The sequence below is a fragment of the Photorhabdus noenieputensis genome (assembly GCF_018448935.1).
Classification (GTDB): domain Bacteria; phylum Pseudomonadota; class Gammaproteobacteria; order Enterobacterales; family Enterobacteriaceae; genus Photorhabdus; species Photorhabdus noenieputensis.
The window spans coordinates 115,344-173,014 of the sequence record NZ_RCWC01000004.1 but is presented as its reverse complement, the minus strand read 5'-3'; the positions used below and the strand labels follow the sequence as shown (position 1 = coordinate 173,014).

Sequence of the window (57,671 nt, the reverse complement as noted above, 5' to 3'; positions counted from 1 at the left end):
TTTTGTTTCAGATCACCATTTTGCATCAAATCTTGAAGAGAAATAATCGTTTCCTCTCCCTTATGAGTCAAAATGATCCTCCGCCAGTCAGCATTTTCAGTTAAGCCGCCAGCATGGTTGATCGCATCAATAATGGTTAAAGGAACGTTAGTGATAGGTTGTTGCGCAGACCTAACAACTTCACCTGTTACATAGGCTTTTTGTGAACGGAAAGCAGCAATATTAACATCAACTTGAGGTGATTCGATGTACTTCGATAACTTATCAGTAATCATTGTGCGTACCTGAGTGACCGTTTTCCCTTTCACATGAAGCTTACCAACATAAGGATAAAAAATCGTTCCATCAGAATGCACCCAGTTGCCCGTATCACTGGCACTACGGTATTGCCCGGCTGGTATCGTCAATTCAGGATGATCCCAAACAGTAACCATAATGACATCCCCCACACCAATACGGTATTCATACTGTTGTAACTCTTTATCTAATTCAGGATTAGGACGTGCAATAGCAGAATTCACACGTAACTTTTCAATTAACAATGGTGTTACTGGATAAACGTTTACCAAATTATTAATATCATAGTTACTATCATCATCATTGATTATTTCTTTATTATAAACAGTAAGTCCACTCCCAGGCATCACAGTACAACCACCTAATAACGTAGAACAGGACAACGCCAGAACTACAATTAATTCCTTAATATTCATCAGAAATTTATCCTTAAAAAATAATAAACAAAAAAGAATACAGAAAATAGTATTAATTATAATCTCCCTAACAAAACTAGATTATAATATAATAAAATATAATATAATATAAAAATTTTGCTTAAGGGGCACAAGCCACTAGGTTACTGGTCATATCACTTGGTAAAAACAATAAAAATCAACTTAATAGCTTTGAAAAATTCAGGCTATTAAATAATAGGTAGTAAATTTATTAATTATTTTATTATTTAATATATCTTATAAGATATTATTACAAACAGAAAGTAAGAGTTGCCTCTCAAATAATAGTAAGGATATTTATCAGAATTTATCGAAATTGAATACATACTCTCGATGATATTGTGAAAAAAACGCAGACCTACTTACACCAAATCCGTGTTCATATAAGAAGCTTTAGTGATTGAGTTGATAATAAAAATAAAAAACAACCAACGAACCTACCAAACAACTCCAATTATAAAACCCTAAATTTTGCCATATTATAAATAATAGCTCGGTAGTATCGAATATTTTCAGGTTGTTTTAATTTTGAAAATCACCACTTTGTACTTTTCTCGTTTATCAACTACCATTATCGATTGTTTTATATAGCAATAGAAGATCTGAGAATTGGGCATATTCCACAAAAACTTTATCAACTGGGATTACCATGAAAAAATCAACCATACTAAGAATCGCCAGACCAACTGACAATTTAACTCAAGTTGCTGAAATGTACTGCCAAGGTTTAGGATTTATTATCCTGGAGAAATTCGAAGATCATGAAAACTTTGATGGCATTATTCTAGGGCATCCAAACCATCTCTGGCATCTCGAATTTACCCATCATCGTGGCACAACAGTAGGAAGATCCCCCACGCAGGACAATTTATTGGCCTTCTATATATCAGACCATTCAGAATGGTTAGAACAGATTTCATTAATGAAAAACGCTGGCTTTCTTGCAGTCCCCTCTTACAACCCATATTGGGATATTGATGGTAAAACATTCGAAGATATTGATGGTTATCGGGTTGTGTTACAAAACACAGTATTCCCTGTTTGATTATTAATCGACCTTAAGCATACTTGCCCTAATAACCAACCCATACCTACGTTGTTTTATATTACGCAATAACATTATCAAAACTCAGCTATTGACACTGAGTTTTGATATATTCTTGCAAGTATTTCGTTTGTTGTTCGTTCTCAACAATCATTCTTCGGAGATCGAAATAATCTTGTTCAGCTCCCGGGTTAAGTCGTGGGGAGGCTGCATGGCCCACGCTGCCGGAGGAGCCGGCTTCGCCTTGATTACAGGTGGCTGCGATGCGCAACCGGCGATGACCAGCGGCAACATCGTTGCGAAGAACATCAATTTCAGATTTCGCATGAGCAAGTTCCTTTGTATGCTGATTATCCAGTTCAGACAGGAGCTTTATCCGCTCCTGCTGATTAACGATTTCATTCTGCTGCTCCAGCAACTCACTCTGTAGCTTAACTGTCGTATCAAGCTGTTTGGTATACTTACCGTAATAGTGGTAAGCCAGAAGCGAGACAAGCGCTAGTGCAATAACAGTATAACCATGAGAGTTAAACTTCATAATATCGCTCTACAAAAGTGAAAATGCTTTATCAATGACCGCATTGCTATAAGGTTGACTACCATTTTCCATGGTAATAACGGACTTAATCAGCTTTGTCATAAATACTTTATTAAATACATCAACAACTTGATCACAAGTCACTTCTGTGTTTTTACATACATGGTTAATATAGGCATCGGTATTATTTTCATTATGGGGAGCCCATCGTGAAATGATACCTTTCACTGTTTTAAGACCATATTTCCGATTGTAATTATGCAGAATTTTAATCATTGCCCGAATACCATATTCAGGGCTGACAAACTGGCAGAAAGATTTGTCGTTACGTTGTGATTCTGGTACCAAACCTTGCCAATCATCACCCCAGCGAATGTTGCCAGGGTTATTATTCCGAATACCTCTGCTCATAATTCACTCCTACTGTTTATTACCTGTTTTGTTATTAACAACTTTTCTTAAGATCTGACCAAAATAGTCAGTTCCCAGATAACCAATAATGACACTGCCGATGTAAGCCAAGTCCGTGCTCATACCAAAAAAATTCAACACATCACGGATAAACCAAGCAATCATGGCACACATAATAGAATCCATAATTGACGTCCAAAATTTACCGCCGTTATATCGACCTCTGAGATAAGCCATTGCGGCAGCCAGTGCCGCTCCTATACCTTGTTCTTTGACTGACAGCAGCCATACCCATAGCTGCATCCAGATGTCAGGCTGTTTATCCATGTATTTCATCCTTTACTCCCATTCATATAATGGGAATCCATAGGCTGCCGTGTAGCCTTAAATTTGAGTTAATAGGAATACTGCGAAATCAGTAGAATAAGAAAAGGCCACACATAGCGCAGCCTTAAATTTTATAAGGTGATTACTTACATTTAGTATAATACCGAGCTCATCAACAAACTCTGGTTGTATATCATTATGTTCAAGGGAGTAATAATAATTAACAGATATATACCCGTTATCTTTCAAGTTGCCTCTTTGTTGGCTGCACTCGTTCACCCTAGTCACATAGTTACCTATGCTCCCGGGGATTCTCTCCCTTGCCGTCGCGATCCACCTTGAAATCCATAGGGTATATAATTTATTAAGGCATTAACAATTCCAATTAAATAATACTCTTTCCGTTAGCTATTATTCTACAAGAAACTATATTCTAGCTATTTTTTAATTTTCCAATAATCCATACGTCAATTAAAAGCAATACGTTATTACTTCGCCTTGAACCTGTTACTTTCAAGTATCAACATGATCACCGCGTACTTAAACTCTGGAATGTATTTTTATCTTGTTATAGTGATCTCATTTCTGATGATTTATTTAAAAACAAAATAAGCGCTAAATCAAGGCTAAATCACTTCTCCATATTTATTTCTAATATAAACACCGTTGTTTCTATCAATTTGCGCAAATACACCTAAATGTATGCTGATATTTTCAATCATTTAACCTGGAAAAATCAGCGTTCACAGGAGGATTTTTATTACTCAAACAAACAATTATATCGAAAATATTTTAGTCCTCACCGCCAATCTAAATGTTAGATTACCTGTCCAATAGATTAAGAAAGGACAAAGTAATCAGGTGAAAAAAATTAAAAAAATAGAGCATCTAACATATCATAGCCACTAGTCCATAAATCTCCTTAATACTAAGATTAGATTACAACGTATAATAAACCATAATTCATGATAATTATGTACACCAGGGAGTAAATCTCTTAAAGCAATTTTCTCAACAAAACGTTTCGCCAGTAATTTTTTCAAGGAAGGATCTTGTATTCTTTTTCTATACAAAATAAAAAAACTGCCAACCTCTCGTATTGCATGACGAATTAGTGATCTTCTTAACGACTTGTCACCTTTAATCCCTTTTGAGATGTCAATAATTGAATCAACTACAGTAATATAGCTATCAGCCCGATGATATAGTTTTTTAATTTCTCCTGAGCGAGTTATTGATTCCAAATTATGTCGATAACAATATAATAATTCCTCACAAAAGCCAATTCGATTCGCAATAAGTGACAAATTAATGGTCCACAGGATATCTTCATGAAGGATATTTTCTCTAAAACTTAGTTGGTTATTTATAATCAGCTCTTTTTTAATCAGTTGTAACCAAACAAAATGTGGCCATTCTCTACATTCAACACAATACTCTATCCACTCTTTACCCGTTAATACCCTGCCATAAGGTTGTCTACGTGTTATTCTTTTATTCCCTTGTGAGAATGGATCTTCTGTAAAACTAACGCCATTGCCAATTAACACATCTAATTTCTGTGCAATAGCTTGATCAAGCCATTTTTTTAATATTTGCGGTTTCAGCCAATCGTCACTATCAATAAATAAAACCCACTCTCCTCCTGCATATTTTATGCCATGATTTCTAGCTATTGAAACACCACGATTTTCTTGATTAAAGATCCGTATTCTATTATCTCTTTTTTTATATTCATTAATTATTTCCAAGCTATTATCCGTCGATCCATCATTAATAATGACAACCTCAAAATTAATATTTTCTTGCGCAAATATTGAATCCAACAAATAGGCTATATAGTTTTCACTATTAAATACAGGGATAATGATAGTAATATCAAACTTAAACATCTATAGTCCCTTTAGCAAATTAGTTGCTTTTGATAAAAACATTATTTTCATAGTAAGAAAGTGCTTTTCCCCCATTGCTATTTACAGACCATACAATATTTTGAGCATTAGTTATAGATGGGGTTAGAAAATTTTATCAAAAAAGCATAAAATTAAGTGTGATAATGATAAGAGGGATATACTTGAAATTTAGCTATCACTGTCCACTTTAAGGATAGTAATAGTGATATAGGATTGATTATCGTAATAGTTTAAATAAATCGGTAAATGTAGCAGATAAAATCAAAATAATTAGGTAACCCACTCTCTATTTGAGGAATTATAAGCCGAAATTGTAACAATTAAAAAATACAAAGATTGGAATGGTTATTTGGCATTAGCGTGATAGGAAATCAACACGAATCTCTTAAAGTTATTGCTATACAAATTGATAAGATGCTTTGGATTTGCCAAGATTACTGTAATCTTCCACATATAAATTCAGTTAAACATTTTAAGGTGAAAAAACAAAATATAATCAAGTGCAAGAAATAGAATGAAATAATGGGGATGTGAATTTTATCATGCCATAATTGGTATAAAATATTAATTAAGTATTACTTTGAATACCACGCTTATTCCATTTGTAATTAAATGGTTTTTATTTAATTATAATCGTAAAATTATAAATTAATCTATTACCTTAATAGATATTTAAATTTAATATCGAAAAATATATTAGATTATACCGAATGATAAAATATCACATAAGATTATTAGATATGAGTCCATATAATCAAATGGTATTTAAAAATTTAAAAGGCAATATTATTGCCTTATTTATTAATGAAGAAATATTTAAAACTCATAGACATTCTGGATAACACGGTAAGGGAGATAATTGCACTACAATTCTTTTTCCTGCAACAACTCGTTGTTGGCTTTTTGCCTGTACCGCCCGTTTCCCATCCCAACGTAAACGAGCCCTTAAGAATAGCTCACTATGAGAAAACTGTGGGCTTAAACGCATGGAAAAAGTGAGGGGTAACATGTCCAAACGATAATACATCTCACCCACTGTCAACACTTTTCCTTCAACCACAGTAAGCAACGACACCTCAACGTCTGCCGTTTTGGACAGAGAAACCGGCATGGTCACATCTCCCTCAATCAACCGTGATGCTTTATGCTCAACGACCTCACTGACACAACCAGTAATCAGCAAACACAACAAGACCAGACCTATTTTGATCACGGCAGGCTGATCCTACGTTGTGACAACGGAGTATGCTGCCCATCCAACAAACGCTGCAATGTTGTCTCATGCTCAAGTCCTACGACAAGATCTCTACTTAGCACAGCAGAAAGTGGCTCATGAAGATTTTGCGGTATATGCCCTGACGTAACCCGACGGCCACAACAAAGACTCTTATTTTCATGAGGCACGTTTGTTAAATGAATGGGTAACGAATTTTCAATTTTCATACTCGCATTCCCAAAGCTTCGCTTTGTTGAGAGTCAGTCGGAAGTTGAGCTTGCAATAACTCCTGCCAAAACTCAGCATGATCCAACATACTTGAAAGACTTTCTTCAAAGAGCGCCAGATTTAGCCGACTAGCTGACATTTGCCGATAAAGCTGTACCATTAACGTTGACTCATCAAAGCCAAAATGAAGATCAAACTGATACCAATGACGATTAAAACTGGCCAATTGACGGAAAATCCCTTCTCCAACCGCAGTGATATCAGCTACATCTATCTGTAAAACGAGCTGGTCACGTTCAGGAATTAAGATCAAAGAGAGGTGAAGATGCTCATCAAAACAGAGAGCGGCCACGCCTTCATGATTTAAAGTTAGGTGCGGCAAGCCAAATTTAGCAGCAAATTCAGACAAAACTTGGTTGACGATGGCTATCACATCCATGGGTTACTCCTGCTAGAGAAGGCAATCAGACCAACTTGAATTACCGAATGGTCAAACAAACGGGTTACTCCCGCAGAAAAGGGAGCCAGTTTACTACCATCATCTTTTGTGCCTCTGTCACTCAAGGGCAATTCTTTTAATAAAAAGGTCACTCCGGTGATTATCAAAAACCAAACACCAGAGCATAGGAGCATGCTTTTTTTCCTTAACACATTCTGCCTGTCAAAGATTAGAATCTTAATTTGGTATTTTCGCTTTTCTATACTTTTACCTTTAACGCTATTAGTGGATTTTAAAAACGAGCTCAAATAGCAGCATCCATCGATAAGAGCGCACCCTTCGATGCGCTCAGACTTATTATCCAACACAGATCTACTCTGCCAGTATTACACCACACCAGTTGCCGCGCGCCATGCCTGGACATGACTCTGATAAAGCTGCTGTATCAATTGCAAAACCTCTCTCATGAAATTGTTATTCAATGAAATCTGATCTTCACTCTTCTGTTTTTCATGTTGAGCAATAGATGAATCCACTTCATGTTCCTTAGCTGTAGCCTGAGAAAGCCCCTGCTCTACCTGAACAGAACTATTGGACATACTCTCTAAAGATTTCATCACTGAAGTTAAGAATTGCTGCTTGCTGTTACGACTTTCGAAAACCAAGGTAATAGATTTCAAAGCACTCTTGTCAGCATCTTGTGCTACATTCCATACTTTACCAATTGCTGCCCGATCCGCATCGCTACTCTTGCCCAACTGTTGCAACTTAAGATCGATTAATTCGTTACGACCAGCAATATTACCTTCCAACGTCTTCTGCTGCTTAATTGCTTGGCTGTTTTTAACAGAAGAAAAACCACCTATCAGCCCAGAACCAATAGTCATTAAGCCTGAAACCACCGCCATAGCAATCATCAACTTAGCGCCATGCCGCATCTCATCCACTTGTGACTTCTGAGCGTCAATGGATGCTTTATTCTCAGTGTCACGCTGCAAAATACCCAGTTCACGCATCCTCTTTGCAATCTCAAAAAGTAGCGACATCATATCCAGCGTGTTATTTAATTCCTGTCCGACGCTTCCTAAGCGACTAGGATCAAAGCCCTGTTTCGGTGCAATCAATACAACCTTATCCGTGAGCCTGGTTTTTTCCGACTGTTGAATAGCAGCTTCATGTGCTGTCGGTGTCGGCGTGGAGATTTTGTCAGTCGCAATATCAACACTGTTATTGACACTACTCACCTGAGAACTGCTGACATTATTAACAATTTCCATCTTCTTACTCCCTAAATTTCCTGTGGTCGGCTGGCAAGGTTATTTATCATGTCTCCCCTGGCATTAAGCATCTGGAAAATCATTTCCATCACATGTTGGAAAGACTCTACCATTTGGGACAACTCCTCTTTAAGCCTGTCCATAACAGCCTGAAATGCGGTTAATTCGCTACGTGAAAGCTGTACATCAGCTTGTCGGTTAGCCGCTTTACTCTGGAAGGCAGCATTAGTAGTTTGAGCAGCGCCATTAGCAACATCAACCACCAAATCGCTCACCTGCATACCCACTTTCAGGCTACGAGCCGCAGTATTTGCTGCCGTACCCGCGACTTTTGCAGAAAGCTCCGCCGCTTTTACTGCCATCTTGGCTGTCACCTCAGCCACTTTACTGCCCATTTTAGCGCCCATTTTGGCTATCAAACCGGCGGCTGAACCACCGAAACTGACCGCCGCTGCTGCCACAGCCATCGTAATCTCAATCGCTGTTATGACTGGCCCTAGCCATTTCATGGTTTCCTTACTGATTAAACCAGCTTTAGCCGCTTCTTGTAGTCCTTGAGAGACCACACCCATCACCCCTCCGGCAATCATCAAGGCACCGGCTACCGCGCCAACACCGGTAGCAACCATAATTGCGCCGACCACAATTGAAGCAATTGCACTGATCCAGCCAAAGATTTTAGAGAACAATCCAGATTTCTGCGCCTCTTTAGCAGAATTTTCAGCTTCTTTAATCTTCTGCTGGTTCTCATCCATTTTCTGCAAGCTTTGCTGACGTGCTCGCTGGATATCTTGGATTTTGAGATTCGTCTGATTACGATCAAGCTCGCTGGTCAATTTGCCCAGTTCAATCTCTATTGCCTCAGATGAGGATAGCAATAGAGAAGCCAACCGCGAAGTTTCTGTCAACTTTGCTGTCAGTGCCTTTATCAGCCCTGTTGCCTGCTTAGCCTCTTGAATGACCGATTTAAGCCTGGCCATTTGTTCTTGATCAGGGTGAGTATTCACCACCGCCAATGGCGCTGGCAATGATACCCCTCGTGACTTAGCGGCATCAGAAGACAACGAGCTACCCGCCTGGCTAGGCGTAACGTGCTTCTCGCTTTTAGGAGGTACAGTTGTGAGGATTTCATCAACCTGAAAACTGTTGACTCTCAGTTGAAGAACTTTAGATTCACTGATTTGAACCATTTTCCTGAGTCCTTTTTATTGTGATAGCTTCTAACATTGCACTGGAACTGGCAGCCAAAGCGGCCTGTTCCGGCAAAGCTGCCGCAAGTTGTTGAGCCGAGTAGAAGCCACTCTCGGCCCCATCAAGTTCTCCTAATTGCAGGAGACATTCGGCAGCATGAAATGGAAAACGGGGCTCATTAATATCAAGCATCGCTCCGTAGCTATAGCTTTGAATTGCTTGCTCCAATTGCCCCATAGCCTGACGGCATGCGCCCAATCCAAGGAAGAACCGGGAATCATAGTGATCTAACATACACAAAGCCTGGAATATCTTATGTGCATCCTGCCATTTGCCTGACTGATACTGGTTGAACGCTAATGAGTAAAGTTGCTCCAACGTATCACTAGAAATATCCTTCAACATGGCAAGGGTGCCACCATCATGAAGAAAAGATTCCAGCTCTTGTGCATATTGGTCAGAAGTCGTTGATGTTTCTTGATGCTCCATAATCATTCCTTAAATTGCGCCGAGAATATTGCGCATAATGCTGTCATACTTTTGAATAAAACGGTTTAACGCCTCGATAGCCGCGTTATAACGGGAACTAGCCTCATTTAAACGTGTTGTTTTTTCCTGGACAGTATTGTTTAGTGGATTTACACGATCGTTAACCGAAGTCGAAAAGTTGGCTAACTTATTATTATCCTTGTCATATTTATATGAATCCTCTAGACCTGTCATAGCGCCACTCTGCTTGTTGGGGCTTTCTAAAAACTTTTTAATAGAGAGGTCTGATGATCCCTCGGATATCTTGATTAGCAGTTTATATTCAGCACTCTTCTCAAAAGTAGCCTGATCACTAAAACCATATTTCTCACGGTCCAACAAATTAAAGGAACCGGAACCGGTAATCTTAAGCTCCCCATTAGCTGATAACTTCGCATTAATCTCCGATTGAATAACACTGTAAATCTTTAACTCTGCGGTCAATGCCGCTAGTTCATCACGCAATTCAAGTCGTTTTTTATCATGACCTGACATAACAGAAACAAATATATTGATTACATCATCATCAAGACGATCCGGCGTTAAATTAAAGTGAACCGCAGCCAGAAAATCTCTTAATGTCCAGTCAGTTTTTAATGTCGGACTATTTAAGAAGGATTTAAGATTCTCGATTCCATTCTTTATTTGGCTATCTAAATGACCATCTTTGACAATAGCGTCCGCTGGCAGAAAATAGGCAATCAATTTTTTCAGGAGTTCTTTATTATCCTTACCACCTTCAGTAATAACCTGATTGCTAAATATCTCTTTATCCCTATTCGGATCATACCTTGCTTCAATCTTGATCTTCTTCTCAAGAATAAGCTCAACCAATTCATCAAGCTTCGAAGATCCAGAACCTTGTAATTGATTTAGCGAAACCCCGTTCAGATCTGTCAAGAAAAGCTGTGGGTCATTTTGATATGGCCTAATTTCCACCTTCAAACTCCTTATACAATAATGCCACGCATACGAGGTGGGCGACGAAGACGCTTTCCCTCTTCCAAAGAGGGTGGTTGGTTGCTTCGTAAGCGATTAACTTCTGTCAGCAACTCTTGCTCAGCATTCTGAACCAAATTAACGTCAGTATGACCAAACAGTTCTGTACCCACATTGGGGTTGATGCCAAGAGACTGCCACATCTCCTGCAATAGTTGCAGTCTGTGATCACTGTCTTTAATGGCTGCCTCAGCAGCTTGCAGTACTTTGGCGTTAGGTTCCTCTTGCATCAGTGACTCCTATAATAAAGAGAGATATTGATTCTTCCTGTCAAAGTTGGACTTTTTTTTGTTGTTTTCTCATTTGATGTAGCGATATAACGCAACTGGCTTCTAACTCAAACCAGCCAGGCACCACCTCACTCGCACCAGTCCAGCGATGGTAAAACCGGGCCAAACGTTCATCATTAAGGGGAGAGTCAACCAAAGTATTAACTTGACCATAAAGCCGACTACCCGGCCCAAGCACGGCCATCGTTGCTGTCGCCAACAGATAAAGAGGCGCAAATGGATTAGCAAGCCCTCGACGCTGCCGGGTACGGCGTAACATCACGATCCAAACTCGCGGTGCATCATAACGCCAGGCAATTTCACAGCCTTCATACCATACACGCCAGCCAAGAGGGATCGGGCTACTTCCCATATAGTGGGGGTGTACCGAATAACCCCGCGCCTCAAACCAAGGAGTAAGCGGATCATGATTCATAAGCACACCCTACCAAGAGGTTGGATGTTGATCTGTTGAGTCAATTCTTGATACGAGAGCACAGGCAAGCCGTGGTGATCACCTTCAATTAACTTACGCACATAGCGACGAATATCCATTGATACGATCAACACTGGCTTATTCTGCATTTGCGTTAAATCGCCCACTGTTTTCTTCATCTGTTCAAGGAAACTCTGCGTCACCGCCGGGTCTAGCGCCAGATAGCTACCCGCGCTCGTTTGGCGAATACCTCCTCGAATCTGCTCCTCTACCTGTTGATCTAACAGATAAGCGGGCAGAATATTGTTACCATTAGCATACTTGTAACAAATGTAACGCTTGAGACTACTGCGAATATATTCCGTTAATTGCACCACATCTTTTTCTTTCTGCCCCCACACCACCATCGCTTCGAGAATCGTACGTGTATTACGAATAGAGATGTCCTCACCGACCAACCGTTGCAATATCTCAGTCATCCGCTGCAATGGAATTATGCGCATGGCCTCCTTGACCAATTCACCATAGCTACCCTCCATCTGTTCCAGAAGATAACGGGTTTCCTGCACGCCAATAAAATCTTCGGCATACTCTCGCAGCACATGCGACAAATGCCAAGTGATCACCTGAGACATGGATAAAAACGCTAACCCGGACTTCACCAAACGCTCTTGATGTTCTTCCGCCACCCACAAGGTAGGCTGATTAGGTAATAGCGGTTCCCCTTCTTCATAAGGGATAGCCAATAGTTCCAATTGACTGACCGGTTCCTGCACCAGCAAATGCGCTGAACGCAGCCGACCACGGGCAACAGGCACCTCTTGTAGCTGGATTAAGTATTCCCCTTCTTTCATCCCTTCATTAAAGCGTAAGTGGATACCCGGAAATGGTACGCCTAAATCTAAATAGAGGGCGCGTCGTACCCGTATTAATTCATCATTCAGTGAAATAGCTTCCAGTTCAGCCTGTAATCCCGCGTCCACATCAATAAGCAAAGGAACCGTCATCGCAAATTCCTCTTTCTCACTCAGCTTTCCAGCTTTGGTCTTACTACCGCTTTTGGCTTTAGGTTTGGCTGCCGGTGCGCCTGCCCCTTGGGCTAACAGGCTAGGAAGATCTGCTTGCTGGCTGGCATTGGCTTGTCGCTGCCGTTGGAACAGCAAATAACCGCCACCCGCTACCACCAGTGCAAGCAGTAAGAAGGTTAATGTAGGGAAGCCAGGAATCAGGCCAAACAACACCAATAAAACACCGCCAATCAGCAGTGCCTTTGGTTGGGCAATGACCTGCTCGCCGATCTCATTCCCCAAATCAGAAGCATCTTCCGACGAAACCCGCGTAACAATGATACCTGCGGTGATAGCGATCAATAGTGCCGGAACCTGAGCGACCATACCATCACCAACGGTCAAAATGGCGTAGAGCTGCAATGCATCAGCCGCCGACATCCCTTTCTGGGTGACGCCTATGGTTATCCCACCCAAAATGTTGACAAAGATGATAAGGAGGCTCGCAATCGCATCCCCCTTAACAAACTTCATCGCACCATCCATCGAACCAAACATCTGGCTCTCTTTTTCGATAATGCTGCGCCTCTCTCTGGCTTCATTGACATCAATCACGCCAGCACGCATATCTCCATCGATACTCATCTGTTTACCGGGCATGGCATCTAGGGAAAAACGGGCGCTCACCTCAGCTACGCGCTCCGAACCTTTGGTTATGACGATAAATTGTACAATGGTGATGATCAAAAAGATCACTATCCCGACAATCAGGTTGCCACCGACAACGAAATTACCAAAGGTATAGACTATCTTACCGGCATCGGCTTGCAGGAGGATCATCCGGGTGGTACTGACGGAAAGCGCCAAACGAAATAGCGTCGTCACCAGCAAGACCGCCGGAAAAGCAGAAAACTGTAAAGGGGAATTGATATAGACTGCCATCATCATGAGCACAACAGAGATGGTCATATTAATGGCGATCAAAATGTCAAGCAGGATAGGCGGAAGCGGCAACACCATCATGAAAACCACGGCCAGCAACAAGATTGCCAACATGATGTCTTTACGCTCACCAATCAGACGCAATAACTCTAACCCACGGCTCATAATAAGACCCCTTGAGCGAGATAACGCTGATAAGCACTACGTGCTTCTTCCAAGTTCCCTTCTTGTTGACAGGCGCGGCTAACACAAAGCCAGAGAGCAGCGCTTTGTTCACCTTGCTCTTGTAAGAGAGTGCAATGCTCTTTTGCCATGCTCCCCTTTTGCAGTTTAAGCAATGAAACCACCAGAGCTCGACGCCCTTCCTGATGTTCGGGATGCAAAGCCAGTAATGCATCCAATAAAATACGCGCTCGGTCAGGGTGACCGTATTGAAGTTGGAGCCAGCCAAGCAGCAACAGAGCGCTCTGCTGTTTAACACTGAGAGTCATGGTCATACCTTGTGCAACAGGTGCAGAGCCATCTGCAACAACTGTTCATCTTGATTCATTTTTTCCAACAGGGAGACAGCATGCTGTACCCTGACGTCATTATCTTGTTGCAAAATTGTACGCAGACCACTAACCGCCTGGCGAAAATCATGTGGACGCAACAGAGAGTGAAACCCATCTTGCGGGCAAGCAAAAGCCAACAAAGCCTGATCAGCCTTGTTAGCGGGATAAAGACGTGCAGAGTGAGTCTCAACGGATTGACCATCGGGCAATAACGCGTAGCGATCAGGTAAGCTAACCGCTATCTCTTCCCGACTGATTGCCGTTAGTTGTTCAATTCCTATATGGGCGGCAGCGATTTTGCTCACGAAGCGAGCACCTCTCGCTGTACTCTTAATAAAGAGCGAAATGCCTGATGCAGCAAGGGCAAAGTTATCTCTCGTTCATCCAGTGTCACAAATAATAACAGGCGATCTTCCCCCAACCAGCCACAACGCAAGGGCAGTTCAGGCCCCTGACCACTGAAAGTGAGTAACATCGCCTTAACCATGACCTCTTTTCCCTGATGCCAAGGAATTTCGCGGGCCAGCCAAAGTGTTAATGCGCCACCATAGCGCTCAATTTGTAACGTACCAGAATATTCAAAATCGATTTGGATCAAGGGGCTAGAAACATCAGACATCTCCATACCCAAATCCTGACAAAACTGGAGTAACTGTGGCTCTATCCAGTTCATGATGTTCCCTCTCCCGACCACAATTCGTCTTCTTCTCTCTCAATTGCTGTATCCAGCGCCAGTTGACAAGCATTAAGCAAATTTTGGCGCTGTTCTTCATCACTGAACACTTCCACCGGAATCAAACGAATCAACCGTTTCAACTCGCGGTAGAAATGAATTTGAGTTTGGCTATCCTGCAATCCCAAAGCATGACCGAGCATTTCAATATCCCGCACATTGGCCCAACGTTTCTCAACCAGAGAAACGACATCCCCCATAAGGTCAGAAGGACCGTATGCCATGACCTTCCCCCTCTATCACGCTTTTCCATAACTGCTCAACCTGAACCGACAAGCTGTTAAGCAAACGGAGTTTATGCATGTCACTCATCACACGTTCCAGCTTAATAGGATCAAGTTGCCGCTGTTGGCTGTCCAGATCAGCACTCAAGGCTTTCATGATGAATCCGGTGACTTCCATCAGGGAACTACTCTTGAAATTAGATTGAATATCCCGCCAGGCAGCCGACAGACCTTGATAATCCATCACGGCATCACGATAGATGTTGCGCAATGCTTGCAAGTTACCAACCCCATTTCTCGCTGCTGTCGTCGCATCAGGCGTAATGCGGGCTCCCAACTCGATAGCAATCCCTTGCTCTTGCGCTAAACGTGACAACTCCTGGTCAATCAATGTCAATATGGCATGTGCCTCTGGCCTGTCAGCCAGCGCATCACGGGCCTGACTCAGCGCATAGAATTGCTCACTCACCTCGCCAGAGAAACTTTCCAGATAAGCCTGTAACTGAGCAATATTAGTCAGTTGAGCACTGTTTAAGTGAGAGATTAATGCCTTGACCTTTTGTTGACGCTCCAAATCCGGCACCTTCTGCAAATACTCACCCACCAGCGCCTCAATTTCTCGCACCCTGGCATGCCCATCGCTAACTTTACGCTTGGAGAGCGGCATATCTTTACGCTCCGAAAATGCAAAGGTCAGTTCTTCAGCCGCATCAGCAAAAGATTGGGATGCTGATACCAGCACGACTTTCTCTCCCTGAAATTGACCAACCTTGGCCTGCTCCTGTTGTGCGGTCACCCCGGTACCCGGTTCTGATAAAGTTATCGAATGAAGATGATTCTGGATAATATCCATAGTCTACCTTGTCATATCAGAGTTAATAATGAACAAATTATAAAGATACCGTCCCGGAGCCTATGCCAAAATCAGTCGTGAATTTTTAGCAAAATCCGCCGTAACTCAAGGCAAAGCCCATTGATCTGGTCTAAGGCACATCAAATATGCACAATACGCCGTGAACAAATCTAGGAAACCTCACCGATAAAGCCGAGAATATCCAGGCAAACTCCAACCATTTTCTAAAAACTCCCGACTCAGGGTGCAATCCCTCCCCCTCTCCCTTCTTTATAGTATTTGCAGCAGAGGTTATATAAACGATCATGAAGCTTTCCCTTGACCATATTCCCGGCCAAATGCGCCACTCCATTAATGAATGCCGGCTAATTCAGATTCGCGGTAGGGTTACACAGGTCACGGGTACACTACTTAAAGCCGTTATTCCTGGTGTACGGATAGGTGAACTTTGTCACTTACGCAATCCTGACAACACGCTGTCGCTTTTGGCGGAGGTGATTGGGTTCCAACAACATCAAGCCTTATTGACTCCACTTGGTGAGATGTTTGGCATCTCTTCAAATACCGAAGTCAGTCCAACCGGAGCCATGCACCAAGTTGGCGTCGGTGATTACCTGTTAGGGCAAGTCCTTGATGGGCTGGGTAATCCATTTTCCGGCGGCCAATTGCCGGAACCACAAGCCTGGTATCCAGTTTACCGGGATGCTCCGGCTCCCATGAGTCGTAAACGAATTGAACACCCGCTTTCACTTGGCGTGCGTGCTATTGATGGCTTACTCACTTGCGGTGAAGGCCAACGTATGGGGATTTTTGCCGCGGCTGGCGGCGGAAAAAGTACACTGTTATCTACGTTGATTCGTAGCGCCGAAGTTGATGTTACCGTGCTGGCACTCATCGGTGAGCGTGGCCGTGAAGTGCGGGAATTTATCGAATCGGATCTCGGTGAAGAGGGACTAAAACGTTCAGTGCTGGTGGTCGCGACCTCGGATCGCCCGGCAATGGAACGAGCTAAAGCAGGGTTTGTCGCCACATCAATCGCTGAGTATTTTCGTGATCAAGGCAAACGTGTACTGCTATTGATGGATTCTGTGACCCGTTTCGCCCGTGCACAACGAGAAATAGGTTTAGCTGCCGGCGAACCACCAACCCGACGAGGTTATCCGCCGTCAGTATTCGCTGCTTTGCCTCGATTAATGGAACGTGCTGGTCAATCGGACAAAGGTTCGATTACCGCCCTTTATACCGTACTGGTGGAAGGCGATGACATGACAGAACCCGTGGCAGATGAGACCCGCTCTATCCTTGATGGTCACATTATTTTGTCACGCAAGCTGGCCGCAGCTAATCATTATCCAGCTATCGATGTGTTACGTTCCGCGAGTAGGGTGATGAATCAAATCATCACCCCTGAACATCAGGCTCAAGCTGGTCTGTTACGCAACTGGTTAGCCAAATATGAAGAAGTTGAACTTTTGTTGCAGATTGGAGAGTACCAAAAGGGGCAAGATTCCGTTGCTGACAATGCCATTGCACGTATTGAAGCAATACGTAATTGGTTACGCCAAGGCACTCATGAACCAAGTGATTTACCGCAAGCTTTAGCGCAATTACAGCAGATAACAAAATAATGATTAGCCGTTTACAACGCATAAAAGCCTTACGAGTCGAACGTGCTGAAAAACATTTTTCTCTGCAACAAATGAAACTGCAAACAGCCCGTCAAAACCATCAACAGGCTTTGCAAAGCTTGCAAGATTATTGTCAATGGCGAATAGAAGAAGAACAACGGCTTTTTGCACTGTGTCAGGGCCAACCTATTGACCGTAAAGGTCTTGAGCGCTGGCAACAACAAGTTGCCCTGTTGCGCGAAAATGAAGCGCAACTGGAAAAGCAAGTGGCTGAAATGAAAGAAAAAGTGGAGCAGGAACTCCATCAATTACAAGAGTGTCAACGTGTACTGCACCACGCACGCCAACAGCAAGAAAAATTTAATGAATTGGGTCGCCAGCAACAAGAGGCGATCCGTGCCCAAGGTGAATACCAGGAAGAGCTGGAACAAGAAGAGTTCCATCGCCAAGAAAGAGTGTAAAACAGAAGAGTATGAACCCACTGACAGCTATCGGCAAAGGTGTCTCCTCCCTCCCAACGTCGTCTCCCGCAGAGGCAGACGCAGATTTGCAACGCCGTTTCGAGCAAGCTATCACTTCTCATGCCGCCAACACACGCCAGTCAACCACACGGCGGACGGAACAACCGTTAACTAACACGACAACAAATAGTAAAAATAGTAAAACCGCGGATCAGCATGCTACACATGACTCAGATGAGGAGCTTCCACTATTCGACTCTCCCCAACCGGCAATTGATGATTCGCGCCAGCAAGCCTTACCATTGACAGGCCATGACATGCCTGCGCTGCCTCAAAATCAGAAAAAAAACTTATCGGCTTCCGTGCATCGCCTTAGTGAGATCGCTAGTGAGATAAGAGAGTCTCTGTCAGCACCCGGAGTCCCAACGCGTCAATCAAACCTGAACACCTCGTCTGATTCTGGCCTAAAACCGGTTGATATCACTGTGACTTCTAATCCTGACACAACTAATCCTGACACAACTAATCCTGATACAACTAATCCTGATACAACTAATCCTGACACAACTAATTCTGACACAGCAATGACGCCTGTTCAGCAAGATGCAAACGATGAACTGACATATCAAGCAGTGATGCAGACAACACTTGGTCGATCCCCATCTCAGCCAGATACACAACGCGGTGCTACTCCTCACCAACAGGCCAACCCGACTTTACCTATACCTGCCCGCCATGCCGACGAAATCAACATAGCGGAAAGAAAAACACTAGCTGAAACCGAGACCTACCATTTGGTGGTATCAAAGCCAAAAGAGTCTGACTCTCAATCTTCTTACTCTGGCGGATCAGATGGGAAAGCACCTTTCTTCCCACAAGCACAACTCCTGCCAGGGGAGCGCATCCTTGCCACGATGCAAGCAACTTCAACCATATCTCCCCTTTTGGAAGCGTTGATCGACAAACTGAGTGTGGAGATCAGTATTGAGCTAACCCAACAGCCGCGTCCGGCAACATTACATCTAACACTCCCTAGTCTGGGGGTGCTTGAGATCCAACTCACCAACGAGCATGGCAAACTTCAAATAGAGATTTTAGCGAATCCCGCAGCTCAACAACTGCTGAAACAAGCACGCTTTGAACTGATTGAACGTTTACAACTTCTCTATCCAACACAAACTATCGAGCTCTCCCTTCCGTCTCAAACGGATAGTGAACATGGATCGCGTCAACGTCGCAGCGTATACGAAGAATGGAAAAAAGATGCATGAATAGCCTGACCTTATCCAAAGTTTCATCGGAAGAATTAACGCTGCATCAGGCCCTGAATCGCCACCAGCAACAATTTAGTTGGGATAATAGCCATCTCTCCCTGGATGTGGCTCTCTCTCCCCAAACGTTGGACAGGATACTGATCGCCCATTGGCAGGGACAAACTTTTTCCTTTTACTGCCATGCAGCCGAACTCGCGTTGTGGCTCGCGCCTGATCTACAACAAGCGGATCTCACCTCGCTCCCTCAAGATCTGCTGCTGGCATTGCTGGAATATCAGAGCAAAGTGCTGCCTACTCTATCATGGTCAGCACTGCGTACCACGTCAGAACGCCCTTTGTCAGCTTGCTTGCGGCTACTCCTTGAACGGCCGGGGGCCACATTGCCGCTCTGGTTACCTGAGCCATCCCCCTTAATTGCCATATTGCCAGAACGTCAATCTGGTGAGTGCCTGCCTATTCCATTACGACTTTCTCTGCAATGGGGGGCAATAACCCTGACTTTAGACGCATTTCGCACTCTGGAGTCAGGGGATGTGCTGTTACTGCCCCCACAGCAACAACCAGATGCCCCTTTATTAGCGTATCTGGAAGGACGCCCTTGGGCCTACTTTAAATCCCATGACCATAAACTGGAGTTAATCACCATGCACACCCCCTCCCCTGACAATTCTGACGACACTCTGCCAGTAACGGACTTAAACGACCTGGAGGTTCATGTCAGCTTCGAAGTGGGTCGTCAGACCTTGGATCTACAGACACTCACCAGCCTGCAACCCGGTTCATTACTCGATCTTGGTGTTCCTTCAGACGGTGCAGTCCGTATTCTTGTCAATCAGAAATGCCTGGGTTCAGGGCGGTTGGTAGATATTGAGGGGCGTCTGGGAGTAAGAGTAGAACATCTCTCCGTGGAGAAACAATCATGATCCAGTTACCGAATGAATTGGATCTCATCATCGGTCTGGCTTTGCTGGCTCTGCTTCCCTTTATTGCGGTGATGGCGACCTCTTTTCTCAAACTGGCCGTGGTATTTTCCTTACTGCGTAACGCATTGGGCGTACAGCAGATCCCACCTAACATGGCTATGTACGGATTGGCAATTATCCTCACTATTTACGTGATGGCTCCGGTAGGTTTTGCCACGCAAGATTACCTGCGCCAAAATGAAGTTTCATTCAGCAATGCACAATCAGTAGAGAAATTTGTGGAAGAGGGCCTGACACCTTACCGGAATTTTCTCAAACAACATATTAAGCCCAGTGAACGCACTTTCTTCATCGACAGTACCCGACAAATTTGGCCAAGCCAGTATGCAGATCGGCTAGAACCAGACAGCCTGTTGATACTGTTACCCGCCTTTACAGTCAGTGAATTAACCCGAGCTTTTGAAATTGGGTTTCTGCTTTATCTACCGTTTATTGCAATCGATCTCATTATTTCTAACATTCTGCTCGCAATGGGGATGATGATGGTTTCGCCAATGACCATCTCTCTTCCTTTCAAATTACTGTTATTTGTCTTGCTTGATGGCTGGACACGCCTGACCCACGGCCTTGTCATCAGTTACGGAGATTGAATATGAGTAATGCTGATATTTTGCATTTCACCAGCCAATCTCTCTGGTTAGTGTTAATCCTTTCCCTGCCGCCGGTACTCATGGCTGCGGCAGTGGGAACATTGGTCTCGCTAATCCAAGCGCTCACCCAAATACAAGAACAAACGCTAGGTTTTGTTATTAAATTAGTTGCGGTCATTATCACCCTGTTCGCTACTGCTACCTGGCTTGGCAACGAACTCTATAGCTTTGCCAACATGACTTTTCTTAAGGTGCCGCTGATCAGATGACCTTACCAGAGCTCCAGCAGCAAATGCTGGCTTATACCCTGTTATTGCCACGTATCATGAGCTGCTTTGTGATATTTCCTGTACTCAGCAAGCAAATGCTAGGCGGTGGACTAATCCGCAACGGCGTGGCTTGCTCACTGGCCCTCTATGCTTACCCAACAGTAGCCGGTAACCCACTGCCTACATTAGGTAGCCTAGAGTTGACGCTGTTACTCGGTAAAGAAGTTCTGCTTGGTTTGCTCATTGGCTTTATCGCTTCTATTCCATTTTGGGCAATGGAAGCCACCGGTTTTATTATAGATAACCAACGGGGAGCAACAATGGCGTCAGTGCTCAACCCGTCTCTGGGAAGTCAAACCTCACCTACAGGTCTGTTATTGACTCAAACACTGATCACACTTTTTTTCTCCGGCGGCGCTTTTCTTAGTCTGCTTGGTGCCCTATTTCAGAGTTATAACAGTTGGCCGGTAACGCAATTCTTCCCCCAAATTACCAACCAATGGCTCCATTTTTTCTACGGCCAGTTTAGTTATCTGTTGCAACTCTGCGCCCTAATGGCCGCCCCTTTGTTAGTTGCCATGTTTCTGGCAGAGTTCGGGCTAGCACTGATTAGCCGTTTCGCGCCTTCTCTCAATGTCTTCGTGTTAGCAATGCCAATCAAAAGTGCAATTGCCAGCCTGTTACTGGTTATCTATATCCAGTTATTGATGCATCACGCCTATGATAAAGTGCTGTTAACTCTCTCCCCAGTACGCATGTTAATCCCCATCCTGGAGGCACCATGAGTGGAGAAAAGACGGAAAAACCTACCCCGAAAAAACTCAGAGATGCCCGGAAGAAAGGTCAGGTAACCAAAAGTAACGAAGTCGTTTCTACCTCCTTAATCTTGGGGCTAATCGGCATGATGATGGTCATGTCTGAATACTATCTGGAGCATCTGAGTAAACTGATGCTGATCCCGGCTAATCTACTAGAAAAACCCTTTCCTCAAGCCTTAAACCATGTAGTTGAAAACTTGATGCAGGAGCTGGTCTACCTCTGTCTGCCAATTCTGAGCGTTTCCGCTTTGCTATCGCTGGTCTCACACTTCGCCCAATATGGTTTTCTACTTAGTGGACATGCCATTAAACCTGATATTAAGAAGATCAACCCGGTTGAAGGTGCTAAAAGAATCTTTTCTATCAAGAGCTTGGTGGAATTCATCAAATCGATACTTAAAGTGGGGCTACTCTGTACCTTGGTTTGGGTGACTCTGGCAGGCAATCTACAAGCGTTGCTGAACCTACCAGAGTGTGGGGAACAATGCATTATCCCTGTACTCGGAACAATGTTAACCCAACTTATGACGGTATGTGGTATGGGGCTTATCGTGATCTCTATCGCCGATTATGCCTTTGAACACTACCAACATATTAAACAGCTTAGAATGAGCAAAGATGAGATCAAACGGGAATATAAAGAGAGTGAAGGCAGCCCAGAGATCAAAAGCAAACGACGCCAATTTCACCAAGAATTACAATCAAGCAATATGCGTGCTAGCGTCAAGAACTCATCAGTGATCGTCGCCAACCCAACTCACATTGCCGTGGGTATTCGCTATAAGAAAGGGGAGACACCGTTACCCCTTATCACACTCAAGTTCACCGACGCTCAGGCCCTACAAGTTCGACGTATTGCCGAAGAGGAAGGTATTCCGGTGTTACAACGCATTCCTCTGGCACGAGCGCTTTATCAAGATGGCCTGATCGACCAATATATTCCTGCTGATCTTATCCAAGCTACCGCAGAAGTTTTACGCTGGCTAGAACAGTGGCAAGATCGTGCTCCTGAGCCGTAACCCGTCCTCAAACATGTTAAGCAACCACATATACGGAGGCGTTATCAAACATAGAGGACAAAAAGCATAACGCTGAAACCACCGCCGTCGCCAGGAGAGCGAACAGCGGAACGCCGTTACGCATTAAGAGCATTAAAGAAGGCTGGCGCTTTCCCCTCACGTGCCAGATTAAATAGCATGCGCGTCGGGGCATACAGCCCGGAATTACCCGCAGACACAACTGATGTGAGAATGACGGCATTCATCACGGCTGCCGCAGAAAGCAACCCAGCATTACGGAAAACCAGTTTAAAGTGCAAGTGCGCCAGAAACGGGCATAAATACGGCCAGTTCGCCTAGTCAGATGTTGCGGTAATGCGGACCTGAAATTAACGAAAATAGAGAGTTACAGGGGCTATATAACCCCTGTCTGGGAAAAATCAAAGGGTCATCATCATTTCATGCCAGGCCATCCCACCATGATCGGATGTGGACGGCTTGATGTACTGATAGCCAAAGTGAGAATACAGATCGACATGGCGATCCTTGCACATTAGATGAATCGTCTCTTTATTCATAGACTTCATATGTGACACGAATTCGCGCATCAACAAGGATGAATAGCCTTTACCCTGGAAGTCAGGGTGAACCACAACAGACATAATTACTGCGTTTGGCGCAGCCGCATCGTGTCCCACGAGTTGTTTGAACTCTTCGTCAGACATAACAACTTCCCAAGCACAACCTGCATTGATAAAGCCGATGACCTCACCGTCATTTTCCATGCACAAGAAGCCTTCCGGGTAAAGGTCAATGCGGGTAGCAATTTTTTCTCGTGTAGCGGCTTCATCACCTTCATAAGCAGTAATTTCAATCTCATAGCAACGATCAACGTCGGCGGGAGTAGCCTGACGGAAAACTGGGTTAAACATGCTTTTGCCTCTTCATAAATCATCTCAATCAGAATAGTACCTTTTTCATAGCATGTTTACGCTGCATTTTCTGCAATGTTAAAATGTATACTCTGCATTCAATATTTCATGCTTGGATACTTACGCTACGCTTTTTTCCTGGAGACACTGAAAACCATGCACTCACTTTTACGTAAGCTTGATCTTAATCTGCTGCTGGTCTTCGATTCTTTGTACCGGCACGGCAGCGTAACTGACGCAGCCAGTGAAGTTGCCCTTAGCCCTTCGGCGTTGAGCCATGCTCTGAATCGCCTTAGAGTTTCTCTTGAAGACCCCCTGTTTGTTCGTGCCAGGGGACGAATGGTGCCAACTGCAAAAGCAGAAAGTATTGCCGCAAGGATTTCAGGCGCTCTGGGTAGTCTTTCTTCCTGCCTCCACAAACAAGACGTTTTTGAACCAGAAAAAAGCACGGAAACATTTACATTTGCTACTACAGATTACACCGCAGGCATCATCCTGCCAGCGCTGATATCACGCGTTAATCATCTGTCCCCAGGCATCACCATCAAGCTGATTTATTCACGGGATTTTAATGCCGACGAGGATCTTATATCCGGCAAAGTGGATTTTGCACTGGGGTTTGAGGAGGAACAAAAGATGCCTCGCCGGGGCATAGAAGCGATTACCTGCTTTACAGACGATTACGTAGTCGCCGCCCGTCGAGGGCACCCTGATATCAAAGAAACGCTCACTCAAGAGATGTATCTTAACGCCGGGCACGTTGTGGTGCGCCCGTGGCTTGAGTCACGAGGTGTTATCGATTGCTATCTGGAAAGTCAGCAAGTCAGACGCCGCATCATGGTGGAGCTGCCCAGCCTGATGATCGCCCCATTCATTGTCTCTCACACTGATCTGGTTATTACCCTGCCCAGAAGGGGAATATCTTCCGTCTTTGATATGAAAGATCTGATTGTTTTTGCTCCCCCATTCCCCACGCCGCAGTACATACTAAAGGCCTACTACAGCCCTGCGTTATGCAACTCTCCAGGGCATTTATGGATGAGGGAGCAAATTATGACGATATGCAATCCTGAAATGCCGGTTATGCCAACGAATGCAATCGATCAAGCCCCTGACGTAAATCAGTGATCAAATCTTCTGTATCTTCCAGATCTATCTGCTGGCGGAGCGTTTACAGCCAGTTAATACAGTGGTTTTCAAAGTGATCTGAACGGGCAGAGGCTGTTCTGAGCAATCATTCTGGATGATCCGCTCTGATGCTGCTTCTGCTTTGCGTTGACAAGTCTGTCCTCAAACAGCGTTTTTTGACAGTCAAACTGCATATATGAATTGAGCATTGGCATTTAAAGCATCTCGCCAATGCTCAATATAAACGAAATATAATTCAGATTCGTTTCTTAACTATTACGATTCAATTACATAATCACAACAAATTTAATATAAATAAAAATTACTGCTAATAACCCAACATTACTTAAACAATATTGTGATAAATAATCCAATTCAGTGAAGTTGATTCTCTGTTTTTATCGATTGATCAAATAGCTGAAACCAGATTGAATTTATTATTAAGTGATTTATATTACATATAGCCATTTAGATTTCACTTTGCGTTGACTTCTATACCTGTTAATTCGTTAATATTGCTCTAGCTATTATTCATTATAATTACTAACGTATTACGAATAATCAATAGATTTCCTGAATAATAAGGAGATAACTATCAATATCAGTCAAGACAAAAGGCTTAGTTTATAACCAAGGGTGCAAAATTTATAAGCAATCGTTATCGTGAAAAAAATGATCACTTTTCACTCTTCGTTTAGAAATTGTTTATAAACCGTGAGAATAATACAGTATTTGAACCAAGGAACATAAATAGGCCCACTAGCAAAAATCATTTTAATTAAAAGGTGCTATAGTTAACCATCAGGTTAAATACGTAAATTATTCTTTCTGTCTATTTCAGACAGCGAAACTAAAGAAAATATCTATTAATAATAATAATGTGATTTGTATTTTTAAGACATACACCAACAGATCCAGGACAATAGAATGAACGGCATCACAACATCAGGGAAGGGAATGGATATCTCATTATTCCAGCGTAGCATGCCTGCTTTTAACGTTATAGAACATCCTCAAGAAGGGATATATATCCTGCTCGAAGGTGAAATGACATGGCAGGATAGTACCAATACCTACGATATCTCTCACAACGAGCTGCTTTTTGTTCGTCGTGGCAGTTATGCGGCAAAAACGCGTAGTGATACCTGCAAGTTACTCTGGTTGCCTCTGAGTACCACTTTTCTCCACGGTTTTCTGCAACGTTTTGGTACTCTGCTCAGTGAAGTCGAGCGGCACAATATGCCAACACCCGAATTAATTGCATTTACCTCATCGCCTCTGTTATCCCAAAGTATAAATGGCCTGGTCGATCTACTGGCTCATGATTACCCCGCAGCGTTGGGTCAACTCAGAACAGAAGAGTTGTTACTGTTGGCGGCATTTGGAGAACAAGGTACTTTGCTCATGTCAGTATTACGACAATTGAGCAACCGCCAAGTGGAACGTTTGCAGAGTTTTATGGAAAACCACTACCTTAAGGAGTGGAAACTCAGTGAATTTGCTAAAGAATTTGGTATGGGATTAACCACCTTCAAGGAGTTGTTCCGTTCGGTATACGGAATATCACCCCGCGCCTGGATCAGTGAACGCCGCATTCTTTATGCACACCAACTACTACTCAACAGCGAGATGAGTATTGTCGATATTTCAATGGAAGCTGGATTCTCCAGCCAATCTTACTTCACTCAAAGCTATCGAAGACGCTTTAATTGCACACCCAGTCGAGCCAGGTATGGCAAAGAGTAACGATGGGCTAAAATAATCTGACGTTTTTTACAAGTTAACCATTGGCCTGACAGATAAAATAAGGCCATTCCTAATTTAATCGACAAGAGTGACTAGCAGCAAGATGAGCATAGCATGAGCCAGCAAGAATATAATCAGACTCGAACCAGCATGTTTCTCGGCCGCAAGATCTCTGTCATGCAGTCGGGAATTCCACGCCGGGATCAGTTACTCGGAAAATCATCGGCTATTCAGTATCAGAATAGAGACATTATTAATAGCCAACAGTTTATTTTATTACAACGTTTGCTACCCAGACATCTGCTGGAAAGCTTGATGAAGTCCGTCTGGTTTCGTAGACGGTTAAATTGCGGACAAGCTTTGCGGCGTGATGACCTACAACAGCTCATCAGAGCGGCGGCAGAACCGGAATGTGATTGGAATAAGGTATTGGGTGACCGCATAAACCTGGCTGACAAGCATCTTTTACAGCACTGGGTATTACAGCCATTATTTGATTGGTGGCTCCGTTTGTTGGAGCCAGAGATAAATTTCTGGTTCACTGAATTTGAACAGTTACAGATCCAAGAACGGCAACTGCGTGCTAAAGCGCATTTTTGGCAGCAAGCTGAAAGCGTCTCATCTCAATGCCGGGAACAACAACATCAAGAGGTTATATCTTTGCAAACAGCGCTTAACCAACGCAAGCAACTATTAGAAAAGCTGCTGTTAACAACGGAAACCCAAGCTCGCGAAGCATGGCCCAACTGGTTTACCGGGCTGGAAGCACTCCAAGCTGGCGGCGACCTAACCGCTTTTACACCGGTTCCCGAAGCATTGTCATCCTGTTGGACGTGGTTAACCGCTTTAGAGCATGACAGCGAATCGGCCATTCACTTACAAAAATGGCTTTGTGCCCGTGCTCTGTGTCTGCCACAAGACAGTTTTTATTGGCAATCGACGACGACCTAATTATTAGAGGAAACATGCAAACTCTACTCAATCATTTGGCCAGTCGCCTGGGCCAGAAGCCTTTCGTTTCCGATAGACAAGGGCATTACCATTTGCACATTGATAATTACAACTTGTTTCTTCGCCAACAGGGAACTGAACTTGTGTTATCCAGCCCGCTAAGCTGGCACCATAACCCAAAAGATCCGTCAGGCGCAGAGTTACTGAAAACACTATTACAACAAGTTACACGTTGGGGACGCCATGCTCCCCACGCACTGACCTTGGATGAATCAGAGAACCTTATTCTAGAGGCACGTCTTGGCCTTGATAGTTTGGATGCTCAAATACTGGAACAGATGCTAACTATGCACGTCGATCTATTGGAACAAGTTATGGCTTTATTGTCAGAAACCCAATCCTCCCCTCAATGGAAACAGGTAATATGGCAACCATGAAACAGTTCCAACGGCTATGCCGTTCCCTACTGTTGTCGTTGAGTATCAGCGGTGTGATGATCCCCTCAGCTTATAGCCAAGATCTGGATTGGTTTCCTGCGCCTTATCACTATCTGGCAAAAGGAGAAAACCTGCGGGATGTACTGGTTAATTTCGGTGCTAACTATGAAGCATCGGTGGTTGTCAGTGATAAGGTGACCGATCAGGTTAACGGTTATTTTGAACAGGACACTCCTCAGCAATTCCTGCAACATTTATCCTCTCTCTATAATCTGATCTGGTATTACGATGGGAGTGTGCTGTATGTATTCAAAAACAGTGAAATACAATCGCGCCTGCTTAAGCTTGAACAAACCAACGCAACGGAGCTACAACAGGCCCTGAAACGTTCTGGCATTTGGGAACCACGCTTTGGCTGGCGTCCTGATCCTAGTAACCAATTGGTTTACGTATCAGGCCCTCCCCGTTATCTTGAGTTGGTTGATCAAACCGCATCCGCACTGGAACAGCAGTCATTGCTACGTAGCGAAAAAACCGGTGCCTTGACAGTGGAAATTTTCCCACTCAAATACGCCTCGGTGGTCGATCGCAAGATCCAATATCGTGACACCAGTATTGAAGCACCTGGCATAGCCACCATTCTCTCCCGTCTACTCAGTGATACCAATGTGACCACTGTTACTGGTGAAACATCATCTTCTTCTACGGGAGGAAACTACTCAAGCCGTGCTGTTGTACAGGCGGAACCTTCGCTAAATGCCATCATTGTACGGGATAACCCGGAAAGGATGCCCATGTATGCACACTTGATCAACATACTGGACAAACCTTCTGCCCGGATTGAAGTTGCCCTGTCCATCGTCGACATCGACGCAAACAACCTTTCAGAACTGGGAGTTGACTGGCAAGTTGGCATCAACACTGGGCCTCGTCATATTATTGATATCACAACCTCCGCCGGGGAAAAAAAGGAGGGCAAGGAAAAAGGTGAAAGCATCGGTTCAGCCGCATTAGGTAGCCTGGTTGATCGCCGTGGGCTGGATTATCTGCTCGCCAAAATAACCTTACTAGAGAGTAAAGGAAGCGCTCAGGTGATTTCTCGCCCAACGCTTTTAACGCAGGAGAACACGCAAGCAGTCATTGACAACAATGAAACCTACTACGTGAAAGTGAGTGGTGAACGGGTTGCCGAACTTAAAAGCCTTACCTATGGCACTATGCTACGCATGATCCCCAGAGTCATCCAAGTAGGAGATTCTCCTGAAATCAGTTTAGATCTGCATATTGAGGATGGTAACCAGAAGCCTAATAGTTCAGGCCGGGATGGTATCCCGACTATCAGCCGAACTGTTGTCGATACCGTTGCCAGAGTTGGACATGGGCAAAGTCTGCTAATCGGCGGCATCTACCGCGACGAAATGAGTCAAATAACACGTAAGGTGCCATTTTTAGGCGACATCCCCTATTTGGGTGTCTTGTTTCGCAATACCAGTGAGCAAGTTCGACGCTCAGTACGGCTATTCATTATTGAACCACGTCTGATTGATAGTGGGATAGCCCATTATCTGGCTCTTGGTAATGGGCAAGATCTACGCCCTAGATTACTGGCAACACAAGATATCTCTAATCATAGCTTATCGTTGAGTAAAGCTCTGGGAAGTGCACAATGCCAGCCATTATCCTCGGCCCGTCAAGTACAAGAAACGCTACGGCAAGCAGGTAAAAGTTCATTTTTAGACTCATGCCGAATGGGTAATACTTACGGATGGCGAGTCATTGAACAACAATGTTCATTGAAAGAAACCTGGTGTGTTCGTGTGCAAAATAAGGCGAACAGATGAGTTGGAAAATTCGCTTTTACCGCGGACTGAATAAAAGTATTGAGGTCAATTTAGCTGAGGGGCGTTTAGCCATCGGCTCAGACCCCCTACAGGCAGATATCGTTCTGGTGGATGAAGATGTTGCCCCTGTGCACCTGATCTTAGAAGTCGAACCAGACTCAATTCGCCTGTTGGAATGGGCCGGTGAAATCGCACCAAGTCAGAATGGCGAACCGCTATCATCGGGTGCCACATTGCAAGCACTAGCCCGTCAGGAGGCAGGTCCGTTATTGTGGGCTTTTTGTGACCAACAACACGCATTCCCAAGCCAACTCGCTGAACCGACGGTCACGCCACATCAGCGCCCTGCCCGCCAAAATCGTAACTGGGTAGCTGGTGGAATGTTGATCCTTTGTCTGGTGCTGGCACTTGGTCTTCTCGCTCTGCTTGGACATGAAGGATGGCAAAGGAGCAACATGTCCAATAGCATCGCCGAGCAAGAACTACGCCGTTTTCTCAATGACGATTCAGCCTATCGCCAAGTGAGTATACAAATGATGCCCGATCACGGGCCGCTGTTGCTCAAAGGTTATGTGAACCTCAATCAACAACGGCTGGCGCTGCAACAGTATCTTGATGCTCACTCTCTCAGTTATCGGCTGGAATTACGCACTATGGAAGAGTTACGTCAGGGGGTGGATTTCATTTTACAAAAACTTAGCTATACCCAAGTTCAGAGCAGCAATGGTAAACAAGCCGGTTGGGTCCGCCTTATGGGAGAAGTCACCGATACCAGCCAGCAATGGAACGATATTGAATCACTACTCAAACGTGATGTTCCAGGCTTACTGGGCATAGAAAACAAGACGAAATTCACGGGTAGCCATCTCAAGCGACTGGATATGTTATTGGCTAAACATGATTTACCCGACACCCTGACTTACAAGGATAAAAACGATCGTATTGAGTTCACAGGTCAACTGGACGATCACCAAACTCACAACTTCTACCGCTTACAGCAAGTATTTAAGCAAGAGTTCGGCAACCGGCCGGCATTGGTATTACTGAACAATAAGCGGCTCACCCGCAATGATGAACTCAATTTCGACGTCAGGGCAGTTTCCCTCGGGCGTGTACCCTATGTGGTACTCAAAAACAACCTGCGTTACCCCGTCGGAGCAACCACAGAAAATGGTTTAAGAATTGAGGCCATCCGCCAAGATGCGATTGTTATTACCAAAGGCGAGCAGCAATTTATTATCAAACTCAACAGGAGTCCGGTTTTATGATGACATCCCTGGAGGCACGGCTGTTTGGTGCCGATCCGACTTATGTCAACGAAATGCAACATCGCCTCTCTCAGGCGCTGAACGATATTAAACAACAACTGAGACGTGGCGGTTCGGTACAAGAATACCAACAATGGCAACTGGAGGCTGATGCCATCCAAGCCGCAATCACAATACTTAACACAACAGAAGGAGACCATCATGGCTAAAACTTTTACTGCCGCAACGGACGCTAATACCCTCGATAGGGTTGCAGAGCAATTAAGTGGAAAAGCCAATGAGGCCGAAACAGACGTCAGTGCCGCCATTACCGCCCTCAAAGACGGGCCTGATAACCCCGCTTTGCTAGCTGATTTACAGCACAAAATCAACAAATGGTCGGTAATCTACAACATCAACTCTACTGTCACCCGGGCTATGAAAGACCTGATGCAGGGTATATTACAGAAGATCTAATCATGACACGTTCACTCAAAGGGTTACTGGCAGATATTGCTCTGGTTGGAAGCGGCCATCACTGCCATGACGAAGCCAATATTATTGCTGACTGGCTGATGTCAAGCGAAGAGGGGCAAGAAGCAGCAAACCTGATTCGGCTCTCTTCTTTGACGAACCAAGGCCAATATCAACAGGCTCTGGATTTTGGTCGGGATCTTCCCTGGCCTAGTCTGGAACCTTGGTTAGCTTTGTGTGAGTGGCGTCTGGGACTGGCATCAGCTCTGGAGCAGAGGCTGACGCGAATGGCTGGCAGCGACGATCCACAATTGCTCTCCTTTGTTGATGGCATGCGGGAACAACTAGCTCATGGATAGGATTGAAGGGCCATCCCATAACTCCGTGTCGCCACCAACGGCACAGCCTTCGGTCAGCTCCAGGCACCAGCACAGCTTTGAGCAAGCACTGGCAACCACACCGGATCAGCAAATGCTGAAAGAACGCCAACAACGCTGGCTACAAGGAGAATCGCTGGAGAACGTTTTAGGCGATTTTGATTCAGCGACACAGCGCAAAGTGACATGGCAGTGGTATCAGGCTTCATCGCCCGATAAACAGCCCGCCCAACGTGCTCAGTTAGAAGACAAACTGATCGCTCCGGTACAAGAGCAGCTATGGTCGCAGTTTGGCGGCTTGACATTGCCCGTTAATCCACCGCTGGATATGCCAGAACTGAGAAAGATTGTTCGTGAATTCGCCCCCACAGGCCGACAACAGGAGACGGTGCTTCTCAAGATACTCGGCAAGATTGAACCTATGCCTGGCAATGAGTACCTAAGTGACCTTATCCGGCAAGAGTTGAAAACACTGATCCCCCGTAATGGTATGGTGGATAACCTGATACGAAATTCACACAAACTCGATTTGGAAGAATAATGGACCAACCACAACCCAGTGAAACAGGGATAGACAACCTAGATAAACTCAACCTACCTCAAATTTGGAGGAACAATGGATCTACCACAGATAAGCGAGACACTGATCACCAGCCTGGATGAACTTAATACACATCAGGCCAGTGCCGAAAATATTGCGAGTTTTGAACACGCTATGTCCAATCAAGATCAGGGAATTGAAAGCAATCTGATCAATGAATTGGGTCAGCTCAGACAACAATTTACTCAGGCTAAACAGGAACTGGAAGCGCAGCTAGCAGTACCCGGTAGTGACCCTAACAGTCTGATGCAAATGCAGTGGTCTTTAATGCGAATCACCCTGCAAGAAGAGCTGATTGCCAAAACGGTAGGACGACTCAATCAAAACATTGAAACCCTAATGAAAGCCCAGTGAGGAGCTGTGAAGAAACACTATATAATCTGCGTTATGCTCGCTGTCCTGATGCTAACTGGCTGTAAAATCGAACTCTACACCGGTGTCAGCCAAAAAGAAGGCAACGAAATGTTAGCCTTGCTCAGGGAAGCGGGCATTTCCTCTGATAAGCAGCCAGACAAAGATGGCAATATCAAGCTATTAGTCGAAGAGTCTGACGTGGCACAAGCGGTTGAAGTGCTCAAACGTAAAGGATATCCACGGGAGAACTTCTCTTCGTTACAAGATGTCTTCCCTAAAGACGGCCTTATCTCTTCACCAATAGAAGAGCGGGCGCGGCTTAACTTCGCCAAAGCGCAGGAGATCGCCCGAACACTTTCTGAGATCGATGGTGTGCTGGTAGCTCGGGTACATGTTGTTTTACCCGAAGAGCAAGACAAACTGGGTAAAAAGCTATCTCCAGCCTCTTCCTCGGTATTTATCAAACACGCTGCGGACGTGCAACTCGACACTTACATTCCTCAGATCAAGCAACTGGTTAATAACAGCATTGAAGGGTTGAGTTATGATCGGATCAGCGTCGTATTAGTGCCCGCTGCGGGCGTACGTCAGGTACCGCTGGCACCACGCTACTCCACTCTGTTCTCTATCCAAGTGACGGAAGAGTCACAGGGGCGTCTGATTGGGCTGTTGGTACTATTATTAGCCTTACTATTTGTCAGTAATCTGGCACAATTCCTGTGGCATCGAAGCAGGATGCAATAAATGGCAACCGCATTAACGCCCTATCAGTTTCGGTTTTGCCCTGCCAGCTATATTCATTCTGATCATCTATCACCAGAATGGCTTGCAGTCTTATCTTCCCTGCCTGAGTGGCGAAACTCCCCCAGGCTAAATGGGCTACTGCTAACCCAATTTGATCTGAACGTGGATTATGAATTGCCAACCGGGTTGGGGAATATCGCCCTGTTAGAACAATCGTGCTTAGAACAACTTCTTACCTGGCTAGGAGCCTTACTGCACGGGCAAGCTATCCGCCATTGCCTGCTGGCGACAGAACTTCGCCACTTACACGATTCACTAGGAAAAGAGGGACACCGCTTCTGCTTAAAGTATCTCGATATCATCATCGGCAACTGGCCGACTGGCTGGCAACGCTCGTTACCATCAGTAATCAATGCAAACTATTTTCGTACCAGTGCCTTACAGTTCTGGCTAACAGCGATGGAACCTCTTCCTATCGATTTCGCTAAGCGCCTGAACCTGCGGCTTCCCCCCCATGAAAACCTCGCGGCCTGGCCTGTCAGCCAGGCAGAACGACCATTGGCACAAGCATTGTGTCTCAAATTGGCTAAGCAAGTGAACACAGAATGTTACCATTTATTAAAATAACAACAGAGCATCTTCAACTGTCCCCTGAACTCCAGATACTGCGTAAAGCGGACTATCAGACCTGTCTCAGCGCCAAATCTCTGCTTGAGGCTGCACGGATGCAGGCACAAGAAATTGAACGTGACGCGCAAACAGTGTATGAACAACAAAAAGAATTAGGTTGGCAAGCAGGTATTGATGCTGCCCGCGCGGAACAAGCTAATCTGATCCATCAAACCCAGTTGCAATGCCAGCAATATTACCGGCAGGTGGAGCAACAGATGAGCAATGTAGTCTTGCAGGCTGTACGTAAGATCCTAAAGAATTATGACCAAGTTTCCCTCACCTTACAGGTAGTTCGTGAAGCCCTATCATTAGTCAGTAACCAAAAACAGGTTATTTTACGCGTTAATCCTGAACAGGCCACAACAGTTCGCGAACAGATATCACGGGTACACAAAGACTTCCCTGAAATCGGTTATTTAGAGATCACCGCTGATGAACGTCTCGATAAAGGAGGCTGTATTTTAGAAACAGAAGTCGGGATCATTGATGCCAGTTTGGATAGCCAATTAGAAGCGCTGATGTCTGCCATCAATAACCAATGGCAAAGTTGAAGACGCCATCACGCTTCAAAGAGATAACCGGTTTTCGACGGAAAGTGAAAATTTCTTCTGCCGTTATTAATATTCTCTATTTCGACAAAACATTATGATTCACTCTATCTGATATCCAAACGTATATCCCTTGGAATAATCACAAAAGAAACCACTAAAGGAGTGACCATTGTCTCCCATCTCAGGTATTAATCACCAAAGAATATTTCCTAGCCAGCAGCTCGATACCACAGCCGTTAATCAACCACAGGGTGAACTGTCGGGTAAATCCCTGAAAGTCTCTTCACCCAGACCAGGGTTGTTAGAGCGCCTTTCAGCAACGATTCAACGCAATCTACCTGGCCACTCCATGCTCGATCGCCAACTGACCACCGATGGCAAAAAGAATCAAGAAAGCCGCTTCTCGTTCAGCATGATAAAAGACAGAATCGTTCACTTTGCGGTAAGCACCAAGTTAGGGAGTGTTCGCGATTCTGCCAGTAAGCACGGCGGCGAAGTTACTTTCAAGTTCGCCCAGACAAAAGGCACCTTTCTGGACCAAATCATGAAACATCAAGACACCTCTGGCGGGGTTTGTGAGTCCATATCAGCTCATTGGATAAGCGCTCATGCCAAAGGGGAAAGCGTCTTCGATCAGCTTTACGTAGGCGGCCAGAAAGGACAATTCCATATCGATTCTCTGGTTTCTATTAAGCAGTTACAGATGGATGGCCTGGACCCATATGCCAAGCAAAGCCAAATAACCGAATCCTGGCTCCGTGAGAACGGTATCCAACCACGAAGTCCACTTGAAGTAAGCGGAGAAACTGGCAGCAAAGGTACAAAAGATCTATTAAACGCCATCCTGGATACAGGTGATAAGGGATCAGGCTACAAGAAGATCAGTTTTGAAGGACAAATGGCCGGGCACACGGTAGCCGCCTATGTCGATGACCAGAAAGGCGTTACCTTCTTCGATCCTAACTTCGGCGAGTTCAACTTCCCGGATAAAACCTCATTCTCCAACTGGTTCTCTCAGGATTTCTGGTCCAAATCCATGTACAACAAGGAAATCGGTCTGGGACAAAATTTCTACGTTTCCAACTTCGAGCCTAAAACACGATGACACACGACTACCACCAGCTTATAGAAGCGCTGTTCTCTAAACTTGGCGTATCTGCATCTCCTACTGACGATGGTATCTATACTTTAGAGGTCGATGGACGTTTCCAAGTATTGATTGGCTGTTATCACGACAACTGGCTACAGTTGTTTTGCGAATTAGGGACCGAAGTCAGTCATGCCAATAACCTTTTTGGGCAACATTGGCCGGCTCATGTCCAAGGTGATTTGGATGGACAAGCGATTCTATGGTCGCAACGCCCCTTGATCGAGGTAGACGCAGCCGAGCTACAAACCTGGTTAGAACGCTTTATTGATGATATTGAGCAGCGCTTAGCGCCAGCCATAGCTCAACAACCTAAAGATCTGCCGCCTTCTTTGATGCGGGTTTGATGACTCATAAGAACCACTGCCGAACTATAGATTCAATGGAAACTTCAATATTTGGTTCCCTTTAAGCTACAAGGTAAGAATTAAATAAAATACTACTTTGCCGCCATGCAAAAAAACCCGCGATTAAAGCGGGTTTTTACTTATTAACAACTTTAATTACTCAGGATATTACACCTTCATCGCTATCATAAAGTTGTTAATAGATTTAAGCAGTTAAATTAAGATAACACGACAACATTTACTGCGGATGGGCCTTTTGCGCCATTCTCAATAGAGAATGAAACTTCCTGACCTTCTTCCAATGTTTTGAAATTATTACTCTGAATTGCAGAATAATGAACAAAAACATCTTTGCTACCATCTTTTGGCGAAATAAAGCCAAAACCTTTATCGTTGTTAAACCATTTTACTGAACCAGTCATTGCATTAGACATAGAATTTTCCTTTAATTTTTGAGTTGCCATAAGGCGTTATTAGGTCTGTTTTTCAGTTTTACTTATGGGTACTATTACGGGTACTAATTAGAAGGAATTCGCAATGAAGTGGTATCAGGGATAACGCTAAATGGTGAACTGCTTTAACTTTAATACTTTTCATAAAAACTTGTCATAAATAGGTCTGTACTTCCAAACCAGTGACGCTATTAAATCACATTGATCGGTTATTAGCAAATCTTAATTTCATTTATTTTTTCCTATTTGTTGCTCTTCCTTATCCTAAATTTCGACCTTAACCAATATTACATAGCTTTACCATAGCCATAACTAACTAATTATAAAAAATTTTTATCCACAATCCCTATTTGCCGAGATTACGGCACTGATTTGAATTTACAAATTTCCCCTAACGCCCTAATCAGGCTACAATCCGTCCGTAGCCTAAAATTAGTGAAAATAAAGTTAACATCTTTCTATCTTTAAGCGACCATTGCAGTTCATAATCTGTGATACCTTAAAATACGGGAAATACTCAGTACCGTTATCGGTAAATCCTCCATTATCAGTACGACATTGTGATTTAATAACGCAAGTCTCATCTCCTTGCTTCCAAACGAATACATCACAAGACTGGGAAGCACGAGACAGATTCCACTGCGCCATACACTCTTGATCAGTTAGTTCAATAGGTCTATCGGCTCCACTACCTGCGTTTGCAGCAGACGCAATCCCGAGAAGCAATGCTCCTAAGATAAATTTCTTCATATTTATATATCCTTTAAGAATCATTCAATTATCGTATAATAGTATTAACTAATTGAAATTAATTTTCATAGCTATTTTAGATATGTAAATATCTTTCTTAAATAATATTTAATTTCCGAATAAAATAATCAATATCCTTTAGTGAATCGGAGAGTTTCATATATCCACATTAAAAAAGTAGTCCATCTTCCACATTATTACAAGTTAACTGGAATATAATATGATAAAACTGTATATTGATTTCAAATGATTATCATTAGAATGATATTATTTACCCTACAAGATTCTAGTGAGTTAAATACGGTTTTTTATTCATCAATCATTAAGTAATTTCAGGTTATTCATCTGTAATGTAATCATCCTAATAACAAAGTAATAATTAACTCCAGCGTTAAACAGTAACTGAATTACAATAAAATATATTTTCAGGTAAACTTAATGACGGAAAGAGCATTGATCTATGCACTGTAATTTTCGGCTTTACCATAGCCATAACTAACTAATTATAAAAAATTTTATCCATAATCCCTATTTACCGAGATTACGGCACTGATTTGAATTTACAATTTTCCCCTAACGCCCTAATCAGGCTACAATCCGTAGCCTGAAATTAATGAAGATAAAATTAACATCCATCAGTCTTTAAATAACCACCGCAGTTCGCGATCTGTGATACCTGAGAATACGGGAAAAACCGAGTACCATTCTCGACAACGGGTCCATGAACAGCACGACATTGTGCTGTAATAGCACAAGTATCATTTCCGAGTTTCCAAATTGATAATATATCACAAGACTGGGAAGCACTAGATATATACCACTGTGCAATACACTCTTGATCAGTTAGCTCAATAGACTTATCGGCTCCATTGCCTGCGTTTGCGGCAGACGCAATCCCGAGAAGCAATACTCCTAACATAAATTTCTTCATATTTATATATCCTTTAAGATTCATTCAATTATCGTATATACCCGTTATCTTTCAAGTTGCCTCTTTGTTGGCTGCATTCTCTCATCCCGGTCACATAGTTATCTATGCTCCCGGGGATTCGCTCCCTTGCCGCCGCGATGCACCTTGAAATCCATAGGGTATAATGGCATTAACTAATTGAAATTAATTTTCATAGCTATTTTAGGTATGTAAATATCTTTCTTAAATAATATTTAACTTCTGAATAAAATTATATCATCAATATTCTTTAGTGAATCGGAGAGCTTCATATATCCACATTAAAAAAGTAGTCCATTCTTCACATTATTACAAGTCAATTGGAATATAATATGAAAAAACCGTATATTGATTTCAAATAGTTATCATTAGGGCGATATTATTTACCCTACAAAATTCCAATGAGTTAAATATGAATTTTTATTAATTAGACAGAACAATATGGATAAATCCCGGACAAACAGCACTTAAATTAAATTTAAACCAAATCAATTCACTATAATATTTATATGCTTTAAATAATGCAAATCGTGATGGAATAATACTGACAAAGATAAATATTATGACAATACATTGGAAGTTACCTCTATGATATTGCTTTAAAACTGGATAAATATTTCAATATCTCCACAAGCGTTAGGTAATTTCAGGTTATTCATCTGTAATGTAATCATGCCAATAACAAAGTAATCATTAAAGAGATTCTATACGAGAAAGATAGAATAATGTTAATAATTGATTCCAGCGTTAAACAGTAACCGAATTACAATAAAATATATTTTCAGGTAAACTTATTTACGTAAAGGGAATTGTTCTATGCACTGTAATTGAATTTATTTCTAGCAAGAAAATGCACAGATGTTAATAAGTTCTCAAATATTAAACATAAGAACTGATTTAGATGAACAAGGTCAACCTTTATTCGACACAAAATTCACTCTAAAAGCCGGAACAACTTTATTAAATCTCAATTCTCTGGATGGTATCCATTTTCCATTAGATATTCACAGAGAAGATTACCCTAAAGGTGTATTCAACTTCATGGTCGAAGGAAAAGAGAACACAGGAAAAGTCGTCATTGATATTGCACCAAAAGATGCTAATGCCTATGGACTTAACACAATGCTCCGCAAAAATTTCACAGCGATTAATGGAACGGTAGTAGAAACCGGAGACCAAATGAAATATTTTGATTTCAGTTATGGAAAAGATACCCGTAATGGTAATCAGGTCGGAACAATAACTATTTCTCTTAGAAACCCTCACCTAAAATTGTCTTAGCAAATAGATTCAAGGCACAGCATTGAATACAATGTCGTGCCTCTCCGGTATTAACAACTCATCCCTACGCCATACACCTATAAGGCTAAAGTGAACCAAACCCATTAGAAGCCCCTCACACTTACCCATTTTCCCCCTTGCTCCCATTCGGCAACGCTTTCTATACTCCCAATTACCGCGCCTTTCCCCCTATTCTGAACAGCGAGGTTTCTCGGAGGCTAATTGATGAAGCAGGAAGTCAATCAACGACACCGTGCCTCATCCGACAACTACGGTTGGGATCGGATCTTGACTAACAGCCCCAAAATGATGGCGTTGTGCTGTGATACCGCGAAAATTGCCCGTAGCCACGCCAGAGTATTAATTACTGGTGAAAGTGGTACCGGTAAAGAGCTAATCGCTAAAGCCATTCATTATAATAGTCCACGGGCTAAAGGGCCGTTCATTAAAATTAACTGTAGCGCTTTACCAGAGTCTTTACTCGAAAGCGAATTGTTCGGCCATGAAAAAGGGGCTTTTACTGGCGCACAGATACAGCGTCAGGGGCTGTTTGAACGCGCTAATCAGGGTACCCTGCTACTTGATGAAGTTGGCGAAATGCCCCTTAATCTACAAGCCAAACTGTTGCGCGTTTTGCAAGAAAAGGAGTTCGAACGTCTTGGTGGCAGCCAAACCATTAAAACCAATATTCGTTTGATCGCAGCAACCAACCGTGATCTGGCTGTTATGGTGGAACAAGGGGAGTTTCGTCGGGATCTCTTTTACCGCCTTAATGTTATTCATCTTTCTCCTCCTCCGCTCCGGGAACGCCCTGAAGATATTGCTTTGCTGGCCCATCATTTCCTGCAAAAATTCAGCGCGGAAAATAATAAAGAGATCATCGAATTGGATGCCAGTACACTGTCAATTCTGGCGGAATATCACTGGCCCGGAAATATTCGCGAACTCTCTAATGCCCTTGAGCGTGCGGTTATCATGAGTACGGGACGGATTATTTTCCCCGATGACCTGCCAGCACATCTGTTATTCAAACCGCCTCCACCGCTAAGTTCTGAACCTCAATATACACTGGAACACGGCCACAGTCTGAAAGAAAGTATTAAAGCCTATGAACGCAGACTGATTAGCGCAGCGTTAGCAAATAATCAGGGTAATCGGTCGCAAACCGCTCGAACTCTGGGAATTAGTCGCCGGGCGCTGATGTATAAACTTCAAGAATATCGTATTAATCCACTGAATTTGGCGGAATAGACAATTCTACATCGGCAAAACAGAGTATTGATGCAGGGTTATCTATTTTTTACAAAAAAGATCATCAAAAAGCTATATTTCTAACTTACACGCTTTTAACTTACACTTTTTTACCTAATATTTTCTAATACTATTAATACACGATTGAATATTTCTGGCTAGTTTTGAATTTTCAATTACCATTATAATTGCAAAAATCATAACTCATTTATTTACCAATAAAGTGAAAGATAATCTCATGAGTGATAATATAAAATTCAATTTCTATGTGCTAATAACTGGCAAGACTTTATTATCGGGCAATAATTTGCTCATTATGCAAAAAAATAGCGAAACAAAACGTGCACACCTGTGCAAGATTTTGCACACCTCATATTTATTATTCATATAAATCCGCACCCACTTTTCTCAATCAGATAAATTAGAATTAATTAAATTTCAGTTAATTATAAAATATTCCCATTTAAATCCCGTCGCTGGCATACCCATTGCTATACTGATACACACCTATATCCATACATCCATATATCCTATATAGGGAATCAATATGAAAAATAAACTCATTAGCACACAACAAGCTATGGAGCATTTTTATGACGGCATGACCATTATGGCTGGCGGTTTTATGGGCGTAGGTACACCTCCTCACTTGGTTACCGCATTGCTGAACTCCGGCGTCAAAGATTTGACAATCATTGTTAACGATACCGCCGGGATTGACGTTGGCATTGGCCCTCTTGTGGTTAATAACCGAGTGAGAAAAGTCATCACCTCACATATTGGCACTAATCCGGAAACCGGACGCAAAATGCTTGCTGGAGAAATAGAAGTAGAATTGGTTCCTCTGGGTACGCTAATCGAACGTATTCGCTGCGGAGGAGCCGGTCTGGGCGGATTCCTAACCCCAACCGGAGTGGGTACTGTGGCAGAAGAGGGGAAACAAAAAATCACCGTCAATGGAACAGACTATTTGTTAGAACTCCCCCTACGTGCTGATCTGGCGCTAATTCAAGCCTATCTTGCCGATCATCATGGTAACCTCACCTACCAATTCAGTGCCCGAAATTTTAACCCGATAATTGCCCTAGCGGCAGATATTACACTTGCCGAACCAGATGAGCTGGTTGAAGTAGGTGAAATCGCACCGGACTGCGTTATAACACCCGGCGCATTGATCGACTACATCGTTTATCCAGGAGGAAACTCATAATGAATGCCAAACAAGTTATTGCCCATCGTGCTGCTCTCGAACTACAAGACGGAGACGTTGTTAATCTTGGTATCGGCATTCCCACGCAAGTCCCGAACTATCTGCCTGATCACATTCATATTACTCTCCAGTCAGAAAACGGCATACTGGGCCTTGGACCTATTACAAAAGTACATCCCAATCTGGTCAACGCTGGCGGAAAACCCTGTGGCATTTTGCCCGGTGCTGCCATATTTGACAGCGCCCTCTCTTTTGCCCTAATCCGCGGCGGTCACGTAAATACCTGTATTCTGGGAGGTCTGCAAGTTGATCAACACGCTAATCTAGCCAGTTGGATGATACCGGGGAAAATGGTCCTTGGTATGGGAGGAGCAATGGATCTTGTCACTGGCGCACGTAAGGTCATCATTGCAATGGAACATTGCACCAAAGACGGTTCAGCAAAAATCCTCAAACAGTGTACTCTGCCACTTACCGCCATCAATAAAGTCAGCATGATTGTCACTGAATTAGCTGTCTTCTGTTTTGAACAGGGCCAGTTAATCCTGAAAGAACATGCCCCAAATGTCACATTAGAGGCTCTGCGGGAAAAAACCGAAGCAGAATTTAGTATCGCACATGACCTCAAAATCATGCCTATTCCGGTACAGTAGAAATGAGCATAATTAGCAGTATCATTAGCTGGTTTTATCAGTACTATCCTACCAATCTAGACAGTTCAAATGTGAGGCAATGGCTGCTGGAATCCGCTCATTATTATCACCGATCATAATCCCGATAACTCATCATCATTATCAATAATCACATCAATAAATTTGAAGATATTGGAATTACTGTAATTAAAACAAATAGCCACTAAAATATTAATAAAATGAAGTAATAATCCTTCAATAGCTGTCTCTTTACTCTATACCTTATAGATTTCAAGATGCATCGCGACGGCAAAGGAGTGAATCCCCGGGAGCATAAGTAACTATGTCACCGGGGTGAGCGAGTGCAGCCAACAAAGAGACAACTTGAAAGATGACGGGTATATATAGAAAACATATTGTTCAGAACAAATGTAATATGTTTTCTATTACTAAATAACCCCGTCAAATAGTAGATCATTTAATATAACTCAATCCGTTTTGAACAATTTGGTCAATCGCTAAAAACAAAAAATATACCGTACGTCTGACAGACGCCGCAGGAAGAAATATAAATATAAATTTCACATATCAAATATAAATAGCTTTGATATGTTTCTGGTTTCAAAATTTACAGTTATTTATTGCCACCAACCATACAAAAATAATTAATCTTATAAGATATAAGAATATTCCATTATTCTCATTCCTAACTAGACTATGATCAGCGGGAGTTGGCGGGAGTTATTTTTACAATAATTCAATATGTTAATTATAAAATAGTATTATTTAATTTGAGGAAAGTATATGAGTCCCAAGAATGATTTTAAAGCTTTTTCTATTAGTAATAATGCTAACGTAGTAAGCCAAGAAGGATATGAAGCAAGCCCAGCTTTAAAGACTGGATTTCCACCAGAAAATATTACCACTCATTTGCTCAATAAGGTATTACGTCAATCTTCAGCAATATCGTCTACAATAGCTAATTTTATCGCGACACAATATGGTGATGATGTTCTGGATGATGGGGATATAGTCAAACTCACTACTCAGTTAAATAAAGCCTTAGAAAAAAAGATCGCGACAGAAATTCCAAATGCTTCACTAACTCAGAAAGGAATTGTTCAACTCACAGATAAAACAGGCAACAGTAATTCACTTGCAGCCACTCAAAAACTTGTTTCTGATGTAAATGATAATGCTAACAACAGATTAGCAAAAAACCAAAATGGCGCAGACATTCCTGATAAAAACGCATTTGTGAAGAATCTCGGCTTAGCCGAAACCGGCAATTTAGCTAAAAACGCGGTGCCTAATAGTAGAAAAATTAATGGGAAAGCGTTAACCGGGGATATCAACCTGAATGCCGGAGATGTGGGTGCATTTAAGCTCGGATTAACAGGAAACAACACTGTTAGTAATCCAGTCCCCTGGAACGCAAACACCGGGTTATATGATTTACTGAATCCTGGAATAGATTCTTCGCATATCGCTCATTTCAATAATGGCGTTGGAAGCTGCCCAGCTTTTCAATTGAAAGTGCTGTACAAAAACCGGGGAATTGCTTATCGCTCTGCCCGTGATAATCATGGTTTTGAGGAAGATTGGACGGATATTTATACAACAAAAAATAAACCAACGGCAGCGGATGTTGGGGCATTTAAGCTTGGGTTAACAGAAAGATACACTGTTAGTAATCCAGTCCCCTGGAACGCAAACACCGGGTTATATGACTTGCTGAGACCTGGAATAGATTCTCAGCATATCGCTCATTTCAATAATGGTATTGGAAGTTGCCCAGCTTTTCAGTTGAAAGTGCAGTACAGAAACGGCGGGATTGCTTATCGTTCTGCTCGTGATAACTATGGTTTTGAGGAAGATTGGACGGATATTTATACAACGAAAAATAAACCGACGCCGGCGGATATCGGGGCATATGCAAAATCTGAAGGATCTGAATTTATCCAGCCAAAGTATATTAATCAAGCGAATATAAGTGATCTTACCGCATGGATAAAATCACTGCCGCAGGGTGGTCATGCATTCAGATTTTCAGGGAATGATAGTGGTATTGGATATGCGTGGTCAGGCGGCTATATAACAAGAATGCATGACATATGGGCAGGATTTGTCGCGCATTATGACTATGCCGGTATTAGCTTTATCCACGGAAATGATGGAGGTGGAAATACAAAAGTTAGCCGACTTTGGACAGATAAAAACGCCCGCTCCGACGCTAACGGCATTCTCAGAGTATCCAGCCCAGTTGTAGATATTCATCCAGACGGAACTTACGAGTTAACCAGCGAAGCTGAGGGAGTGACGGTTAAGCGTATAGATACAGGGAAATATCGTATCAGCGGTTGTAACGGTTTTGCCAAAGATGGTGCTTGGGGAATTCACGGCGGTACTATCATTCCGGCAGACAGTAACGGGTTAAATCTCATTTGGGTTCGTGAATCGGTAGACACAACCAACGGCGATATAACCATCGAATGCTACCATCGTCAAAATAAAGACGCTCCAGAATTTGCTCAAAATAAGCGTGTCAAAAGTGTAACTGCAACAGGAGAAGTCGTTTATTACCATGATGCTGAACCATGCGATATTCCAGACGGAAGAGTAATTAATATTCGTGTGCAACTAATTGAGAAATCATAATAATGTAATCAGAGCTATTTAGCTCTCCTGCATTATTATAATTCGTTGAAACACAGAAAATCAGCTAACAAACCTCGTTTAAAATAGCGAGGTTTGTTTTTTTATCTATAAAACATTCTGATATAGGAAAGATAACCGATTAAATACATTTAATAACAAATGACTTAAAGAAATAAATCCAATTTTAATTACTAACGATTATTAATGCAAAGAACTATTATCACTCATTTCCATATTAAAACCCCCAAGCAAACCAGACACATCTTGCCCCAGGTATCGGCCCCAATTCTTTAACACCTCGGCTTAACATGCCAAGATTTGACGCAATGAAACCTGACAATTGAATATTATTTATTTGCCAAACTGCTTTATTAACACCACCTCCATAGTCATGTTCACTAACTACAACAACCTTTTCTGGGAATGGAATTGGGAAATTAACATGTCTATCAGGATTATCATACGCAGTAACATCTGAAATTCCCCATTGAAATATCATCCCAGTATTGCCACATTTCCACCAACCATTTACCGCTTTTAAGGATGTATTTTTATTACCATAACGAGAGTCAGACTCAGATTTATCGTAACTTCCTACATCCCCGGCATTCAGACTGATGTCACTCGACAACGCCTTCCCATTCACTTTTCGGGTATTAAGTACTCTACTATTAATATTCTCACGCAATGAATTTATTATTTCCTGAGCAAGCTTTTGCGTTACTGCTAATGAGTCACTATTACCAATTACATCAGTAAGCTGAACAGCGCCTTTTTGTGTTAACGAAGCATCCGGTACTGCTGTAGTGATTTTTTGTTCCAACGCCCTGCTTAATTGAGTAGAGATCTTGGCGATATTACCATCATCTAAAACATTATCGCCAGATTGTGTCGCGATAAAATCAGCAACCACGGATGCTATTGTAGATGATTGACGTAATACCTTATTGAGTAAGTGAGTGGTAATATTTTCAGGTGGAAATCCAGTATTCAAACTCCGGCTTTCTTCATACCCTTCTTGGCTCACCACGTTTGCATTATTACTAATAGAAAAAGCTTTAAAATCATTTTTTTGGCTCATATACTTTCCTTAGATTAATAATACCAGGTAGATTCAAATATTAAATTATTGTGTCAATAACTCATTGCAATTCATAATAATAACAGTCTGGCGCAAAAACAATAAAAATTACATCCACCGCCTTATCATTTATTAATTAGATGGTACATTATTATAATTTTACAAATTATAGGTTAATCAATAAAAGTGAAAAGGCTTTATCAATAACCTCATTATTATCAATTAATTACCAAAATGGATATTACTAAAATTATTATTAAAGAAAATAGTCGCTTGAAATATTATGACTATAAATTATTGGGTGTATCCATGCAGAAATGACAAGCAATATAATTTTATAGATATCCAGACCGGAGAAATTAAAAAATTCCAATCTGTTTAAATAGAAACTTTATAAGCCAGAGAATTTTTTTAAATTTATTCAAAAAATCATAAACATTTTTTCAGACTTGCCTTATTTCTTAATCAGGAGATCTTATAAAGCAACAAGTGGAACAGCAGAGATTAACCATCAATATTAGACTCCCTCAATAGGGAGCCTAAATTATAAATTAACACCAAAAATACATCGAACTTACTTACGACGCCAGCTTGTTCCTTGCGGCCCGTCTTCCAATTCAATACCCATCTCATTTAACTGATTACGAGCAGAATCTGCCAACGGCCAATCTTTATTTTTACGGGCATCATTACGTTGCTTAATCAACGCTTCAATTTTAGCAATCTCTTCATCGTCAGCCTGAACACCACGATGCAGGAATTGTTCCGGCTGTTGTTGCAGCAAACCTAAAATACCTGCCAACTTGCGCAATTCAGCCGCTAAGCCATTCGCTGCGTCCATATCTTCTGATTTCAGACGGTTGATTTCACGTGCCATATCAAACAGTACCGAATAAGCCTCTGGTGTATTGAAGTCATCATTCATCGCTTCAATGAAACGCTCCTCAAATACTTCACCACCGGTTGGCTGTGCAGAAGCATCTGTACCTCGCAGAGCTGTATAAAATCGTTCAAGTGCGGTACGAGCCTGCTTTAGGTTATCTTCTGTATAGTTAAGTTGACTGCGGTAATGGCCTGACAACAAGAAATAACGCACTGTTTCTGCATCGTAATATGCCAATACATCACGGATAGTAAAGAAGTTGTCCAGCGATTTGGACATCTTCTCTTTATCTACCATCACCATCCCTGAATGCATCCAGTAATTCACATACGGGCCATCATGGGCGCAAGTAGATTGTGCAATTTCGTTTTCATGATGGGGAAACATCAGATCTGCGCCACCACCATGAATATCAAAATGATTACCTAGCTGTTTACTGTTCATGGCAGAACATTCAATATGCCAACCAGGACGGCCCGCTCCCCACGGCGATTCCCAACTTGGTTCCCCAGGCTTGGACATTTTCCACAACACGAAATCCATCGGGTTACGTTTAACATCAGCCACTTCCACTCGCGCCCCGGCTTGTAACTGGCTGAGATCTTGGAGGGAAAGCAATCCGTAATCCTGATCACTTTCGACGGAGAACATGACATCGCCATTATCTGCAACATAGGCGTGACCACGTTTTATCAACGATTCGGTCAGCGCAATAATCTCCGGGATATGTCGAGTCGCACGTGGTTCCAGATCAGGGCGTAAGATATTCAGCGCGTCAAAATCTTTGTACATTTCTGCCAACATACGACCGGTCAGATCATCACAACTCTCGCTGTTTTCTGTCGCCCGTTTGATGATTTTGTCATCAACATCGGTCACATTGCGTACATAAGTTAAATCGTATCCCAGATAGCGCAGATAACGAGCAACCACATCAAAGGAAACAAAAGTTCTGCCATGACCAATATGGCACAGGTCATAAATCGTGATACCACACACGTACATCCCTACTTTCCCTGGATGGATTGGCTTAAATTCTTCTTTCTGACGGCTGAGGGTATTGAAAATTTTTAGCATCGAGATTTTCCGTAAATTCACTGTACGTGTGTTAAAAATAACGAATTGATAATTCTGGATTTATGCCTTATCTCATCAATAAATGCTCGATATGGCATAGTCCAATAGGATATTGAAACCTGATATTAAGCGCTTTGCAAGGTTAGTGATCAAGATAGCTCACTGAAATTAATATGTACTGACTCATTATGGTAGATGTGATATAAAAGCCGCCTGGTCCAAATGCCCGAACCGGGTTAATCAAAACTATTATTAGGATTTCAATTATGGTGACTTTCCATACCAATTTTGGCGATATTGTAATTAATACTTTCGCTGATAAAGCTCCTGTAACTGTTGAGAATTTCTTGAACTACTGCCGCAATAGTTTCTACGATAATACTATTTTCCACCGTGTTATTAACGGTTTCATGATTCAGGGTGGTGGGTTCGAACCTGGTATGAAACAAAAGCCGACTGATGCAGCTATCAAAAACGAAGCCAATAACGGTCTGAAAAACAACCGTGGTACTTTGGCAATGGCCCGTACTAACGATCCACACTCAGCAACTGCGCAGTTCTTCATTAACGTTGTTGATAATGATTTCCTGAACTTCCGCTCTGAGCGCCCTGATGGCTGGGGTTACTGCGTCTTTGCCGAAGTGGTCGAAGGTATGGATGTTGTTGATAAAATCAAAGGCGTTTCTACCGGTCGCAGCGGTATGCACCAAGATGTACCACTCGAAGATGTTATCATCGAAAAAGTGACTGTCAGCGAATAATTCTCTGCCTATGTGTACACTTTTTATCGCAGATTTACATCTCAGCGAACATGAACCGGCAATCACTGCCGGTTTTCTTCGTTTCTTGCGTGAGGATGCCATTCAGGCCGATAGCCTCTATATTCTCGGCGATCTGTTCGATTACTGGATTGGCGATGATGATAACAACCCTCTCCACCGTGAAATCGCTAGTGCATTAAAAACTGTGCAACAACAAGGCGTTAGCTGTTACTTTATTCATGGCAACCGTGATTTTCTGCTCGGTTCACGCTTTGCTAAAGAGAGTGGCATTATCTTACTCCCACAGGAAAAAGTACTGGAACTGTACGGTAAACGAGTGCTTATTCTGCACGGCGATACCTTGTGTACTGATGACGAAGGTTATCAACGATATCGTAAGCGGGTTCATACCCCGTGGGTCCAACGTCTGTTTCTACTGCTACCGCTGTCTATCCGTCAAAAAATTGCCGTAAAAATGCGCGCTAACAGCCAATCGGTCAACAGCAGAAAATCCGAAGCCATTATGGATGTAAACCAGCAAGCCGTTATTGACACTTTTGAGCGGTATCAAGCTGACTGGATGATTCATGGACATACCCACCGTCCTTTTGTACATGAAGTTCCTCTGCATGATAAAACCGTTTACCGCGGTGTACTTGGCGCATGGCATCATCAGGGATCGATGTTCAAAATAACGGATAAATCAATCGATCTTATCTCTTTCCCATTCTGAATTAATCAGAAACACCCACATTCAGGTATCACAATGGAAGTATAAAGTAACGCAATCGTTTTCCTTAGCTTGTGAGCATGATATGATCCGCGGCCTCAAAGCGTTATTTTCATTCTGGTGGACGTTAAAACACAGGAGCATTTGATTTATGACTGCCCAGCCTGATTTAGCAGGAACAACTCAACACAATGCCAAAATCGCCATTGTCATGGGTTCTAAAAGCGATTGGATGACTATGCAGCACGCGGCTGATATTCTTACTTCTCTTAATGTACCTTTTCATGTTGAAATTGTTTCTGCTCACCGTACACCCGATAAACTATTCAGTTTTGCCGAGCAAGCTGAACAAAATGGTTTTGATGTCATTATCGCCGGTGCCGGTGGTGCCGCTCATTTACCCGGCATGCTGGCAGCTAAAACGCTAGTGCCGGTTCTCGGCGTCCCCGTACAAAGCGCTACACTGAATGGGGTAGACAGCCTTTACTCTATCGTACAGATGCCAAAAGGGATTCCTGTCGGCACACTTGCGATTGGGAAAGCCGGAGCAGCAAACGCAGCTCTACTGGCCGCACAGATTTTGGCTCGTCACGATAAAGATTTACTGAAACGCCTCAGCCATTGGCGTGAAACACAAACTCAGGATGTACTCGATAATCCCGATCCGCGGGAGGAAGCATGAAGCCAGTTTGTGTATTAGGCAATGGTCAGCTCGGCCGCATGTTGCGTCAAGCTGGTGAGCCTTTAGGCATCACGGTTTATCCTGTTGGCCTGGATGCAGAACCCGAAGCAGTTCCTTATCAGAATAGCGTTATTACCGCTGAAATTGAGCGCTGGCCGGAAACGGCTCTTACTCAGGAACTTGCCCGCCATAAGGCTTTCGCTAATCGAGATATCTTTCCTCGTCTGGCCGATCGTCTGCCGCAAAAACAGTTAATGGATAGCCTTGGGCTGGCAACTGCGCCGTGGCAATTACTCTCTGATACCAACCAATGGCCGCAATTATTTTCTGAGCTCGGTAATTTCGTTATCGTTAAGCGCCGCATGGGTGGTTATGATGGTCGAGGGCAGTGGCGTATTCGTCCCGGAGATGAAACAGCATTACCCGCCGATATTTATGGTGAATGTATTGCTGAACAAGCCATTCCTTTTTCTGGCGAAGTTTCACTGGTAGGTGCCCGCAATAAAAATGGCGATTGTGTGTTCTACCCCTTAGCGCACAATTTGCATCAAGATGGCATTCTCCGTGCCAGTATTGTTTCTCCTCAGGAAAATGACCATTTACAGCATTATCATTTACAACAACAGGCTGAAAGTATGTTGTCAGCGATTATGCACGAGTTGAAATATATCGGCGTGATGGCAATGGAATGTTTTATTGTCGGTGATAATTTACTGATCAACGAACTGGCACCACGTGTTCACAACAGCGGTCATTGGACTCAAAACGGCGCATCTATCAGCCAGTTTGAATTACATCTTCGCGCTATTCTGGATTTACCCATGCCTCGACCAGAAGTCACTGCGCCGTCAGTTATGATCAATTTGATTGGTACAGATATCAATACCCAATGGCTCAGTTTGCCCTTGGTACATTTACATTGGTATGAGAAAGAAGTTCGTCCTGCACGTAAAGTCGGTCATCTTAATCTTTCTCACTTTGATAAAAATGAATTAAAAGATACATTGCAGAAACTTGTTCCTATGCTGCCTCCTGAATATCAGAGTGGCCTTGAATGGGCGCAGGAAAAATTAATTTAACTAAACCTCAGTTCTGTTTAAGAATCATCAGCCCAAAGGTACATAGGTGAACTCTGCTCATACTTTAGCCCCTTCTTGAGCAAAGCTGAAGTTAAGTCTAACACTAACGTTGTTTATTTATTGATCTTTTCATCTTGATTTGTGTCCACAATAGTCCTACAGTAAGGATACAAAATAGTAAGATACGTAGAGGCACATATGAATACAGCCATGTTGAAAGTTCGTGTTTCTGAAGAACTGAAAAATGCGGTAGCACAAGCCGCTAGGGATAATAGTTTGGATATGTCTAGCTTTGTCCGTTTGGTATTAACTAGAGCGACAAAAGAACACCATGTTCCTAATGCTACAACGCAGGCAGCAATCCATGAGCTGGAAAGTGGTGGCGGTACAAGCGTAGGTACCATAGATGAATTTTGGGACAAAATTTTCCAATAAAATATGCTCAGAATTCGCTATTCATCCGCGTTTAAAAAGGATTTAAAACCTTATCAATATGATAGAGCAACCCTCTTCGTTATTGATACCGTATTAAAATTGCTCGCTACAGGAAAACCCCTTCCTCCCGAATATAAAGAACATTCATTGAAAGGGAATTATATTGGGTATCTGGAATATCATGGAAAACCAGATCTCCTATTGATTTATAAGAGAACTGACCAAGAAGTTTTTTTATATCGGGTTGGAAGTCATGCAAAACTATTCAAGATGTAAGACTTATCCTTAATAGCCCAATTTCTGGGCTATTTTTCTCCATAAAGGTATTCAAAACTAACTTGCATCAGCAAATCTAGATGACATGAGACTCCTTGCAATCAATCTGAGGATTTCTACCTCTTTGGTTATCATCAGAAATTCAGATAGTATCTAAGTACTTTAATTCACTATCTCAAGCGAAACTCAAGTTAACTATTTATTATGGAATATATGACAATCGTCCATCAAAATAGTCAAACGTTTGTCATTTAATAGCCTTAGATTAATTGTAGAAGCGGAAGTAAAGTAACTTACCGCTTCGCACTTCAACTCATCCTAGTTTATTTATATTACTTCAATTATCATATTGATCTATTAGCATTCATCGATCTGGATATCGTATCTACAATCGTTCTGGTTGTTTGATCTATTTCATAATTAAGTAAATCACCAACTTTAATATTACCAAGATTAGTCGCCCTTAACGTTTCTGGAATTAAATTCAACTCTATGGTTTTCTCGTCTTCATTTATACCATTTATTGTTAAGCTACAACCATGCAGCCCAATAAAACCTTTATGGAAAAAGTATCTTATATTATCGCCAGGAATATTAATCACTAATCGATAAGTTTCACCAGTTTTAATAAAATTAACGACTTCTGCTACACCTTCAATATGTCCATATAAGCTATGACCACCATTCTCTTTATTCATTTGATGTGATCTTTCGATATTAACTTCATCCCCCACATTTAAAAACTTTAATGTGGTCACATCAGCCGTAAAATCTGATATATCAAACCAGACGATATCGTTCTTAAATTGAGTGACAGTCAAGCATGTACCATTAATCGCAACACTGGCCCCCACAGAAACATCATCAAAGAAATGGTTATTATTACTAACGGTCAATGAACTAAATCCTTCTCTTTTCTCAAGAGATAATACGCTTTCTTTTCCTTGCACAATTCCAGTATACATAATCACCCTCTTTTATTTATATTAAGTAGAAATGCCCTTGTTACATTAAAATAATTTATGGTTTTCATGAATATATCTAATAAAATTTTATTAACTCTATTGACAACATTTTCCTACCCCATATTTACAAAATATCTTTTATACACTTGATTTAAATCAGAATTTTAATAACATATTTAAAAGCCAATAAACTACTTTACCCTATAGTTTTTAATTATATCAAGCTTTTTGTGGAATGGATGATTTTTTACCGTTAAATTGATAATTATCAAACATCAACAAAGATAGAATCGAAGATTACTTTTATAACTTATGAAAATGCTTTACCTTGAATATTTATCATTTAATTAAAAGCATATCATAATAGAATTATCAGACAAAGAATTATAATTTACAATATTTCACTTACAATCTGTTTTTATTATAAATAAATCAAACGAATTATCACCTTAAACATTTATTATATTTTTATTTCATTAAAGATAATTACTCAAGATAAATATTAAAAAAAGATATTTTATCTCCATATTTAAAAAACAAAGCAATAATTATTTAAAGTTGAAAATGGTTTTGATTATACCAAAACAGGCACTAATTTATTATTATCATTTATCATTAAAAACTCTAATTAATCAAAAAAATAAATTATATATTTAAGTTAACTAAAATATAATTACAAAAATATTTTCACAAAACCATTAATTAACAATATTTTTCCCAATCCTTAACATCAAGTTGAATAAACAACCTGTCGCTAATTAAATAATCAATATATTACTAACACTGAAAAATCACTAAGATTAAAATAATCTTATATTTCTACTCCCTCCACCTTTCATCAATAAAATTAAATATCCCTTTGACAAAACTGTTTTATTAGATCAATGTTAACAACCACCAGCCAGATACTGTATGAGAAAGGGAATCTTCGTGTTACTTGCCACAAAAATCCATAATACGAAAAACTATCCCCCGCTTTTTTTCACCTTAAGTCTCTCTTCTCGATTTTGTGGTGCTGCTTATCTGGCAATGACTTGGCGTTGGATAGGCACTCGATTAAAGAAAAGCGGATTACCCGCAATGCTGTTATTGCTGGCGACAATCAATCAAGCTCAAGCCGGTAACTTTGTCAACTTTCAATCTATTGATACCAGCCTTTATGTGCAATTTGAAAATCGGGTCGATCCCCAAAAAACGATTTCACCGATTTTGGAGGCTTTCGGCGACTACAGTGTCGGCGATATGTACGTCTATAGTATTTGGCAAAACTCACTGCAAAGTGATTACCAAGGTGATAAGAGTACCTACTATTATAAATTTGTCCCCAGAGTGAGCTTGAGTAAAGTCGCTGGTAATGACATCTCTTTTGGGCCGGTAAAAGATATTTTGTTCGCTCAATGGATTGCCAAAACTAAAGGGATAGATTACGACTATTTTCCCGGTATTAGTATTGACTGGCAAGCTAGCTGGGTTAGCTGGTTACGTACAATTTTTTATTTTGAGAATAATGCCAAAGGAAGCTGGAATGATCAGCGAATCCATATTGACTACGGAATTCCCTTCAATAACCGTTTAGGTGATTTCCGGGTTGTCGGCACTTTCGATTATACCTTAGGTTTACATGGGCAATCTGAAACCATCGATTTCAAACCAGAGTTACATTACGATTTAGGAAAACTCCTTGGTCATCAACCCGGCCATTTATGGACCGGCATTGTTCTGAACCCCATAAAAAATAAATACAAAATAAGGGATACACCTTATTATCGAACCGATCAATTTAGCTACGGGATCTTTATTCGATATAGTTTTTTCTGATACCGGAATAAAATATCAGAAATTTTCTGCCAACCTTTATCCTGATGGAGTCAAGATGCCCATTCAACATGACCAATTCGGACGTACTTATCAGTGGCTCCTACTGATACTTTTGGGTTTGGTTTACTTTCTGGTCACCGCAACCACATTTACCTCGCTAGGAGTTGTATTACCTAGCATGATCAAGGAATTACACTGGAGTTGGACGGATGCCGGTCTGGGGTTCACCTTACTTGGCCTATCATGTGGACTGTCCAGTTATCTTCCAGCGATGTTTATTCGTCGTATAGGCGTCCGCGTCACTTTAATGATCGGTACGCTGACCTTTATCACCAGTTTCTGCATTCTCTACAACACCCATAGTATCGCGGCCTATTTTACCGGTACAACACTATTAGGGATCGGCTTTAGCCTTATGGCTACTGTTCCCGGCACTTATGTCATTAGCCGACTTTTTAAAAAACAGTCGTTGGCTTTTGGTATATATTTCACCATCGGTGGATTAGGGGGCGTGGTCGGTCCGTGGATCTATTTCCTGGCAACCGTATTTTGGGAAAACTGGCGTATGCACTGGGCAATTTCCGGGATATCACTCACTTTGATCAGTTTATTAACCATTTTATTTATGCGCGAAGGTAAAAAGGAAAACGCCCACGCTGAAAGAATTAACAAAAATCAACAAGACCAGCTCCCCACCACTATCTATCGCACCAAGGAAATATGGAATGTCAGACAGGCACTGCACACCTGGCAATTTTATGCCATTGCCGCCGCTTATACCTCTTTTTTACTGTGTGGGATAACCGTTAATAGTTTTGCTGTCGCCCATATTACTGAAAATGGATTCAGTGAGTCTGTTGCCGCCTCTTCGCTCAGTATTTTGGCTTTTATCAATGCATTCTCACGATTTGCAGGAGGGGCTGTTGGTGAATGGCTCGATCCCAAAAAACTACTTATCGGCAGTCTGTCGATAATTATCTGTGGTCTTATCGCACTCAGTGCCGCCACCTCATGGACATTTTTAATCCTGTTCACATTGTGTATTGGCATCGGTTATGGCATGACTTTTCTGGCATCCAGTATTTTGCTATTCAATTATTTTGGACGCACACCTTATCTGGAACTGTTCTCGGTGATGAATCTAATCTCCACTACCGCCTGTATCGCCCCTTTTCTTGTGGGCGCAATTAAAGATTATTCAGGTAGTTTTACACCGGCATTTCTTATTATCGCCATACCGGTGCTAACTATTCTGATTATCACATTCATGATGCAACCGCCTTCACAAATCGTGAAAAAATGTTCTGATAACAGCACATTACTTAACTGAATTTAGAAATAAAATGAACCTACATCCTATGGATTTCAAGATAGATCGCGACGGCAAGGGAGTGAATCCCCGGGAGCATAGATAACTATGTGACCGGGGTGAGTGAATGCAGCCAACAAAAAGGCAACTTGATAAGATAACGGGTATATAAGATATTCCTTACCACAGACAAACAAGGAATTAATCATGGCAAAAAAAGAATTCGGTGTATTTCTACCCATAGCGAAAGGTGGCTGGATTATTTCTAAAAATACACCACCACTCGATGCTTCTTATCAGCAAAACCGTGAAGCAGCTATTCTGGCTGATCAAATTGGTTTGGATTTCATTATGTCAATGAGCAAATGGCGTGGCTTTGGTGGCGAAACGGAACATTGGGGCTGTTCTCTGGAATCCGTTACGATGATGGCAGGTATTGCCGAAGTGACTCATCATGCCCGGCTTATCGCAACCATGCATGCCGGGCTGCATAATCCCGCCGTGACAGCCAAAATGATTGCGACACTGGATCAAATTAGTCATGGACGCGCCGGGCTGAATATTGTCTCTGGCTCCTTCAAAGACGAATTTGAACAAATGGGGGAATGGGATAGCAATTTAGATCACGATCAACGTTACGCAATGACCGAAGAGTGGACCCAATTGATCAAACAGCTTTGGAGTGAGAAGCAGGTTAATCATCAGGGAGATTACTTTAATTTCAAGAATTGTGTTTCTGAACCCAAACCTGTTTCCGTTCCGCGCCCTTATTTGGTCTGTGCCGGTCAATCAGAATGTGGGCTACGTTTTAGTGTGCGTAACACCGATGTGTGTTTCATTGGTGGTAAAGATGAAGAAGAAACGCGACAAATTAGTCTGATGGCTAAACGTCTTGCAGCCGAATACGGTACAACCACCAAAACCTTTTGTATGTGTACGATTATTTGCGCTGAAACAG

Annotated in this window: 65 protein-coding genes and 2 pseudogenes (2 of these 67 cut by a window edge); 39 read left to right on the top strand and 28 right to left on the bottom strand. The window is 42.4% G+C overall.

The window, feature by feature from the left end; translation table 11 throughout:
• Positions 1-713, bottom strand: partial view of a polysaccharide export protein gene (locus EAE91_RS05235; protein WP_214087561.1) — the 5' portion only. It extends 433 nt beyond the left edge of the window; 713 of the gene's 1,146 nt are visible here — the first part of the coding sequence; its start codon is at positions 711-713; its stop codon lies off the left edge, out of view.
• A gap of 670 nt (positions 714-1,383) precedes the next feature.
• On the opposite strand from EAE91_RS05235, the gene EAE91_RS05230 reads away from it, so the two are divergent.
• Complete coding sequence (locus tag EAE91_RS05230) at positions 1,384-1,779, top strand: VOC family protein (RefSeq protein WP_214087560.1); 396 nt, start codon at positions 1,384-1,386, stop codon at positions 1,777-1,779.
• Positions 1,780-1,867: 88 nt separating this feature from the next.
• Here EAE91_RS05230 and EAE91_RS05225 read toward each other — a convergent pair whose 3' ends face one another.
• From EAE91_RS05225 to sctW, 20 genes are all read right to left on the bottom strand, one after another.
• The gene (locus EAE91_RS05225) at positions 1,868-2,317 is read right to left on the bottom strand and encodes a lysis protein (protein ID WP_214087559.1); all 450 of its coding nucleotides are present in this window, start codon (positions 2,315-2,317) and stop codon (positions 1,868-1,870) included.
• 9 nt (positions 2,318-2,326) lie between these two features.
• Complete coding sequence (locus EAE91_RS05220; RefSeq protein WP_214087558.1) at positions 2,327-2,728, bottom strand: structural protein; 402 nt, start codon at positions 2,726-2,728, stop codon at positions 2,327-2,329.
• 9 nt (positions 2,729-2,737) lie between these two features.
• Positions 2,738-3,064: a phage holin, lambda family gene (locus EAE91_RS05215; RefSeq protein ID WP_036775333.1), complete on the bottom strand. Its 327-nt coding sequence runs from the start codon at positions 3,062-3,064 to the stop codon at positions 2,738-2,740.
• 896 nt (positions 3,065-3,960) lie between these two features.
• Positions 3,961-4,947 carry a glycosyltransferase gene (locus tag EAE91_RS05210; protein WP_214087557.1) on the bottom strand — a complete coding sequence of 329 codons (987 nt, stop codon included), beginning with the start codon at positions 4,945-4,947 and terminating at the stop codon, positions 3,961-3,963.
• An 844-nt stretch (positions 4,948-5,791) separates the two neighbouring features.
• Positions 5,792-6,181, bottom strand: a complete 390-nt coding sequence (locus EAE91_RS05205) for a YscW family type III secretion system pilotin (RefSeq protein WP_214087556.1) — start codon at positions 6,179-6,181, stop codon at positions 5,792-5,794.
• A complete protein-coding gene (locus EAE91_RS05200; protein ID WP_214087555.1) occupies positions 6,178-6,411 on the bottom strand; it encodes a T3SS regulon translocated regulator ExsE family protein in 234 nt (77 codons plus the stop codon). Before EAE91_RS05200 ends, EAE91_RS05205 begins: the two co-directional genes overlap by 4 nt.
• Positions 6,408-6,851: a type III secretion system chaperone gene (locus tag EAE91_RS05195; RefSeq protein WP_214087554.1), complete on the bottom strand. Its 444-nt coding sequence runs from the start codon at positions 6,849-6,851 to the stop codon at positions 6,408-6,410. The genes EAE91_RS05200 and EAE91_RS05195 overlap by 4 nt, the downstream gene beginning before the upstream one ends.
• The gene (locus EAE91_RS05190; RefSeq protein ID WP_214087553.1) at positions 6,842-7,219 is read right to left on the bottom strand and encodes a hypothetical protein; all 378 of its coding nucleotides are present in this window, start codon (positions 7,217-7,219) and stop codon (positions 6,842-6,844) included. Before EAE91_RS05190 ends, EAE91_RS05195 begins: the two co-directional genes overlap by 10 nt.
• Before the next feature lie 18 nt (positions 7,220-7,237).
• A complete protein-coding gene (locus EAE91_RS05185; RefSeq protein ID WP_214087552.1) occupies positions 7,238-8,128 on the bottom strand; it encodes a YopD family type III secretion system translocon subunit in 891 nt (296 codons plus the stop codon).
• Positions 8,129-8,139: 11 nt separating this feature from the next.
• A complete protein-coding gene (sctE, locus tag EAE91_RS05180) occupies positions 8,140-9,318 on the bottom strand; it encodes a type III secretion system translocon subunit SseC family protein (RefSeq protein ID WP_214087551.1) in 1,179 nt (392 codons plus the stop codon).
• On the bottom strand, positions 9,302-9,808 hold the full coding sequence (locus EAE91_RS05175) for a SycD/LcrH family type III secretion system chaperone (protein WP_214087550.1): 507 nt from the start codon (positions 9,806-9,808) through the stop codon (positions 9,302-9,304). The genes sctE and EAE91_RS05175 overlap by 17 nt, the downstream gene beginning before the upstream one ends.
• A gap of 9 nt (positions 9,809-9,817) precedes the next feature.
• On the bottom strand, positions 9,818-10,786 hold the full coding sequence (locus EAE91_RS05170) for a virulence-associated V antigen (protein ID WP_214087549.1): 969 nt from the start codon (positions 10,784-10,786) through the stop codon (positions 9,818-9,820).
• 11 nt (positions 10,787-10,797) lie between these two features.
• Positions 10,798-11,076: an LcrG family type III secretion system chaperone gene (locus EAE91_RS05165; protein ID WP_214087548.1), complete on the bottom strand. Its 279-nt coding sequence runs from the start codon at positions 11,074-11,076 to the stop codon at positions 10,798-10,800.
• 40 nt (positions 11,077-11,116) lie between these two features.
• Positions 11,117-11,551 (bottom strand): LcrR family type III secretion system chaperone, encoded by a 435-nt coding sequence (locus EAE91_RS05160; RefSeq protein WP_214087547.1) that lies wholly within the window; start codon positions 11,549-11,551, stop codon positions 11,117-11,119.
• Positions 11,548-13,665, bottom strand: a complete 2,118-nt coding sequence (gene sctV, locus EAE91_RS05155; RefSeq protein WP_214087546.1) for a type III secretion system export apparatus subunit SctV — start codon at positions 13,663-13,665, stop codon at positions 11,548-11,550. The genes EAE91_RS05160 and sctV overlap by 4 nt, the downstream gene beginning before the upstream one ends.
• On the bottom strand, positions 13,662-13,991 hold the full coding sequence (gene sctY, locus EAE91_RS05150) for a type III secretion system chaperone SctY (protein WP_214087545.1): 330 nt from the start codon (positions 13,989-13,991) through the stop codon (positions 13,662-13,664). The genes sctV and sctY overlap by 4 nt, the downstream gene beginning before the upstream one ends.
• A 2-nt stretch (positions 13,992-13,993) precedes the next feature.
• On the bottom strand, positions 13,994-14,359 hold the full coding sequence (sctX, locus tag EAE91_RS05145; RefSeq protein WP_214087544.1) for a YscX family type III secretion system protein SctX: 366 nt from the start codon (positions 14,357-14,359) through the stop codon (positions 13,994-13,996).
• A complete protein-coding gene (gene sycN, locus EAE91_RS05140; protein ID WP_036775306.1) occupies positions 14,356-14,727 on the bottom strand; it encodes a type III secretion chaperone SycN in 372 nt (123 codons plus the stop codon). The genes sctX and sycN overlap by 4 nt, the downstream gene beginning before the upstream one ends.
• A complete protein-coding gene (locus EAE91_RS05135; RefSeq protein ID WP_214087543.1) occupies positions 14,724-15,011 on the bottom strand; it encodes a TyeA family type III secretion system gatekeeper subunit in 288 nt (95 codons plus the stop codon). The genes sycN and EAE91_RS05135 overlap by 4 nt, the downstream gene beginning before the upstream one ends.
• On the bottom strand, positions 14,992-15,864 hold the full coding sequence (gene sctW, locus EAE91_RS05130) for a type III secretion system gatekeeper subunit SctW (protein ID WP_214087542.1): 873 nt from the start codon (positions 15,862-15,864) through the stop codon (positions 14,992-14,994). Before sctW ends, EAE91_RS05135 begins: the two co-directional genes overlap by 20 nt.
• 305 nt (positions 15,865-16,169) lie before the next feature.
• Here sctW and sctN point away from each other — a divergent pair, with 305 nt between their 5' ends.
• The 8 genes from sctN to sctU are packed head-to-tail and all read left to right on the top strand — an operon-like array spanning position 16,170 to position 22,906.
• A complete protein-coding gene (gene sctN, locus EAE91_RS05125) occupies positions 16,170-17,492 on the top strand; it encodes a type III secretion system ATPase SctN (protein ID WP_214087541.1) in 1,323 nt (440 codons plus the stop codon).
• Positions 17,492-17,953, top strand: a complete 462-nt coding sequence (locus EAE91_RS05120) for a type III secretion protein (RefSeq protein WP_214087540.1) — start codon at positions 17,492-17,494, stop codon at positions 17,951-17,953. Before sctN ends, EAE91_RS05120 begins: the two co-directional genes overlap by 1 nt.
• A gap of 11 nt (positions 17,954-17,964) precedes the next feature.
• A complete protein-coding gene (locus EAE91_RS05115) occupies positions 17,965-19,224 on the top strand; it encodes a type III secretion system needle length determinant (RefSeq protein ID WP_214087539.1) in 1,260 nt (419 codons plus the stop codon).
• Positions 19,221-20,150: a type III secretion system cytoplasmic ring protein SctQ gene (sctQ, locus tag EAE91_RS05110; protein WP_214087538.1), complete on the top strand. Its 930-nt coding sequence runs from the start codon at positions 19,221-19,223 to the stop codon at positions 20,148-20,150. The genes EAE91_RS05115 and sctQ overlap by 4 nt, the downstream gene beginning before the upstream one ends.
• Positions 20,147-20,800 (top strand): type III secretion system export apparatus subunit SctR, encoded by a 654-nt coding sequence (gene sctR, locus EAE91_RS05105; protein WP_214067089.1) that lies wholly within the window; start codon positions 20,147-20,149, stop codon positions 20,798-20,800. The genes sctQ and sctR overlap by 4 nt, the downstream gene beginning before the upstream one ends.
• A 2-nt stretch (positions 20,801-20,802) precedes the next feature.
• Positions 20,803-21,069, top strand: coding sequence for a type III secretion system export apparatus subunit SctS (gene sctS / locus EAE91_RS05100; RefSeq protein WP_214087537.1), 267 nt, complete (start codon positions 20,803-20,805; stop codon positions 21,067-21,069).
• Positions 21,066-21,854 carry a type III secretion system export apparatus subunit SctT gene (gene sctT, locus EAE91_RS05095; protein WP_214087536.1) on the top strand — a complete coding sequence of 263 codons (789 nt, stop codon included), beginning with the start codon at positions 21,066-21,068 and terminating at the stop codon, positions 21,852-21,854. Before sctS ends, sctT begins: the two co-directional genes overlap by 4 nt.
• Entirely contained in the window at positions 21,851-22,906 is a 1,056-nt protein-coding gene (sctU, locus tag EAE91_RS05090; RefSeq protein ID WP_214087535.1) for a type III secretion system export apparatus subunit SctU, read from the top strand. Before sctT ends, sctU begins: the two co-directional genes overlap by 4 nt.
• 15 nt (positions 22,907-22,921) lie before the next feature.
• Here the strand turns inward: sctU and EAE91_RS05085 are convergent.
• Positions 22,922-23,199 (bottom strand): annotated as a pseudogene (locus tag EAE91_RS05085) (amino acid permease); the annotation flags it as partial.
• Between the two features lie 126 nt (positions 23,200-23,325).
• Positions 23,326-23,817, bottom strand: coding sequence for a GNAT family N-acetyltransferase (locus tag EAE91_RS05080; protein WP_214051749.1), 492 nt, complete (start codon positions 23,815-23,817; stop codon positions 23,326-23,328).
• A 156-nt stretch (positions 23,818-23,973) separates the two neighbouring features.
• On the opposite strand from EAE91_RS05080, the gene EAE91_RS05075 reads away from it, so the two are divergent.
• From EAE91_RS05075 to EAE91_RS05000, 16 genes are all read left to right on the top strand, one after another.
• Positions 23,974-24,945 carry a LysR family transcriptional regulator gene (locus EAE91_RS05075; protein WP_214087534.1) on the top strand — a complete coding sequence of 324 codons (972 nt, stop codon included), beginning with the start codon at positions 23,974-23,976 and terminating at the stop codon, positions 24,943-24,945.
• A gap of 927 nt (positions 24,946-25,872) precedes the next feature.
• Positions 25,873-26,691: a helix-turn-helix transcriptional regulator gene (locus EAE91_RS05070; RefSeq protein WP_214087533.1), complete on the top strand. Its 819-nt coding sequence runs from the start codon at positions 25,873-25,875 to the stop codon at positions 26,689-26,691.
• 114 nt (positions 26,692-26,805) lie between these two features.
• Entirely contained in the window at positions 26,806-27,642 is an 837-nt protein-coding gene (locus tag EAE91_RS05065) for a T3SS regulon anti-activator ExsD domain-containing protein (RefSeq protein WP_214087532.1), read from the top strand.
• Between the two features lie 14 nt (positions 27,643-27,656).
• Positions 27,657-28,079 (top strand): YscB family type III secretion system chaperone, encoded by a 423-nt coding sequence (locus EAE91_RS05060; protein WP_214087531.1) that lies wholly within the window; start codon positions 27,657-27,659, stop codon positions 28,077-28,079.
• Entirely contained in the window at positions 28,067-29,920 is a 1,854-nt protein-coding gene (gene sctC, locus EAE91_RS05055) for a type III secretion system outer membrane ring subunit SctC (RefSeq protein WP_280520268.1), read from the top strand. The genes EAE91_RS05060 and sctC overlap by 13 nt, the downstream gene beginning before the upstream one ends.
• Positions 29,917-31,188, top strand: coding sequence for a type III secretion system inner membrane ring subunit SctD (gene sctD, locus EAE91_RS05050; protein ID WP_214087529.1), 1,272 nt, complete (start codon positions 29,917-29,919; stop codon positions 31,186-31,188). The genes sctC and sctD overlap by 4 nt, the downstream gene beginning before the upstream one ends.
• Positions 31,185-31,397, top strand: coding sequence for an EscE/YscE/SsaE family type III secretion system needle protein co-chaperone (locus tag EAE91_RS05045; protein ID WP_214087528.1), 213 nt, complete (start codon positions 31,185-31,187; stop codon positions 31,395-31,397). Before sctD ends, EAE91_RS05045 begins: the two co-directional genes overlap by 4 nt.
• Positions 31,390-31,644 (top strand): type III secretion system needle filament subunit SctF, encoded by a 255-nt coding sequence (sctF, locus tag EAE91_RS05040; protein WP_214087527.1) that lies wholly within the window; start codon positions 31,390-31,392, stop codon positions 31,642-31,644. The genes EAE91_RS05045 and sctF overlap by 8 nt, the downstream gene beginning before the upstream one ends.
• Before the next feature lie 2 nt (positions 31,645-31,646).
• Complete coding sequence (locus EAE91_RS05035; RefSeq protein ID WP_214087526.1) at positions 31,647-32,000, top strand: YscG family type III secretion system chaperone; 354 nt, start codon at positions 31,647-31,649, stop codon at positions 31,998-32,000.
• Positions 31,993-32,559: a YopR family T3SS polymerization control protein gene (locus EAE91_RS05030; protein ID WP_214087525.1), complete on the top strand. Its 567-nt coding sequence runs from the start codon at positions 31,993-31,995 to the stop codon at positions 32,557-32,559. The genes EAE91_RS05035 and EAE91_RS05030 overlap by 8 nt, the downstream gene beginning before the upstream one ends.
• Positions 32,560-32,634: 75 nt before the next feature.
• A complete protein-coding gene (gene sctI / locus EAE91_RS05025) occupies positions 32,635-32,973 on the top strand; it encodes a type III secretion system inner rod subunit SctI (RefSeq protein WP_214087524.1) in 339 nt (112 codons plus the stop codon).
• Between the two features lie 6 nt (positions 32,974-32,979).
• Positions 32,980-33,717, top strand: coding sequence for a type III secretion system inner membrane ring lipoprotein SctJ (gene sctJ, locus EAE91_RS05020; RefSeq protein WP_275669905.1), 738 nt, complete (start codon positions 32,980-32,982; stop codon positions 33,715-33,717).
• On the top strand, positions 33,718-34,344 hold the full coding sequence (locus EAE91_RS05015; protein ID WP_214087523.1) for a Yop proteins translocation protein K: 627 nt from the start codon (positions 33,718-33,720) through the stop codon (positions 34,342-34,344). It abuts the gene before it with no gap.
• Positions 34,323-34,940: an HrpE/YscL family type III secretion apparatus protein gene (locus EAE91_RS05010; RefSeq protein WP_214087522.1), complete on the top strand. Its 618-nt coding sequence runs from the start codon at positions 34,323-34,325 to the stop codon at positions 34,938-34,940. Before EAE91_RS05015 ends, EAE91_RS05010 begins: the two co-directional genes overlap by 22 nt.
• 169 nt (positions 34,941-35,109) lie before the next feature.
• Entirely contained in the window at positions 35,110-36,045 is a 936-nt protein-coding gene (locus EAE91_RS05005) for a YopT-type cysteine protease domain-containing protein (protein WP_214087521.1), read from the top strand.
• Entirely contained in the window at positions 36,042-36,434 is a 393-nt protein-coding gene (locus EAE91_RS05000; protein WP_214087520.1) for a CesT family type III secretion system chaperone, read from the top strand. Before EAE91_RS05005 ends, EAE91_RS05000 begins: the two co-directional genes overlap by 4 nt.
• A 218-nt stretch (positions 36,435-36,652) precedes the next feature.
• Here EAE91_RS05000 and cspE read toward each other — a convergent pair whose 3' ends face one another.
• Positions 36,653-36,868, bottom strand: a complete 216-nt coding sequence (gene cspE, locus EAE91_RS04995; RefSeq protein ID WP_065389254.1) for a transcription antiterminator/RNA stability regulator CspE — start codon at positions 36,866-36,868, stop codon at positions 36,653-36,655.
• A gap of 465 nt (positions 36,869-37,333) precedes the next feature.
• Positions 37,334-37,636: a hypothetical protein gene (locus EAE91_RS04990; RefSeq protein ID WP_214087519.1), complete on the bottom strand. Its 303-nt coding sequence runs from the start codon at positions 37,634-37,636 to the stop codon at positions 37,334-37,336.
• A gap of 1,807 nt (positions 37,637-39,443) precedes the next feature.
• On the opposite strand from EAE91_RS04990, the gene EAE91_RS04985 reads away from it, so the two are divergent.
• The 5 genes and pseudogenes from EAE91_RS04985 to EAE91_RS04965 all read left to right on the top strand — a co-directional run bounded on the left by EAE91_RS04985 (position 39,444) and on the right by EAE91_RS04965 (position 45,617).
• Positions 39,444-39,866: a hypothetical protein gene (locus EAE91_RS04985; protein ID WP_244868668.1), complete on the top strand. Its 423-nt coding sequence runs from the start codon at positions 39,444-39,446 to the stop codon at positions 39,864-39,866.
• Positions 39,867-40,091: 225 nt separating this feature from the next.
• A pseudogene (locus EAE91_RS04980) lies at positions 40,092-41,117 on the top strand (sigma 54-interacting transcriptional regulator); the annotation flags it as partial.
• Positions 41,118-41,664: 547 nt separating this feature from the next.
• Complete coding sequence (atoD, locus tag EAE91_RS04975; RefSeq protein ID WP_214087518.1) at positions 41,665-42,327, top strand: acetate CoA-transferase subunit alpha; 663 nt, start codon at positions 41,665-41,667, stop codon at positions 42,325-42,327.
• Positions 42,327-42,980 carry a CoA transferase subunit B gene (locus tag EAE91_RS04970; RefSeq protein WP_214087517.1) on the top strand — a complete coding sequence of 218 codons (654 nt, stop codon included), beginning with the start codon at positions 42,327-42,329 and terminating at the stop codon, positions 42,978-42,980. Before atoD ends, EAE91_RS04970 begins: the two co-directional genes overlap by 1 nt.
• Before the next feature lie 783 nt (positions 42,981-43,763).
• Positions 43,764-45,617 (top strand): phage tail protein, encoded by a 1,854-nt coding sequence (locus EAE91_RS04965; protein ID WP_214087516.1) that lies wholly within the window; start codon positions 43,764-43,766, stop codon positions 45,615-45,617.
• A gap of 235 nt (positions 45,618-45,852) precedes the next feature.
• Here the strand turns inward: EAE91_RS04965 and EAE91_RS24045 are convergent, their stop codons facing one another.
• Positions 45,853-46,698, bottom strand: a complete 846-nt coding sequence (locus tag EAE91_RS24045) for a gp53-like domain-containing protein (RefSeq protein WP_244868667.1) — start codon at positions 46,696-46,698, stop codon at positions 45,853-45,855.
• A gap of 574 nt (positions 46,699-47,272) precedes the next feature.
• Positions 47,273-48,658 (bottom strand): cysteine--tRNA ligase, encoded by a 1,386-nt coding sequence (gene cysS, locus EAE91_RS04955; RefSeq protein ID WP_214087515.1) that lies wholly within the window; start codon positions 48,656-48,658, stop codon positions 47,273-47,275.
• 266 nt (positions 48,659-48,924) lie between these two features.
• On the opposite strand from cysS, the gene ppiB reads away from it, so the two are divergent.
• The 6 genes from ppiB (at position 48,925) to EAE91_RS04925 (ending at position 52,621) form a co-directional block, all read left to right on the top strand.
• Positions 48,925-49,419, top strand: coding sequence for a peptidylprolyl isomerase B (ppiB, locus tag EAE91_RS04950; protein ID WP_214087514.1), 495 nt, complete (start codon positions 48,925-48,927; stop codon positions 49,417-49,419).
• 10 nt (positions 49,420-49,429) lie between these two features.
• Entirely contained in the window at positions 49,430-50,152 is a 723-nt protein-coding gene (gene lpxH, locus EAE91_RS04945; protein WP_214087513.1) for a UDP-2,3-diacylglucosamine diphosphatase, read from the top strand.
• A gap of 148 nt (positions 50,153-50,300) precedes the next feature.
• Entirely contained in the window at positions 50,301-50,831 is a 531-nt protein-coding gene (purE, locus tag EAE91_RS04940; RefSeq protein ID WP_214087512.1) for a 5-(carboxyamino)imidazole ribonucleotide mutase, read from the top strand.
• The gene (purK, locus tag EAE91_RS04935) at positions 50,828-51,910 is read left to right on the top strand and encodes a 5-(carboxyamino)imidazole ribonucleotide synthase (protein WP_214087511.1); all 1,083 of its coding nucleotides are present in this window, start codon (positions 50,828-50,830) and stop codon (positions 51,908-51,910) included. The genes purE and purK overlap by 4 nt, the downstream gene beginning before the upstream one ends.
• Positions 51,911-52,108: 198 nt before the next feature.
• Positions 52,109-52,345 (top strand): type II toxin-antitoxin system RelB/DinJ family antitoxin, encoded by a 237-nt coding sequence (locus EAE91_RS04930; RefSeq protein WP_036775220.1) that lies wholly within the window; start codon positions 52,109-52,111, stop codon positions 52,343-52,345.
• A gap of 3 nt (positions 52,346-52,348) precedes the next feature.
• Positions 52,349-52,621, top strand: a complete 273-nt coding sequence (locus tag EAE91_RS04925; RefSeq protein ID WP_214087510.1) for a type II toxin-antitoxin system YafQ family toxin — start codon at positions 52,349-52,351, stop codon at positions 52,619-52,621.
• Positions 52,622-52,965: 344 nt separating this feature from the next.
• On the opposite strand, the gene EAE91_RS04920 is transcribed toward EAE91_RS04925, so the two are convergent.
• Positions 52,966-53,586 carry a riboflavin synthase subunit alpha gene (locus tag EAE91_RS04920; protein ID WP_214087509.1) on the bottom strand — a complete coding sequence of 207 codons (621 nt, stop codon included), beginning with the start codon at positions 53,584-53,586 and terminating at the stop codon, positions 52,966-52,968.
• Between the two features lie 930 nt (positions 53,587-54,516).
• On the opposite strand from EAE91_RS04920, the gene EAE91_RS04915 reads away from it, so the two are divergent.
• The 3 genes from EAE91_RS04915 to EAE91_RS04905 all read left to right on the top strand — a co-directional run.
• Positions 54,517-55,404, top strand: coding sequence for an outer membrane protein OmpK (locus tag EAE91_RS04915; protein WP_247982995.1), 888 nt, complete (start codon positions 54,517-54,519; stop codon positions 55,402-55,404).
• Between the two features lie 55 nt (positions 55,405-55,459).
• On the top strand, positions 55,460-56,734 hold the full coding sequence (locus EAE91_RS04910) for an MFS transporter (protein ID WP_214087507.1): 1,275 nt from the start codon (positions 55,460-55,462) through the stop codon (positions 56,732-56,734).
• Positions 56,735-56,920: 186 nt separating this feature from the next.
• Positions 56,921-57,671: the 5' portion of an LLM class flavin-dependent oxidoreductase gene (locus tag EAE91_RS04905; protein ID WP_214087506.1), read on the top strand. The gene runs 314 nt beyond the window's last position; only the first 751 of its 1,065 coding nucleotides appear in the window; the start codon lies at positions 56,921-56,923; its stop codon lies off the right edge, out of view.

Excerpts from the sequence above, each read along its gene's own strand:
- cysS (WP_214087515.1), bottom strand. The coding sequence starts at position 48,658 with ATGCTAAAAATTTTCAATACCCTCAGCCGTCAGAAAGAAGAATTTAAG.
- sctS (WP_214087537.1), top strand. The coding sequence starts at position 20,803 with ATGAGTAATGCTGATATTTTGCATTTCACCAGCCAATCTCTCTGGTTA.
- EAE91_RS04990 (WP_214087519.1), bottom strand. The coding sequence starts at position 37,636 with ATGAAGAAATTTATCTTAGGAGCATTGCTTCTCGGGATTGCGTCTGCT.
- EAE91_RS04985 (WP_244868668.1), top strand. The coding sequence starts at position 39,444 with ATGTTAATAAGTTCTCAAATATTAAACATAAGAACTGATTTAGATGAA.
- EAE91_RS05030 (WP_214087525.1), top strand. The coding sequence starts at position 31,993 with ATGGATAGGATTGAAGGGCCATCCCATAACTCCGTGTCGCCACCAACG.
- EAE91_RS05015 (WP_214087523.1), top strand. The coding sequence starts at position 33,718 with ATGGCAACCGCATTAACGCCCTATCAGTTTCGGTTTTGCCCTGCCAGC.
- cspE (WP_065389254.1), bottom strand. The coding sequence starts at position 36,868 with ATGTCTAATGCAATGACTGGTTCAGTAAAATGGTTTAACAACGATAAA.
- EAE91_RS05115 (WP_214087539.1), top strand. The coding sequence starts at position 17,965 with ATGAACCCACTGACAGCTATCGGCAAAGGTGTCTCCTCCCTCCCAACG.
- EAE91_RS05080 (WP_214051749.1), bottom strand. The coding sequence starts at position 23,817 with ATGTTTAACCCAGTTTTCCGTCAGGCTACTCCCGCCGACGTTGATCGT.
- EAE91_RS05215 (WP_036775333.1), bottom strand. The coding sequence starts at position 3,064 with ATGAAATACATGGATAAACAGCCTGACATCTGGATGCAGCTATGGGTA.
- EAE91_RS05075 (WP_214087534.1), top strand. The coding sequence starts at position 23,974 with ATGCACTCACTTTTACGTAAGCTTGATCTTAATCTGCTGCTGGTCTTC.
- EAE91_RS04965 (WP_214087516.1), top strand. The coding sequence starts at position 43,764 with ATGAGTCCCAAGAATGATTTTAAAGCTTTTTCTATTAGTAATAATGCT.
- sctI (WP_214087524.1), top strand. The coding sequence starts at position 32,635 with ATGGATCTACCACAGATAAGCGAGACACTGATCACCAGCCTGGATGAA.
- EAE91_RS05120 (WP_214087540.1), top strand. The coding sequence starts at position 17,492 with ATGATTAGCCGTTTACAACGCATAAAAGCCTTACGAGTCGAACGTGCT.
- sctT (WP_214087536.1), top strand. The coding sequence starts at position 21,066 with ATGACCTTACCAGAGCTCCAGCAGCAAATGCTGGCTTATACCCTGTTA.
- EAE91_RS05160 (WP_214087547.1), bottom strand. The coding sequence starts at position 11,551 with ATGAATCATGATCCGCTTACTCCTTGGTTTGAGGCGCGGGGTTATTCG.
- EAE91_RS05220 (WP_214087558.1), bottom strand. The coding sequence starts at position 2,728 with ATGAGCAGAGGTATTCGGAATAATAACCCTGGCAACATTCGCTGGGGT.
- EAE91_RS04970 (WP_214087517.1), top strand. The coding sequence starts at position 42,327 with ATGAATGCCAAACAAGTTATTGCCCATCGTGCTGCTCTCGAACTACAA.
- EAE91_RS04930 (WP_036775220.1), top strand. The coding sequence starts at position 52,109 with ATGAATACAGCCATGTTGAAAGTTCGTGTTTCTGAAGAACTGAAAAAT.
- EAE91_RS05195 (WP_214087554.1), bottom strand. The coding sequence starts at position 6,851 with ATGGATGTGATAGCCATCGTCAACCAAGTTTTGTCTGAATTTGCTGCT.
- purE (WP_214087512.1), top strand. The coding sequence starts at position 50,301 with ATGACTGCCCAGCCTGATTTAGCAGGAACAACTCAACACAATGCCAAA.
- sctV (WP_214087546.1), bottom strand. The coding sequence starts at position 13,665 with ATGAGCCGTGGGTTAGAGTTATTGCGTCTGATTGGTGAGCGTAAAGAC.
- EAE91_RS05230 (WP_214087560.1), top strand. The coding sequence starts at position 1,384 with ATGAAAAAATCAACCATACTAAGAATCGCCAGACCAACTGACAATTTA.
- sctQ (WP_214087538.1), top strand. The coding sequence starts at position 19,221 with ATGAATAGCCTGACCTTATCCAAAGTTTCATCGGAAGAATTAACGCTG.
- EAE91_RS05165 (WP_214087548.1), bottom strand. The coding sequence starts at position 11,076 with ATGCAAGAGGAACCTAACGCCAAAGTACTGCAAGCTGCTGAGGCAGCC.
- sctN (WP_214087541.1), top strand. The coding sequence starts at position 16,170 with ATGAAGCTTTCCCTTGACCATATTCCCGGCCAAATGCGCCACTCCATT.
- EAE91_RS05070 (WP_214087533.1), top strand. The coding sequence starts at position 25,873 with ATGAACGGCATCACAACATCAGGGAAGGGAATGGATATCTCATTATTC.
- EAE91_RS05200 (WP_214087555.1), bottom strand. The coding sequence starts at position 6,411 with ATGAAAATTGAAAATTCGTTACCCATTCATTTAACAAACGTGCCTCAT.
- EAE91_RS05225 (WP_214087559.1), bottom strand. The coding sequence starts at position 2,317 with ATGAAGTTTAACTCTCATGGTTATACTGTTATTGCACTAGCGCTTGTC.
- sctF (WP_214087527.1), top strand. The coding sequence starts at position 31,390 with ATGGCTAAAACTTTTACTGCCGCAACGGACGCTAATACCCTCGATAGG.
- sctW (WP_214087542.1), bottom strand. The coding sequence starts at position 15,864 with ATGGATATTATCCAGAATCATCTTCATTCGATAACTTTATCAGAACCG.
- EAE91_RS05185 (WP_214087552.1), bottom strand. The coding sequence starts at position 8,128 with ATGGAAATTGTTAATAATGTCAGCAGTTCTCAGGTGAGTAGTGTCAAT.
- EAE91_RS05000 (WP_214087520.1), top strand. The coding sequence starts at position 36,042 with ATGACACACGACTACCACCAGCTTATAGAAGCGCTGTTCTCTAAACTT.
- EAE91_RS04920 (WP_214087509.1), bottom strand. The coding sequence starts at position 53,586 with ATGTATACTGGAATTGTGCAAGGAAAAGAAAGCGTATTATCTCTTGAG.
- EAE91_RS05035 (WP_214087526.1), top strand. The coding sequence starts at position 31,647 with ATGACACGTTCACTCAAAGGGTTACTGGCAGATATTGCTCTGGTTGGA.
- sctE (WP_214087551.1), bottom strand. The coding sequence starts at position 9,318 with ATGGTTCAAATCAGTGAATCTAAAGTTCTTCAACTGAGAGTCAACAGT.
- EAE91_RS05060 (WP_214087531.1), top strand. The coding sequence starts at position 27,657 with ATGCAAACTCTACTCAATCATTTGGCCAGTCGCCTGGGCCAGAAGCCT.
- EAE91_RS05010 (WP_214087522.1), top strand. The coding sequence starts at position 34,323 with ATGTTACCATTTATTAAAATAACAACAGAGCATCTTCAACTGTCCCCT.
- sctY (WP_214087545.1), bottom strand. The coding sequence starts at position 13,991 with ATGACTCTCAGTGTTAAACAGCAGAGCGCTCTGTTGCTGCTTGGCTGG.
- EAE91_RS05135 (WP_214087543.1), bottom strand. The coding sequence starts at position 15,011 with ATGGCATACGGTCCTTCTGACCTTATGGGGGATGTCGTTTCTCTGGTT.
- atoD (WP_214087518.1), top strand. The coding sequence starts at position 41,665 with ATGAAAAATAAACTCATTAGCACACAACAAGCTATGGAGCATTTTTAT.
- ppiB (WP_214087514.1), top strand. The coding sequence starts at position 48,925 with ATGGTGACTTTCCATACCAATTTTGGCGATATTGTAATTAATACTTTC.
- EAE91_RS05175 (WP_214087550.1), bottom strand. The coding sequence starts at position 9,808 with ATGGAGCATCAAGAAACATCAACGACTTCTGACCAATATGCACAAGAG.
- sctC (WP_280520268.1), top strand. The coding sequence starts at position 28,067 with ATGGCAACCATGAAACAGTTCCAACGGCTATGCCGTTCCCTACTGTTG.
- EAE91_RS05210 (WP_214087557.1), bottom strand. The coding sequence starts at position 4,947 with ATGTTTAAGTTTGATATTACTATCATTATCCCTGTATTTAATAGTGAA.
- EAE91_RS04910 (WP_214087507.1), top strand. The coding sequence starts at position 55,460 with ATGCCCATTCAACATGACCAATTCGGACGTACTTATCAGTGGCTCCTA.
- sctU (WP_214087535.1), top strand. The coding sequence starts at position 21,851 with ATGAGTGGAGAAAAGACGGAAAAACCTACCCCGAAAAAACTCAGAGAT.
- sctR (WP_214067089.1), top strand. The coding sequence starts at position 20,147 with ATGATCCAGTTACCGAATGAATTGGATCTCATCATCGGTCTGGCTTTG.
- EAE91_RS05045 (WP_214087528.1), top strand. The coding sequence starts at position 31,185 with ATGATGACATCCCTGGAGGCACGGCTGTTTGGTGCCGATCCGACTTAT.
- EAE91_RS24045 (WP_244868667.1), bottom strand. The coding sequence starts at position 46,698 with ATGAGCCAAAAAAATGATTTTAAAGCTTTTTCTATTAGTAATAATGCA.
- sctD (WP_214087529.1), top strand. The coding sequence starts at position 29,917 with ATGAGTTGGAAAATTCGCTTTTACCGCGGACTGAATAAAAGTATTGAG.
- EAE91_RS05065 (WP_214087532.1), top strand. The coding sequence starts at position 26,806 with ATGAGCCAGCAAGAATATAATCAGACTCGAACCAGCATGTTTCTCGGC.
- purK (WP_214087511.1), top strand. The coding sequence starts at position 50,828 with ATGAAGCCAGTTTGTGTATTAGGCAATGGTCAGCTCGGCCGCATGTTG.
- sycN (WP_036775306.1), bottom strand. The coding sequence starts at position 14,727 with ATGAACTGGATAGAGCCACAGTTACTCCAGTTTTGTCAGGATTTGGGT.
- lpxH (WP_214087513.1), top strand. The coding sequence starts at position 49,430 with ATGTGTACACTTTTTATCGCAGATTTACATCTCAGCGAACATGAACCG.
- EAE91_RS04925 (WP_214087510.1), top strand. The coding sequence starts at position 52,349 with ATGCTCAGAATTCGCTATTCATCCGCGTTTAAAAAGGATTTAAAACCT.